This is a genomic window from Nonomuraea sp. NPDC048916, assembly GCF_040649575.1.
In the GTDB taxonomy this organism is placed as follows: domain Bacteria; phylum Actinomycetota; class Actinomycetes; order Streptosporangiales; family Streptosporangiaceae; genus Nonomuraea.
In genome coordinates, this window is the sequence record NZ_JBEZFS010000003.1 from 1 (window position 1) to 55,947 (window position 55,947).

General features: G+C 69.6%; 54 protein-coding genes and 2 pseudogenes (1 of these 56 only partly in view). 28 read left to right on the plus strand and 28 right to left on the minus strand.

Going from position 1 to position 55,947, the window contains the following annotated elements; genetic code table 11:
* Window positions 1–142: 142 nt before the first annotated feature.
* Window positions 143–1,003, minus strand: coding sequence for a LysR family transcriptional regulator (locus tag AB0C16_RS02955; protein WP_357678242.1), 861 nt, complete (start codon window positions 1,001–1,003; stop codon window positions 143–145).
* A gap of 69 nt (window positions 1,004–1,072) precedes the next feature.
* Between AB0C16_RS02955 and AB0C16_RS02960 the strand changes: the two genes are divergently transcribed.
* Both AB0C16_RS02960 and AB0C16_RS02965 read left to right on the plus strand, forming a co-directional pair.
* The gene (locus AB0C16_RS02960) at window positions 1,073–1,672 is read left to right on the plus strand and encodes a short chain dehydrogenase (protein ID WP_357678244.1); all 600 of its coding nucleotides are present in this window, start codon (window positions 1,073–1,075) and stop codon (window positions 1,670–1,672) included.
* A gap of 67 nt (window positions 1,673–1,739) precedes the next feature.
* A complete protein-coding gene (locus AB0C16_RS02965; protein ID WP_357678245.1) occupies window positions 1,740–2,231 on the plus strand; it encodes a hypothetical protein in 492 nt (163 codons plus the stop codon).
* Between the two features lie 195 nt (window positions 2,232–2,426).
* On the opposite strand, the gene AB0C16_RS02970 is transcribed toward AB0C16_RS02965, so the two are convergent.
* Window positions 2,427–2,975: a GNAT family protein gene (locus AB0C16_RS02970; protein ID WP_357678247.1), complete on the minus strand. Its 549-nt coding sequence runs from the start codon at window positions 2,973–2,975 to the stop codon at window positions 2,427–2,429.
* A gap of 84 nt (window positions 2,976–3,059) precedes the next feature.
* Window positions 3,060–3,425, minus strand: coding sequence for a tyrosine-type recombinase/integrase (locus tag AB0C16_RS02975; protein ID WP_357678249.1), 366 nt, complete (start codon window positions 3,423–3,425; stop codon window positions 3,060–3,062).
* Window positions 3,426–4,065: 640 nt separating this feature from the next.
* Here AB0C16_RS02975 and AB0C16_RS02980 point away from each other — a divergent pair.
* The 9 genes from AB0C16_RS02980 (at window position 4,066) to AB0C16_RS03020 (ending at window position 12,327) form a co-directional block, all read left to right on the plus strand.
* Window positions 4,066–5,196: an NADAR family protein gene (locus AB0C16_RS02980; protein WP_357678251.1), complete on the plus strand. Its 1,131-nt coding sequence runs from the start codon at window positions 4,066–4,068 to the stop codon at window positions 5,194–5,196.
* A 104-nt stretch (window positions 5,197–5,300) separates the two neighbouring features.
* Window positions 5,301–5,549, plus strand: coding sequence for a GntR family transcriptional regulator (locus tag AB0C16_RS02985; protein WP_357678253.1), 249 nt, complete (start codon window positions 5,301–5,303; stop codon window positions 5,547–5,549).
* A gap of 147 nt (window positions 5,550–5,696) precedes the next feature.
* Window positions 5,697–6,146, plus strand: coding sequence for a hypothetical protein (locus AB0C16_RS02990; RefSeq protein WP_357678255.1), 450 nt, complete (start codon window positions 5,697–5,699; stop codon window positions 6,144–6,146).
* A 316-nt stretch (window positions 6,147–6,462) separates the two neighbouring features.
* On the plus strand, window positions 6,463–7,377 hold the full coding sequence (locus tag AB0C16_RS02995) for a hypothetical protein (protein WP_357678256.1): 915 nt from the start codon (window positions 6,463–6,465) through the stop codon (window positions 7,375–7,377).
* Window positions 7,378–7,437: 60 nt separating this feature from the next.
* Window positions 7,438–7,755: a PadR family transcriptional regulator gene (locus AB0C16_RS03000; RefSeq protein WP_357678258.1), complete on the plus strand. Its 318-nt coding sequence runs from the start codon at window positions 7,438–7,440 to the stop codon at window positions 7,753–7,755.
* Window positions 7,752–8,648, plus strand: a complete 897-nt coding sequence (locus AB0C16_RS03005) for a hypothetical protein (protein ID WP_357678260.1) — start codon at window positions 7,752–7,754, stop codon at window positions 8,646–8,648. The genes AB0C16_RS03000 and AB0C16_RS03005 overlap by 4 nt, the downstream gene beginning before the upstream one ends.
* Window positions 8,649–8,703: 55 nt before the next feature.
* Window positions 8,704–10,473 carry a peptidoglycan-binding protein gene (locus AB0C16_RS03010; protein ID WP_357678262.1) on the plus strand — a complete coding sequence of 590 codons (1,770 nt, stop codon included), beginning with the start codon at window positions 8,704–8,706 and terminating at the stop codon, window positions 10,471–10,473.
* Window positions 10,466–11,152, plus strand: a complete 687-nt coding sequence (locus AB0C16_RS03015) for an ABC transporter ATP-binding protein (protein ID WP_357678264.1) — start codon at window positions 10,466–10,468, stop codon at window positions 11,150–11,152. Before AB0C16_RS03010 ends, AB0C16_RS03015 begins: the two co-directional genes overlap by 8 nt.
* A complete protein-coding gene (locus AB0C16_RS03020; RefSeq protein ID WP_357678266.1) occupies window positions 11,152–12,327 on the plus strand; it encodes an ABC transporter permease in 1,176 nt (391 codons plus the stop codon). The genes AB0C16_RS03015 and AB0C16_RS03020 overlap by 1 nt, the downstream gene beginning before the upstream one ends.
* Before the next feature lie 124 nt (window positions 12,328–12,451).
* Here the strand turns inward: AB0C16_RS03020 and AB0C16_RS03025 are convergent, their stop codons facing one another.
* Window positions 12,452–12,847 carry a hypothetical protein gene (locus tag AB0C16_RS03025; protein ID WP_357678268.1) on the minus strand — a complete coding sequence of 132 codons (396 nt, stop codon included), beginning with the start codon at window positions 12,845–12,847 and terminating at the stop codon, window positions 12,452–12,454.
* Between the two features lie 201 nt (window positions 12,848–13,048).
* Here AB0C16_RS03025 and AB0C16_RS03030 point away from each other — a divergent pair, with 201 nt between their 5' ends.
* A complete protein-coding gene (locus AB0C16_RS03030; RefSeq protein WP_357678269.1) occupies window positions 13,049–14,020 on the plus strand; it encodes a nuclear transport factor 2 family protein in 972 nt (323 codons plus the stop codon).
* Here the strand turns inward: AB0C16_RS03030 and AB0C16_RS03035 are convergent.
* The 3 genes from AB0C16_RS03035 to AB0C16_RS03045 are packed head-to-tail and all read right to left on the minus strand — an operon-like array spanning window position 14,013 to window position 17,649.
* Window positions 14,013–16,640 carry an AAA family ATPase gene (locus tag AB0C16_RS03035; protein WP_357678271.1) on the minus strand — a complete coding sequence of 876 codons (2,628 nt, stop codon included), beginning with the start codon at window positions 16,638–16,640 and terminating at the stop codon, window positions 14,013–14,015. The two genes, AB0C16_RS03030 and AB0C16_RS03035, sit on opposite strands and share 8 nt — an antisense overlap.
* Entirely contained in the window at window positions 16,556–17,008 is a 453-nt protein-coding gene (locus tag AB0C16_RS03040; RefSeq protein ID WP_357678273.1) for an FAD-dependent monooxygenase, read from the minus strand. Before AB0C16_RS03040 ends, AB0C16_RS03035 begins: the two co-directional genes overlap by 85 nt.
* Window positions 17,009–17,031: 23 nt before the next feature.
* Window positions 17,032–17,649, minus strand: a complete 618-nt coding sequence (locus AB0C16_RS03045; protein WP_357678275.1) for a DUF6461 domain-containing protein — start codon at window positions 17,647–17,649, stop codon at window positions 17,032–17,034.
* Window positions 17,650–17,874: 225 nt separating this feature from the next.
* On the opposite strand from AB0C16_RS03045, the gene AB0C16_RS03050 reads away from it, so the two are divergent.
* Window positions 17,875–18,333, plus strand: coding sequence for a transposase family protein (locus tag AB0C16_RS03050; protein ID WP_357678277.1), 459 nt, complete (start codon window positions 17,875–17,877; stop codon window positions 18,331–18,333).
* Between the two features lie 69 nt (window positions 18,334–18,402).
* Here AB0C16_RS03050 and AB0C16_RS03055 read toward each other — a convergent pair whose 3' ends face one another.
* From AB0C16_RS03055 to AB0C16_RS03090, 8 genes are all read right to left on the minus strand, one after another.
* Window positions 18,403–18,966 carry a DinB family protein gene (locus tag AB0C16_RS03055; RefSeq protein ID WP_357678278.1) on the minus strand — a complete coding sequence of 188 codons (564 nt, stop codon included), beginning with the start codon at window positions 18,964–18,966 and terminating at the stop codon, window positions 18,403–18,405.
* 364 nt (window positions 18,967–19,330) lie between these two features.
* Window positions 19,331–19,582 (minus strand): hypothetical protein, encoded by a 252-nt coding sequence (locus tag AB0C16_RS03060; protein WP_357678280.1) that lies wholly within the window; start codon window positions 19,580–19,582, stop codon window positions 19,331–19,333.
* A gap of 1,323 nt (window positions 19,583–20,905) precedes the next feature.
* A complete protein-coding gene (locus AB0C16_RS03065) occupies window positions 20,906–21,280 on the minus strand; it encodes a hypothetical protein (protein WP_357678282.1) in 375 nt (124 codons plus the stop codon).
* Window positions 21,281–21,506: 226 nt separating this feature from the next.
* On the minus strand, window positions 21,507–22,304 hold the full coding sequence (locus tag AB0C16_RS03070; RefSeq protein ID WP_357678283.1) for a DUF998 domain-containing protein: 798 nt from the start codon (window positions 22,302–22,304) through the stop codon (window positions 21,507–21,509).
* Between the two features lie 128 nt (window positions 22,305–22,432).
* A complete protein-coding gene (locus AB0C16_RS03075; RefSeq protein ID WP_357678285.1) occupies window positions 22,433–23,674 on the minus strand; it encodes an RNA polymerase sigma factor in 1,242 nt (413 codons plus the stop codon).
* A 52-nt stretch (window positions 23,675–23,726) separates the two neighbouring features.
* On the minus strand, window positions 23,727–24,068 hold the full coding sequence (locus AB0C16_RS03080) for a YciI family protein (protein WP_357678787.1): 342 nt from the start codon (window positions 24,066–24,068) through the stop codon (window positions 23,727–23,729).
* Window positions 24,069–24,962: 894 nt separating this feature from the next.
* Window positions 24,963–26,387, minus strand: a complete 1,425-nt coding sequence (locus AB0C16_RS03085) for a hypothetical protein (RefSeq protein ID WP_357678287.1) — start codon at window positions 26,385–26,387, stop codon at window positions 24,963–24,965.
* 369 nt (window positions 26,388–26,756) lie between these two features.
* Window positions 26,757–27,149, minus strand: coding sequence for a nuclear transport factor 2 family protein (locus AB0C16_RS03090; protein WP_357678289.1), 393 nt, complete (start codon window positions 27,147–27,149; stop codon window positions 26,757–26,759).
* A gap of 98 nt (window positions 27,150–27,247) precedes the next feature.
* Between AB0C16_RS03090 and AB0C16_RS03095 the strand changes: the two genes are divergently transcribed.
* Window positions 27,248–28,162, plus strand: a complete 915-nt coding sequence (locus AB0C16_RS03095) for a LysR substrate-binding domain-containing protein (protein ID WP_357678291.1) — start codon at window positions 27,248–27,250, stop codon at window positions 28,160–28,162.
* 38 nt (window positions 28,163–28,200) lie between these two features.
* On the opposite strand, the gene AB0C16_RS03100 is transcribed toward AB0C16_RS03095, so the two are convergent.
* Together AB0C16_RS03100 and AB0C16_RS03105 are read right to left on the minus strand one after the other, a co-directional pair.
* Window positions 28,201–28,824: a hypothetical protein gene (locus tag AB0C16_RS03100; RefSeq protein WP_357678293.1), complete on the minus strand. Its 624-nt coding sequence runs from the start codon at window positions 28,822–28,824 to the stop codon at window positions 28,201–28,203.
* Window positions 28,825–29,145: 321 nt separating this feature from the next.
* On the minus strand, window positions 29,146–29,625 hold the full coding sequence (locus AB0C16_RS03105) for a MarR family transcriptional regulator (RefSeq protein ID WP_357678295.1): 480 nt from the start codon (window positions 29,623–29,625) through the stop codon (window positions 29,146–29,148).
* Between the two features lie 72 nt (window positions 29,626–29,697).
* Here AB0C16_RS03105 and AB0C16_RS03110 point away from each other — a divergent pair, with 72 nt between their 5' ends.
* A complete protein-coding gene (locus AB0C16_RS03110; RefSeq protein WP_357678297.1) occupies window positions 29,698–30,318 on the plus strand; it encodes a flavodoxin family protein in 621 nt (206 codons plus the stop codon).
* Window positions 30,319–30,331: 13 nt separating this feature from the next.
* Here AB0C16_RS03110 and AB0C16_RS03115 read toward each other — a convergent pair whose 3' ends face one another.
* A complete protein-coding gene (locus tag AB0C16_RS03115) occupies window positions 30,332–31,057 on the minus strand; it encodes a uridine kinase (RefSeq protein ID WP_357678299.1) in 726 nt (241 codons plus the stop codon).
* Window positions 31,058–31,137: 80 nt separating this feature from the next.
* On the opposite strand from AB0C16_RS03115, the gene AB0C16_RS03120 reads away from it, so the two are divergent.
* Entirely contained in the window at window positions 31,138–32,535 is a 1,398-nt protein-coding gene (locus tag AB0C16_RS03120; RefSeq protein WP_357678789.1) for a pentapeptide repeat-containing protein, read from the plus strand.
* On the opposite strand, the pseudogene AB0C16_RS03125 reads toward AB0C16_RS03120, so the two are convergent.
* Window positions 32,437–33,246: pseudogene (locus tag AB0C16_RS03125) on the minus strand (sigma-70 family RNA polymerase sigma factor); the annotation flags it as partial. The gene AB0C16_RS03120 and the pseudogene AB0C16_RS03125 overlap by 99 nt on opposite strands.
* A 90-nt stretch (window positions 33,247–33,336) precedes the next feature.
* On the minus strand, window positions 33,337–33,669 hold the full coding sequence (locus tag AB0C16_RS03130; RefSeq protein WP_357678301.1) for a YciI family protein: 333 nt from the start codon (window positions 33,667–33,669) through the stop codon (window positions 33,337–33,339).
* Window positions 33,670–33,983: 314 nt separating this feature from the next.
* Here AB0C16_RS03130 and AB0C16_RS03135 point away from each other — a divergent pair, with 314 nt between their 5' ends.
* The 3 genes from AB0C16_RS03135 (at window position 33,984) to AB0C16_RS03145 (ending at window position 35,445) form a co-directional block, all read left to right on the plus strand.
* Complete coding sequence (locus AB0C16_RS03135; RefSeq protein ID WP_357678303.1) at window positions 33,984–34,634, plus strand: DUF998 domain-containing protein; 651 nt, start codon at window positions 33,984–33,986, stop codon at window positions 34,632–34,634.
* Between the two features lie 73 nt (window positions 34,635–34,707).
* Window positions 34,708–35,256, plus strand: a complete 549-nt coding sequence (locus AB0C16_RS03140; protein WP_357678305.1) for a hypothetical protein — start codon at window positions 34,708–34,710, stop codon at window positions 35,254–35,256.
* Window positions 35,257–35,289: 33 nt separating this feature from the next.
* Window positions 35,290–35,445: a hypothetical protein gene (locus AB0C16_RS03145; RefSeq protein ID WP_357678307.1), complete on the plus strand. Its 156-nt coding sequence runs from the start codon at window positions 35,290–35,292 to the stop codon at window positions 35,443–35,445.
* 228 nt (window positions 35,446–35,673) lie between these two features.
* On the opposite strand, the gene AB0C16_RS03150 is transcribed toward AB0C16_RS03145, so the two are convergent.
* Together AB0C16_RS03150 and AB0C16_RS03155 are read right to left on the minus strand one after the other, a co-directional pair.
* Window positions 35,674–36,861 (minus strand): hypothetical protein, encoded by a 1,188-nt coding sequence (locus AB0C16_RS03150; RefSeq protein WP_357678309.1) that lies wholly within the window; start codon window positions 36,859–36,861, stop codon window positions 35,674–35,676.
* Between the two features lie 112 nt (window positions 36,862–36,973).
* Window positions 36,974–38,605 (minus strand): phospholipid carrier-dependent glycosyltransferase, encoded by a 1,632-nt coding sequence (locus AB0C16_RS03155; RefSeq protein ID WP_357678311.1) that lies wholly within the window; start codon window positions 38,603–38,605, stop codon window positions 36,974–36,976.
* Window positions 38,606–38,683: 78 nt separating this feature from the next.
* On the opposite strand from AB0C16_RS03155, the gene rsmI reads away from it, so the two are divergent.
* Genes rsmI through AB0C16_RS03170 form a run of 3 tightly spaced genes read left to right on the plus strand, consistent with a single transcriptional unit; the run spans window position 38,684 to window position 41,786 of the window.
* Window positions 38,684–39,532 carry a 16S rRNA (cytidine(1402)-2'-O)-methyltransferase gene (rsmI, locus tag AB0C16_RS03160; protein ID WP_357678313.1) on the plus strand — a complete coding sequence of 283 codons (849 nt, stop codon included), beginning with the start codon at window positions 38,684–38,686 and terminating at the stop codon, window positions 39,530–39,532.
* A gap of 53 nt (window positions 39,533–39,585) precedes the next feature.
* Window positions 39,586–41,130, plus strand: a complete 1,545-nt coding sequence (locus AB0C16_RS03165) for a phospholipid carrier-dependent glycosyltransferase (RefSeq protein WP_357678315.1) — start codon at window positions 39,586–39,588, stop codon at window positions 41,128–41,130.
* Between the two features lie 59 nt (window positions 41,131–41,189).
* Window positions 41,190–41,786 (plus strand): hypothetical protein, encoded by a 597-nt coding sequence (locus tag AB0C16_RS03170; RefSeq protein WP_357678317.1) that lies wholly within the window; start codon window positions 41,190–41,192, stop codon window positions 41,784–41,786.
* Between the two features lie 36 nt (window positions 41,787–41,822).
* Here AB0C16_RS03170 and AB0C16_RS03175 read toward each other — a convergent pair whose 3' ends face one another.
* Window positions 41,823–43,310, minus strand: a complete 1,488-nt coding sequence (locus AB0C16_RS03175) for a phospholipid carrier-dependent glycosyltransferase (RefSeq protein ID WP_357678319.1) — start codon at window positions 43,308–43,310, stop codon at window positions 41,823–41,825.
* Window positions 43,311–43,460: 150 nt separating this feature from the next.
* Between AB0C16_RS03175 and AB0C16_RS03180 the strand changes: the two genes are divergently transcribed.
* The 3 genes from AB0C16_RS03180 to AB0C16_RS03190 all read left to right on the plus strand — a co-directional run bounded on the left by AB0C16_RS03180 (window position 43,461) and on the right by AB0C16_RS03190 (window position 47,456).
* Window positions 43,461–44,684: a glycosyltransferase family 2 protein gene (locus AB0C16_RS03180; protein WP_357678321.1), complete on the plus strand. Its 1,224-nt coding sequence runs from the start codon at window positions 43,461–43,463 to the stop codon at window positions 44,682–44,684.
* A gap of 87 nt (window positions 44,685–44,771) precedes the next feature.
* Complete coding sequence (gene metG / locus AB0C16_RS03185) at window positions 44,772–46,553, plus strand: methionine--tRNA ligase (protein ID WP_357678323.1); 1,782 nt, start codon at window positions 44,772–44,774, stop codon at window positions 46,551–46,553.
* 48 nt (window positions 46,554–46,601) lie between these two features.
* A complete protein-coding gene (locus tag AB0C16_RS03190) occupies window positions 46,602–47,456 on the plus strand; it encodes a TatD family hydrolase (protein WP_357678325.1) in 855 nt (284 codons plus the stop codon).
* 46 nt (window positions 47,457–47,502) lie between these two features.
* On the opposite strand, the gene AB0C16_RS03195 is transcribed toward AB0C16_RS03190, so the two are convergent.
* Together AB0C16_RS03195 and AB0C16_RS03200 are read right to left on the minus strand one after the other, a co-directional pair.
* Window positions 47,503–48,696, minus strand: a complete 1,194-nt coding sequence (locus tag AB0C16_RS03195) for a hypothetical protein (protein ID WP_357678326.1) — start codon at window positions 48,694–48,696, stop codon at window positions 47,503–47,505.
* Entirely contained in the window at window positions 48,696–50,540 is a 1,845-nt protein-coding gene (locus AB0C16_RS03200) for a protein kinase (RefSeq protein WP_357678328.1), read from the minus strand. Before AB0C16_RS03200 ends, AB0C16_RS03195 begins: the two co-directional genes overlap by 1 nt.
* A 70-nt stretch (window positions 50,541–50,610) precedes the next feature.
* Between AB0C16_RS03200 and rsmA the strand changes: the two genes are divergently transcribed.
* Together rsmA and AB0C16_RS03210 are read left to right on the plus strand one after the other, a co-directional pair.
* On the plus strand, window positions 50,611–51,471 hold the full coding sequence (gene rsmA / locus AB0C16_RS03205; protein ID WP_357678330.1) for a 16S rRNA (adenine(1518)-N(6)/adenine(1519)-N(6))-dimethyltransferase RsmA: 861 nt from the start codon (window positions 50,611–50,613) through the stop codon (window positions 51,469–51,471).
* Window positions 51,472–52,540: 1,069 nt separating this feature from the next.
* The gene (locus tag AB0C16_RS03210; RefSeq protein ID WP_357678332.1) at window positions 52,541–53,047 is read left to right on the plus strand and encodes an NlpC/P60 family protein; all 507 of its coding nucleotides are present in this window, start codon (window positions 52,541–52,543) and stop codon (window positions 53,045–53,047) included.
* A 153-nt stretch (window positions 53,048–53,200) separates the two neighbouring features.
* Here the strand turns inward: AB0C16_RS03210 and AB0C16_RS03215 are convergent, their stop codons facing one another.
* Complete coding sequence (locus tag AB0C16_RS03215; RefSeq protein ID WP_357678333.1) at window positions 53,201–54,019, minus strand: arginase family protein; 819 nt, start codon at window positions 54,017–54,019, stop codon at window positions 53,201–53,203.
* Between the two features lie 325 nt (window positions 54,020–54,344).
* Between AB0C16_RS03215 and AB0C16_RS03220 the strand changes: the two genes are divergently transcribed.
* A complete protein-coding gene (locus AB0C16_RS03220) occupies window positions 54,345–55,247 on the plus strand; it encodes a 4-(cytidine 5'-diphospho)-2-C-methyl-D-erythritol kinase (protein ID WP_357678335.1) in 903 nt (300 codons plus the stop codon).
* Between the two features lie 21 nt (window positions 55,248–55,268).
* Here the strand turns inward: AB0C16_RS03220 and AB0C16_RS03225 are convergent.
* Together AB0C16_RS03225 and AB0C16_RS03230 are read right to left on the minus strand one after the other, a co-directional pair.
* Window positions 55,269–55,583 (minus strand): annotated as a pseudogene (locus tag AB0C16_RS03225) (IS701 family transposase); the annotation flags it as partial.
* A gap of 121 nt (window positions 55,584–55,704) precedes the next feature.
* A protein-coding gene (locus tag AB0C16_RS03230; protein ID WP_357678337.1) for a TetR/AcrR family transcriptional regulator crosses the window boundary here: on the minus strand, window positions 55,705–55,947 show its final stretch. Its footprint extends 429 nt past the window's final position; only the last 243 of its 672 coding nucleotides appear in the window; its start codon lies beyond the right edge, outside the window; its stop codon occupies window positions 55,705–55,707.

The window sequence follows — 55,947 nt, forward strand, 5'->3', positions numbered from 1 at the left end:
TTCACCCTCAACGGCACAGACCATGCCAGCCACCGCGAGCAGGGCAGCATGATCCGCCGCTACATCGCCTGGCGCAACCGCAACACTCACAACCCCCGCCTACGCAGGATCATCAACAGGGCGAACGTGGCCTGATGCGGCACTAGGACACCAGTTGCTGTTGCACCAGCCGGCGAAAGGCATCGGTCGCGGGATGAGAGGGGTTGCTCGGCCACACCATATACACCGTTACAGGGGCGGCATCGGACAGGGGCAGGTAGCGAATACCTGGGTGGGGATGGGTGTAACTGATGCCCGCAGTGGTCACCCCGACGGCTTCCCCGGTGGCAATGGTGGTGAGCCATTCGTCCACACCCGGCACCTGGAAAGTCGGGGGCCGCTGGGCATCAGGCCACAAATCGGCGCGCGTGGTCGAGGCAGTCGAGCACAAGACGACAGGCTGGCCCGCGAGATCGGCCAAGCGCACGGCCGAGCGGTGGGCGAGTGGATGCTCCTCGGGCACGGCCGCCATACGCTTCTCGCGGATGAGAGAGCAACTCGCCAGGCTGGGATCCGGGGTGGGTTCGGCGCGCAGGAATGCCACGTCGGCCTCCCCTCGCCGTACGGCCGCCTCGGGGTCATCCACGCGCCGCACGTGCACAGGTGCGTCGGGGTGGCGGTCACGCCAGGCGCGAAGGAGAGGAACCGTGTGGCTGCCCAGCGCGGACCAGGCGAAGGCCACGCGGATGGAGCGCGGTTGCGTCCCGGTGACCGCCTCAGCCAGCGCAGTATCTAACTGGTCGAGAATGCGGTGGGCGTGCTCCCACAGCCGCCTTCCGGCTTCGGTGAGCGTGAGGCGGCGGGTGGTGCGCTCCACCAGCCGGGTACCCAGACGGCTCTCCAACTGTTCCAAGGTGCGTGAAAGCGCGGGCTGGCTCATGTGGAGAGCGAGCGCGGCACCGGTGATGGTGCCCTCGTCTCCGATCGCCACCAAGGCCTGGAGATGCCGCAGCTCCACATTCATAATCACCGAGCATAAATGCCGCCTGAAGAGCATTTCACTGCCGCTCCGTACCGCCGTAACGTCGTCGCCATGAAGATCCTCCTCATCGGCGCCGGTGGCACGCTCGGCACCGCCTTGCGCGAGACGCTGCTCGGGCGTGGCCACGACGTCCTCACCGTCGGTCGAAGCAGTGGTGACCTCCGCCACGACATCTCCGACCCCGCTCAGATCACGGCACTGTACGCGAAGGCGGATGCGGTCGACGCCGTGGTCAGCGCCGCCGGCGATGTCCCCTGGAAGCCGTTCGCCGAGATGACGCCGCAGGACTACCAGGCGGCGTTCGACGGCAAGGTGCTCAGCCAGATCGAGCTGGTGCGCCAGGGTATTCCTCACGTTTCCGAGCGCGGGTCCTTCACCCTGATCAGCGGAGTGCTGGCTCGTGAGCCTGTTGCCACGGGCAGTGCCGCGTCCATGGCCAACGGCGCGGTGGAGGCGTTCGTGCGGGCGGCCGCCATCGAAATTGCACCCCAGCGAATCAATGCCGTCTCCCCGACGATCTTCACGGAAGACCTCGATAAGTACGGGGCCTACTTTCCCGGCTTCCCGCCGGTAGACCTTAGCGATGTCGCCGAGGCTTACGTCCGCTCGATCGAAGGCGCCCAGACCGGCCAGGTTCACACCCTTCCGTAGCGCTGAGAGGACTTCCCAGAACCGCCCACGAAGCGTCCGTTACCGTCCTGTGTGCCACCATGCGGGAATGATCGAAGTGCAGCCGGATGCATCCTTATCGCATGCAAAGCCCGGCCGGCGAATCGTCATGGCAGGCGTGGTCGGGAGCATCCTTCCTGTTGCTCTCCTGGCGTGGGTGGCCTTGATGACCAGGCTCTTCCCCGACTCCCCGCAATGCGGCGAATACACCGGATGTCTTGGCTATCTTGTCCAGGCGTGGGAGGTCGGGCGTTGGGTTGCGATCGTGCTCGCCTGGCCACTGCTGCATCTCCTACGAGTACGGCCCTCCTGGCCCGTGGCAATCCTCGCCGCCCTCTTCCTGACGGCCATCTGGCAGGTCGCCGAAGCGTTGCTGCTCGTATCGCCTGCCGAGGCCTTCGCCCTCATCATTTTCAGCGGGATGATCGCGTATCCGGCCGCGGCTTGGTTGGCCATGCCGCGCGTCCCCCGAAAACTGCTCATCCTGGCTGTTGCTTCGTCTCTCGCGCTCTACGCTTGCGCTTTCCTGCTCACCGACTGACCCCAGGGCCTTCACCTCGACCCCATCACCGACGCAATAGGTCCGGGAAACGATCAAACGCGACCCGGGAAGCGATCAAGGAAGTGGTCCTTCCGCCGCAGGCAGGACCTACTCGTGAACACCCCACCCAGCTCAAAGGCCGCTTCCAGGGCGTTGGAAGCGGCCTTTTGCGTTGCTGGGTGACTAACTGAGTGACTACGTGTCCTCAGCCATCTCCGCGGTGATGGCCCACCGTTCGTGGTCTCTCCATGCGCCGTTGATGTACTGAAAGGCTGGCGAGTAGCCCTCTCGACGGAAGCCGAGGCGCTTAACCAAGTTCAGCGACGGCGTGTTGTGCGGTTGGATGTTCGCTTCCAGCCGATGCAGGCCCAACTCGCCAAAGGCCAGCCCCATGATGAGACCCAGACCTTCGGTCATGTAGCCGCGGCCGGTCGTGGATGCGTACGAGGCGTAACCCAGCGTTCCGCACTGGTGCGTTCCCCGGACGATGTTGTTGATGTTGACCCGGCCGACGACGGCACCGGTGCCCCGCAGGCAGAAGACGAAGCCTTCGTGGCCGGGCTCATCGAACCGCTTGAGGTAGTCCCGGAAGGCTTCGTATGTCGTGATCGGAGCGCCAGGCATCCAGGAGCGGTACATCTCGACGCTTTCCCGATGCAGGGGAAGGAGTTGTTCGTGGTCTTGGAGACAGAGGCGGCGAACGGCCACCCGCGGCCCTTGCGCGAGGTAGGTACTGGATGACATCGGCTGGATCTTACGCAACCTAGATCGGTATGAGGAGGCGGGATGTGAACGTGACCGTCCCATCCCGCCGACTCGCGTTGAAGATCAGTCGTCGGGAAAGATGAGGTCCATTGCTTCGGCCCCCTCCAGGAGGACGGGGCGGAGCTGCTTGCGGTAGACGGTTTCGGTGACGGTGGTGTTGCGGTGGCCGACCAGGCGTGAGATGGCTTCGATGGGCATGCCGGCGTCGGAGAGCAGCGAGACGAAGCTGTGCCGCATCTCGCGTGGTGTCCAGTCCTGGGCGTTGAGGCCGGCCTTCTTGAGGACGGCCCGAAACGAGCGGCGGACGTTGTGGGAGTCCAGTTCGGTACCGACCTTGGACGCGAACACGAGGTCGTTGTCCTGCCAGTTTGTGCCTGCTGCCTTCTTGGCTACGTTCTGGCGTGCGCGGTGGAGCTTGAGGGCATCCACGCAGCGTCTCGGTACGGCCAGCGTGCGGCGGGACTTCTTGGTCTTGGTACCTGACTGAGCGCCAGACCATGATGGAGGGCGGTGTGCCGTCCATGTTGACGTGTGACCAGGTGAGCGCGCGGAGTTCCTCCGTACGGGCTCCCAGGAGCAGTGACAGGACCACGTATGCGTGCAGGGCCGTGCCTTCGGATGCCTTCAGTACGGCTTCCGCCTGGTCGAGCGTGAGCGACTTGGACGGGCGGCCATCCTTGCCCTTGGGGATCTCGCAGAGCAGCACGACATTGCGCTTCACCTTGTCGCGGGCCTGGGCTCGGGAGACCGCGCGGACGAGGATCGAGCGCAGCTCGCGGAGGCTGCGCGTGCCGAGCTGGCCGAGCAGCGGTAACGAAACCATTCCGACAGCCGGGCTGAGCGGTCCATGATTCATACCTTCTCTACGAGATCGAGATCAAGCCGTCGCCCGATGAGCGGCGGGCGGCCGGGCGGTCCGGGCGGGCGTGCGGCCTCTCCGGGCCGGTCCCCGCCCGGCCACCCCGCCGCGTACGGACGCGACTGGAAGACGTACACGTCTCTGAACGGGTCCAGGAACACCTCCGCAAGCCGTGGCCGCGTTGATCACGATGGCTTAGGCTTGTTCGCTGTGCCACGACGAACGTTTCGGGAAGTCGATGGGGAACGGATCGAGGGCGTGTTACGGCCGGTGTTCATCCGCAATGCCAGCCAATACTTCCTGAGCGATCTGGTGATCTATGCCGACGGCGCTATCGACGCCTGGGGGCTGACGGATCTGGATGGGCTGCGACGGCATTTGGAGACCGGCTGGGTCGCGACGTCGCTGAAGCCGGGGGCGTGGGTGTCCGCTCATCAACTCGCGTCCTGGAAGCTGGCGGAGCCGTCGATGTCAGTGACGGCGGACGATCTGCTGGGCCAGGTAGCCGATGCGATCGAGCGGCTCAACGGGCGCCCGGACTCCTCACAGCGCTGCTGGCTGGCGATCGAGAAATACATGGAAACCAGGTCGGAAGAGGATCGGCGTGCGCTGCGGGAGGCGTACTCGGCCATCCCGGAGATAGATCGAATGTATGTTCTGGGGGACATGGATCGCAAAGACGTCCCGCTTCGGGTCTTGATCGCTGAACTCGGTGAGACTCTGCCGGTGCAGTGGCAGCCATACGATCCGGAGGTCGTGACCGAAGACGACCAGGTAGAGGCGATTCGCTACTTTGAGGAGGTTCTCAGTTATCGGAGGACTTCGCGGCCTGCTCCGCCCGACGACCCCGAGCCCGTAGAAGCAGGCGCGATCACCCTGTACCAGACGGTTTTCCCGCAGGGCTGGCCGGAAGATCCGGGCATCCTGGTCCTGCGCAACGAGTACCCGGCCGACATCGAGGTCGGAGGTGTGTCCTATCCGACGATCACCCATGCCTATTGGGCCCTGTCCACGGCGGACCGGGCGGCGCGCGAGCGAATCATGATGGCCGAGCGCCCTTACGACGCTGAAACCCTCGCCAAGGAGACCGACCGCGTCGACGGTTGGGCGACCGTCCGGGCAGTCGTCATGATGCGATTGCTGCGCGCCAAGTTCACCCAGCACCCGTCCCTTGCCGACATCTTGGTCGGCACGGGGAACGCCCGCATCCACTACACCGGCATGGGGTCAGACTATTGGCACGCGGCAGGGCGGCAGGGCCGTAACTGGATGGGTCGCCTGCTGGAACTGGTCAGAGCTGAACTCCATGCCGAACGACTTGGGCTCGCGATGGATGGCTAAGTCTGCAAACAGGGCTTGCACCTGGGTGGGCAGCCCCTTGAAGGGTTGTCACCTCTCGGCCTGGCGGGTGCATGGCCGCGTGCAGTGGCACCGGCGGGAAAGCTATGGTGCGCAACAGCTTTCTATGCTGCCCGGGTGGTGGAGTTGAAGGCGAATCAGCCCAGGTGGCGGCAAGTGCACGCCATCATGCGGAGCGCATCCGTAGCGGTGATTACAAGCCTGGCGAGCGCATTCCGTCGCTCGTCGCCCTCAATGAGGAGTTCGGCATTGCCAACGCCACCGGGCAGAAGGTCATGCGAGCTCTGCGAGCGGACGGCTTGATCCGTGGACTTGCTGCCAGGCGAGCAGGATGAGCTCGTTGGCGGCGGCGACCATGAGCGCGGCGGGCGGCGATGAGCTGGGTGGGGTGCGAACGGTTTGGTCGCCCAGGCCGGTGGTGGCGTGGGCCAGCGCTGGGGCATCGGGGGGCAGGCCAGGTTGCCGTCGATGAGCAGGGCGCCGTGGACGTTGCCTTGGATGCCGCGTTGGTCCTGTTTGTAGTCGAACGCCAGTTGGAAGCTCAGGGTGCGGGCAGCCCGGGCGAAGTGTTCGGCGGTCTGGTCGGTGTAGGCGCGGTCGACGGCGAGGATGCCGATCGGCAGGCCGAGCGGGGCGTAACCCGGCAGGACGGTGATCGCGTTCGGGCCGAGTTTCGGCGCAAGGCGAACTACAGCGCCGATGCCAGCGAGCGCGCAGTTGTGGCTCGAAGGGCGGGGGCCTGTCTCCGGCCGGGTTCGGCGCGGTCGGTGCCGTACCTGGCGGCACGAAGGTGCGTCCCGGCGGTACGAATGCGCGTCGGGAATTACGAGTCGCGGTTGAAGACCCGCTCGTTGCCGGGCCCGCTTGACCATACTTCGCTCGGCGAAGTATGGTTCTTTTCGTGCCAACGATCAAGGGCGATTTTCCGTTGATTTCGCTGCCGGGATGCGATGCTGAGCAACCCTGCGACGGTTGCCTATGAGCACGCCATAGCCCACCTTTGCCGCCTGTCCGGGTCAAGATATCCCCCACCGTAGGAACCGGCCGGCGGTCCGCCCCCGGTCAAGCAGGACGCGGGCGACTGCGATGCCTTGAGGGACTTCCTCGGCATTCCGCAGAAAGTATGGCCGAAGAGCCGATCGGGGTGGCACGCCCCTTCTCGGGAGCCCTTTGCGGAGACAGAGGCAATGCCTCGAACCAATCACGAGCGCGCTCGACAATCTGGAGCGCAGCAAGGAGTTCCATTCCATGTTCGATCCCGCACAGGCCGCGCTGCGCACGCATCAACGTGGAGCTGGGGCGATGAGACGCGCGGCGGCCTTACTCGCCCTCGCCCTGGCCGCCGGGTGCGCCGGCACCGCGACCGAGACCGCGCCGAGCCCCACGGCGCAAGGAGTGGAGCAGCGCCGGCAGGCCGAGATGGCCACCTGCATGAAGGGCAAGGGTTTCAAGTACATCGCGTTCGTCGCCAAGGGTAAAACGCCGAGCCAGGAGCGCCAGGCCGCCAGTAACGGCGACTATGGCGCGATGAAGTCGTTTCGGGCCAAGTACGGCTTCGGGCACTTCGCGACGTACATCTATCCCAAGGAATTCGAGAGCCCGATGGTCAAGCCGGACAACCCGGAGATCAACCCGAACGCGCAGTTCAAGAGCGCACTGTCCGAACAGCAGCGCAAGGCGTATGAAAAGGCCTACGACTCCTGCTACACGGCCGCGATCCAGAAGATCACAGGCAAGGTCGTGAAGTCGGAGATGGACCACTACGAGCAGGTGGAAGAGGCCAGGACCCAAGCCAAGAGCCGCACACTCGACGGCGAACCCGGCCTGGTGGAGAAGGCCACGAGCATGGCCGACTGCCTGAGGGGCGAGGGCTACCGGACGGTGAGCGCCAATCCGACCGCCATGGCCACGCGAGGCTACGACGAGGCCCGAGCAATGGTGGTGAACCTGGGCAAGTCCGACGACATCGACGACAGCAAGCTGGGCGAAGGCCAGTTCTTCGAGCCCATGCTCACGGCCGCGCAGGCCAGGCCGTATCTCACCAAAGAGATCAAAATCGCACTCGACGACCTCGAGTGTGGCAAGGACTTCTATGCGGCCTACCTGCCGAAGGCGCAGGAGATCGAGGCGAAGGTGAACGAGGAGTACGGAGTGCGCACATGAGCTTGACGATACTTCGTCCAGCGAAGTACGTTCGCTGCTATGTCTAAGGGATCATCCGGTTTGAGTGAGCAGAGCTACTTCGTCCTCGCCGCACTCCTGCATGGCCCGCTTCACGGACACGCGATCATCAAGAAGGTCGTCGGCCTCTCGGAGGGCAGGATCACGCTGCCCGTCGGCACCCTCTACGGCGCCCTCGACCGGCTGGCCGCCAACGGCGTCATCATGATCGAGCGCGAAGAGATCGTCAACGGCCGCAAGCGACGTTACTTCAGGATCACCGAGGAGGGCGACCGCTTGGTGAGGGCGGAGGCCCAGCGCATGCAGCAGGCGGCCGCCGTGGTGATGGGGCGCCCCAGTCTGGGAGCCACCTTCGCATGACCACGCTTGAGCGGCGTTACCGATGGCTGTTGCGCGCCTACCCCAAGGGTTACCGCGCCGACCACGGGGACGAGTTCGTCGACGTCCTGCTGGACAGCGCCAAGCCAGCGCAGGCACTGCCTGCGCCACGTGAGGCGTTCGCGCTCATCGTGGGTGGGATCCGCACCCGCATCGTCGCGGCGGCGCAGGGGCCCGCCTGGACGGATGGGCTACACAACGGCATCGTGGCGCTGGCCGTGCTCAACCTCGCGGTGCTCATCCCCTACGCCGGCAGCATCCGGTTGTGGCTGGCGCTGTCGGCCGCCGCGCTGGTGCTCATCCTGCGCGGCCACGTCAGACCGGCACTCCCCGTCGCGGGGATCGTCGCCGTCAAGATGACGGCGATCACCATGGGAAGCCCGTGGCTGGACGCCATGTTGCTGCCGGTCTTCCCCGACGCATGGTGGGCGGGACCCCCGCTGTACGGTCACGGCGGCCCGATCGCTCCGCTGGCCTCCAACGTGCTGCTCGTCGGCGGCTTGCTCGTCCTGGCGGCCAGGCGTGACGGGCCGCGCGCCCGTTCATGGTGGTGGCTGGCCGCGGTGCCGCTGCTCGCCGGCTCGGACCCCGCGTGGCTCGACATCGCCGCGGGCTCACCGACGGCCATGGCCCGGGTCTGCCTGGAGGTGGTGCTGCTGCTCGGCGCCGCCCTCGCCGGCCACCTCACCGCCGACTCCCGATGGGCGATCGCCGCGAGCGTCTACCTGGTGCCCGCCATCGCCGTGCTCTACGAGAACATCGAGAGCATCGAACACCTCACCAGGCAGGACATCGCGCACACGACCCTGCTGGTGGTTCTGGTGCTGGCGGCGGCCGTCGTGCCGTTCCGCGCCAGGCGCCGCATCCTTCTCTGACGCGCCACAGGGCCACGAGATCTGTTCGGCCTGCCCGAAAACAAGGAGTTCCGACGTGAAGTCCCCCCGCAAGGTGCTGATCGGCACCGTCGCCGGCGTCATCGTGATCGCCGGCGTCGGGTGGGGAGTCAGCACCAGGCTGCGCTCGCCCGCCGACGAGGCGGCCCTGCGCAAGCCGCCGAAGGCCTCGCTGGTCACCGTGCCCGTCGAACGCACCAAGCTCACCAGCACGATCGTGGTCAACGGCACCCTCGAGTACGGCTCGCCGCTGCCGATCACGCTGGCCGGGGTCGTCGGCGGTGCGGACGCCAACCAGCGCGCCACCCGCGCCCCCCGCCCGGGCAAGGTGACCGAGGGCGGGATCCTCATGGAGGTGAACGGCAGGCCCGTCTTCGCCATGCCGGGCAAGGTGCCGATGCACCGCACCATCAGCCCGGGCGCCAAGGGCGACGACGTCAAGCAGCTACAGCGCTCGCTGCGCCGGCTCGGGTACGGCACGCGCGTCACCGGTGTGTACGACCCGCCCACCGTCACGGCGGTCACCAGGTTCTACGCCAAGAATGGGTACGAGGCCCAGCAGCCCACGCTCGATGCCAGGCAGCAGCTCGACACGCTGCGCAAGGCCGTACAGACCGCGCAGGAGACGCTGGCCGCGGAGCAGAAGATCCTCGACCAGGGCAGCGACGTCCTGCCGTTGAAGCTCCAGCTCGCCAACGCCAGGGCGGATCTGAAGGCGGCCCGGCTCGCCCTTGAAAAGGCCAGGTCGCGGCGGTACACCCCCGAGGACGTCGCCAAGATCGAGGCCGCGGACACCGCGGTGAGGGCGGCCGAGGAGAAGCTGCTCCAGGCCGAGCAGGACCTGGCCGCGGCCAGGACGGAGAGCGACAGGCCCGAGCCGAGCGCGTCGCCCAGCGCGCCGGGCACCACCCCCGCACCCACGCCCACGTCGCAGCGGCCCGTCGACACGACCTTGCTGGAGCTCAAGCTGTCCAACGCGCGCGCTGGCCTGGAGGCGGCGCACAGCGCCTATGAGCGGATCGAGGAGGAGGCGCGCCAGGCGCGTGAGAAGAAGCTGAGCGAGCTCGGCAAGACCGTACGCGACGCGAAGGAGGCCGTCGCGCTCGCCGAGCAGGGGTTGCGGCAGGCCCGCGAGCTGTCGCCCGTCAAGCTCAAGGTCGCCAACGCCAAGAAGGACATGAGCGCGGCCAGGGAACTGCTGGCCGAGTACAAGAGGACCTACGGCACCACGATTCCGCCGGGCGAGCTGGTGTTCCTGCCGAAGCTGCCCGCGCGCCTGCACAAGGCCGGAGTCAAGGCCGGTGAGACCGTGGACAAGGCGATCGCCACCGTGACGAGCTCGTCCTTCGTGGTGACAGGCTCGGTGGAAACCACCGAGGTCGATCTGCTGAAGGAAGGGCTGGAGGCGGTCATCGAGACCGAGGCGGGCAAGACCTATCCGGCGCGGCTGATCGCCTTCGGCGAGAAGGCGAAGCTGTCCGCCGACGAGGAGAAGCAGGGCGAGCAGGCCGCCGGGATGAGCTCTGAACCGGTGCTGATCAGCCCGCTGTCGGAGAAGGGCCTAAAGAGCCTGTCGGGCGCGTCGGTCACCGCGAAGGTGACGGTCGGCGCGACGGACACCGAGGTGCTCGTCGTCCCGGTGGCCGCGGTGATCACCTCGGCGGACGGCAAGGCGCGGGTCCGGGTGGAGATCGCGCCGGACAGGACCAGGGACGTCGAGGTACGCACGGGTCTGACCGCTGACGGCAAGGTCGAGGTCACCGGCGCGCTCAAGAAGGGCGACAGAGTGGTGGTCAACAGTGCCTGAGCCCGTCATCGTCCTGGACGCCGTCAGCAAGGAGTTCCCCACCGATCCGCCGGTGCGCGCGCTGTCCGATGTCTCGCTCGCGGTTCACCAGAGCGACTACGTGGCGATCATCGGTCCTTCGGGGTCGGGCAAGTCCACGCTGCTCAACGTGCTCGGGCTGCTCGACACGCCGAGCTCGGGCAGCTACCTGCTGGACGGCATCGAGACCACCGTGCTGCGCGACGGAGAGCGGACCAGGCTGCGCGGCAGCCGCATCGGCTTCGTCTTCCAGTCCTTCCACCTCCTTTCCCACCGCAGCGTGGCGGAGAACGTGATGCTCGCCGAGGTGTACCGGAGCGGCACCGCCGAAAACGGGCGCAAAGGCCGCAGGGCCAGAGCGCTGGCGGCGCTCGACCGCGTCGGCCTGTCGCATCGGGTGGACTTCCCGCCCGACCGGCTGTCGGGCGGCGAGCGGCAGCGTGCGGCGATCGCCAGGGCGCTGATGGGCGGCCCTTCGCTGCTGCTGTGCGACGAGCCCACGGGCAACCTCGACAGCCATAACACCGACGCGGTCCTCGCCCTCTTCGACGACCTGCGCGACCAGGGCCTGACCATCGTGGTGATCACTCACGAGACCCAGGTCAGCGGCCGGGCCAAGCGCAGGGTCAGGATCACCGATGGCCTCCTGGTGGAGGAGTAGTGGACGTTCGTGACCTGCTGAACGAGGCTATGGCCGGCATGCTGGCCCGCCCCGCCAGGACCGCCCTCACCACGCTGGGCACCGTGCTCGGCATCACCACGCTGGTCATCACGCTCGGGATCGCCGCCACGGCGGGCAACCAGATCGTCGGCAGGTTCGACGAGCTGACCGCCACCACGATCACTGTGGAGGTTCCCGAGAGCCGCACGGTCGTCGTCGCATGGGACGCCATCGACCAGGTCACCCGGCTGCGAGGGGTGACCTCGGCCGCCGCCGTCGCCGAGACCAAGGAAAGCGCCAACCTGACCGTGCGCTCCAGCAAGATCGTGGACCCCACGAGAGTGACCGACCAGACCCTCACGGTGGTCGCCTCCAGCCCCAGCCTGCCTCAGGCGGTCAAGGGAAGCATGGTCGAGGGCCGCTTCTTCGACGCCGGACACCTCGCGCGCAAGGACAAAGTGGTCGTCGTCGGCGAGCACGCCGCCAAGTTGCTCGGCATCACCCGGCTGGAGCGCGCCCCCGCCATCTTCATCGGCAGGCACGCCTACACCGTCATCGGCATCCTCGGCGCGATGAAGAGGGAGCGCAACCTCAGCACCGCGGTCATGGTCCCGCCCACGATCGGCAGACAGTTCGGGCTCAAGGACGTCACCAGGGTGCTCATCAACACCAGCCTGGGCGCCGCCGACCTCATCGCAGACCAGGCGCCGCTCGCGCTCAGCCCGGGCAACGAGAGCCTGCTTCAGGTCATCGCGCCGCCGTCGCCCACCAGAGCGCGCGACGGCGTTCAGAGCGACGTCAACTCGCTGTTCCTGATCCTCGGCCTGGTCTCGCTGGTCGTCGGCGCGGTGGGGATCGCCAACGTCACGCTGGTCACGGTCATGGAGCGGGTCGCCGAGATCGGCCTGCGCCGCTCGCTGGGCGCCGCTCGCAGGCACGTCGCCGCCCAGTTCCTCCTGGAGTCGACGCTGACCGGACTGACCGGCGGGGTTATCGGCGCCAGCCTCGGCCTGGTCGCGATCGTCGGTGTGTCGGCGGCCAAGCAGTGGACGCCCGTGCTCGACCTGCGGCTGGCCGTGGCGGCGCCGCTGGCCGGAGCGCTGGTCGGCCTCCTGGCGGGGCTCCATCCGTCACTTCGCGCCGCCCGCATGGAACCGGTCGACGCGCTGCGCTGAAGATGGAACCTCGCCATAGCGAGGTATCGTCCTGTGTGCCACTATGCGCGAGTGATCGAAGTGCAGCCGGATGCATCCTTATCGAAGGCCGGCCGGCGAATCGTCATGGCAGGCGTGGTCGGGATCACCCTTCCTGTTGCTCTCCTGGCGTGGGTGGCCTTGATGACCAGGCTCTTGCCCGACGCAGGTCGCCGAAGCGTTGCTGCTCGTATCGCCTGCCGAGGCCTTCGCCCTCATCATTTTCAGCGGGATGATCGCGTATCCAGCCGCGGCTTGGTTGGCCATGCCGCGCGTCCCCCGAAAACTGCTCATCCTGGCTGTTGCTTCGTCTCTCGCGCTCTACGCTTGCGCTTTCCTGCTCACCGACTGACTCCAGGGCCTCCGGGCGCCGGACCCGGATGCGGCACGCGCCGTCCTGACCCTGGACCGGTACGCCGACATCGAGGTCCACGACCGGGAGTTCGGCGGGCGGCGGCGACACCGCCGTCATCAGCATTCCCACGTCGTCGGGGCGGCTCATCGACTACCTGCGGACACCCTTCTTGCCAGTGGATTACGCGCATGACCGCCGGCCCTTCTGATCGCGCAGCGGGCGGGCTGTCAGCCCCCTGACCTGGATGAACCCGATCTGCCGGCGACTACCGTCACGATGACGGATTCGCCCATCGGGCCGATCTTCGTAGTTTCAGTTCGGGGCACGGGGCCCCCGAAGGAGGCGGAGATGAAGGTTCTGGTCGTTGCGGCGTTGGCGTTGAGCGTGATGGCGAGCCCGGCGCAGGCAAAGGACGGTTGCGCGGACGCGCGCGAGGAGGTGTCGAGCATCGAGGGGTGGGTGTCGCCCAACGCCTGCACGTTCATCAACAGGCAGATCAGGTTCGGCAAGGTGACCACGGAGGACCGGGTGCAGGCCTACGTGGACATCTGGGACACCAACGCGACGCTCTGGGAGCCGCAGAAGGTCAGCACGCCGCTGACACAGGGTCTGGACACGATCAGGGCGTCGATCGCGGGGACGCTGGCCCTGGTGCCCGACTTTCGTTTCCGCGGCACGCGCATCGCGGTGAACGGCTCGGCAGTGATGTTCGAGGCGGTCAACGAGGCCACAGTCAAAGGTCACAAAATCACCTATCCGGCGGTGTACCGGGTCTTGCTGACCGATGATGGCAAGGTCATCCAGGGCCGCCGGTACTACGACCGTTACCAGATGTTCTCCCCGCTCGAGCCGAGCCTGCCCAACCTGTTCGGCGACGTCGCCGACAGCGGCCAGCCCGACGAGAGAAGGCGACCGGTCATGGGCCCCGACGAACTGGCCACCCGGGCGCAGGCGTGGAACAGCGAGGACACCGCGGCCCTCACGGCGCCCCTCAGCGGCGCTCCGCTGTCGGCCCCCGGGCTGGGCGAGCGGAAGCTGCGGACGGGCGAGGGCAAGCGGGCCTACCTGACGGCCTTCTTCGACCAGGTCAGCGACGTGAAGCTGCAGCCGGGCCAGGCCGTGCGGGTGCCCGGCGCGACGTACGTGGAGTGGCACGGCACGGTCCTGCCGAAGGAGCAGAGCGAGCCGATGAGCTTCGGCATCGTGGAGCGGATCGCGGACAACGGTGGCGTCTCGACGCAGTGGCAGCTGTCCTTCGACCAACTGCCGCTGATCGCCGACCAGGCCCGGATCGACCGGCTGTACGGCCTGCTCAGGTGAGCGCGGCCAGCTCTGCCCGCGAGGTGATCCCCAGCTTGGGGAACGCCTTGTACAGGTGGTAGCCGACGGTTCGGGGGCTGAGGTACAGCTGGGCCGCGATATCCCGATTCGAGGCGCCGGTCGCGGCCAGCCGTACCACCTGGCGCTCTTGCGGGGTGAGCACGCTGAGCGGGTCGTCCCTCCGGCGCGGGGCGGCGGGCACGTCGCCGGTGAGCCGCAGTTCGGCGCGCGCCCGCTCGGCCCACACCCGCATGCCGAGACGGTCGAAGATGTCCAGCGCGGCGCGCAGCCGCCGGCGTGACTCCGCCCGCCTGCGCGCCCGCCGCAGCCATTCGCCGTAGACGAGCAGTGTGCGGGCCTGCTCGTGCGGCTGCTCGCCGTCGTCGTGCAGTCGTTCGGCCCGCGCGTACAGCTCCTCCTCGCCCTCGACCAGGGCACGGCAGCGCAGCGCGACGGCCTCCGCGGACGGCCGGCCGACATGCGCGGACCAGTCCAGGTAGTACGCCAGGGGGCCGTGCGCCCGCTCCGGCGCCTGGAGCCGGACCGCCGCCTCGATCTGGTCAGGTGCGAAGAACAAGGAGGCCGGGGCGTTGACCAGCGGCGGAACGCTCTCCAGCACGCGCAGCGCCGCCTCGGGCCGGCCCAGGGCGAGCTCGAGCCGCCCGAGCGCCCACACCGCGGCGATGCCGTCGCTCCGGGCGGCGGCGGCCCGGCAGCCCTCCACGTCGCCGAGCTCGCCTCGGGCCAGCGCGAGCAGGCCGGTGAGCGCGGCATGCTCGCCGACCACCGGCAGGACGTCGTCCAGCACGTCGGCCACCTCGCCGTACCTGCCCAGGCAGGCCAGCGCGTGCAGGTGGGCCTCCAGCGCCATGGGCAGCCAGCCGTCCATCGCCTGCGCCCGGCACTCGGCCACCACCCGCTTGGCGACCGAGGCGGCCGTGGAGTAGAGGGCCAGCGGCGTGCACACCTGGGCGAGAAAGAGGCGGCCGGGCACCTCGAGCACCGCCATATCGGAGCTGTGGACCAGCCGGCCGAGGAGCTTCACGCCGGTCGCCATGTCCCCGTCGAGCATGGCGGCCCGGCCGAGCGCGCCTTCGACCAGCGGGGAACCGATCTCCGGAAGCGCCCTGAGCCGGTCCGCCGCCTGCCGGGCCAGCTCCCGGTCGCCGGCGTACCAGGCGCACCGGACGGCCTCGACGAGCAAGTAGGCGGCCCGCTCCCGGTCCAGCGGCTCCACCCGCGCGGCCCCATCGATGATCAGCTCGGCGGCCGCCGTGTACGCTCCCTGCTCGAACTCGCGGTGCGCCCTGACCTGGATGAGGTGGGCGAGCGCCAAGGGGTCCTGGATGTCCGCGCTGGCCCGGTCGGCCAGCGTGCTGGCGCGGTCGAGCAGCCCGGCGTTGCTGGCGGCCACGGCCGCGGCGGCTAGCCGTACCGACTTTCCGCGGCCGACGGGGGTGAGCTCGGCGGCGCGCTCGTAGGCGGCGGCCATGGCCGCGTGGCCGGACCGGGTGCGGGCGCGTTCGGCGACCTGATCGAGCTCGCGGGCCACCGCCTCGTCCGGAGTGGCCGTCGCGGCGGCCAGGTGCCAGGCGCGCCGGTCGGTGTGCTCCTCGCCGTCGAGGGCCTCGGCGAGTGCCCGCTGTACGGCCAGCCGCGTCGTCAGCGGCACGTTCTGATAGGCAGTGGCCCGGATGAGCGGGTGGCGGAAGCCCACCACGGCGCCGCTGACCTTGACCAGCCTGGCCTGCTCGGCGGCCGCCAGATCGGCCAGCCGGCCGCCGAAGCGTTCGCAGGCGCGCAGCACGACCCCCAGGTCGCCGGTGTCGGCGGCGGCCAGCACGGCCAGCAGCGTCTGCGCCGTCTCCGGCAGCGCTTCGATCTGCCTGCGGAACGCCTCCTGGACTCGGTCGGTCACCGGGATGGTGGCGTACGGGCTCAGCCGCCCGGCCCGTTGCTCGGGGGTGAGCGCGGAGGGCAGCTCCAGCAGGGCCAGCGGATTGCCATCGGCCTCGTCCAGGATGCGCTCGCGAACCGCGGCGGCCAGGTCGCCGGGCAGTAGTTCGGCGGCCGCCGCCCGGTCGAGGCCGCGCAGGCGCAGCTCGGGCAAGCCCTGCGGGTGGGAATCCGACCGCGTGGCGAAGATCAGGGCGACACCCTCGGCGTCGAGCCGGCGGGCCGCGAACGCCAGCGCGTCGACGGAGGCCTGGTCGACCCACTGCACGTCGTCGACCAGGCAGAGCAGGGTGCCGTCGCCCGCGGACTCGGCGAGCAGGCTGAGCACGGCCAGCCCGACCAACAGCCGGTTGCGCGGGGCTGCGTCGCCCAGTCCCAGCGCGCCGGTGAGTGCGGCCGCCTGCGCGTCGGGCAGCGCGGCAACCCGGTCGAGCTCGGTGCGCAGCAGCAGGTGAAGCGCGGCGTACGGCAGCTCGGCCTCCGACTCGATGCCAGTGCCACGAAGGATCCGCAGGCCCTGCGCCTGCTCCTGCGCGTGGTCGAGCAGCGCCGACTTGCCCGCGCCGGGCTCCCCGCGGATCACCAGCACACCGCTGCGCCCGGCTCGAGCCGACGACAGCAGTTGGTCGATCCGCGACTGCTCCTCGGCCCGCCCCCGCAACATGGGCAGAATCTATCCCGTGAAACCGGGTACCCGGCCCGCCGTTCTGTTTGCTCCGACCATACGGGTCCGTCAATCGGCTGGGAGCCCGCGCTCGCGGTACTCGCGGTGTTCATGCCCTGCCCGCCCACCGGGTTGTGGTTGTGCACGGCGTCACCGGCCAGCAGGATCCGGCCGTCGCGAAGCCAGCCGGCCGAGGTCTTCGGGGTTCCTGGCCGATGTGTTTGTGTGGGGTGTCGACCACCAGGCCGAGCGCGAGCCGCGGGAAGGCTGGCCGCTGTCCACACCTGCCAGCCGCGGCAGTTGGATTCCGGCGTGGTCGCGGTCGTCGTTGGCGCAGGCGGGCCCCTGGCCCCTGGCGCCGTGCGCACTTTGGCACCGCCGGTAAGTGCGATCAGTAGGCCAGCGCGGGAGGCCGCCCGTCCCGCAGCTCATACAGGTGCGCAACGCAAGCCGCATACGGCAGCGGGCCGTGTACCTGCTCAGGTGTCAGCCGGATCCCGGTACAACGTTCAGCCAGCGCCAGCGCCGCCTCGACGAACCGCTCACCGGATTCTTGCCATTCCTCATCATCTTCATCGAACTCGTTGGCCAGCCCGAGGTCCTTCAAATCCTGCAGGAGCCGGTCCGGTTCGTCGCCCCAGCGCGGTTCATCGGGGAACATCGGATCGAGACCAGTGATCACCCTTCCGTCGGCGGCGTAGACGAATCTGGCGTGCTGGTCGATGTTGTTGTGAACGCTGGCCAGTACGGTGGCCACCGACAGCGGACGAACCGCGTCGCGCATGATTCCCACGTAGCCCGCAGGCTCGACGATGACCGAGCCACCCTCAGCGGGGCCCACCTCGGCGTAGCCCGTTGCCTGCAGAGGTTTGCCCGGTATGACCGCGAGGCGTTCCAACACCTCAGGGGGCTGCAGGCCGGCGACGAGAGTGAAGCAGAACCCCGAGACGCCGAGACTGCTTCGGAATTCCTCCCACCACAGGTAATCCTGCGCTGTCGCACGTGTCACGGGTGACCTCGCTCAATCGGTGGCGGTTGTATTCGACGGTGCGGACGTCCACGCTACCTGCGAGCACCGACGTTTCATTGAAGCTGCGCCATCTTGAAGTAGCTGATCGGGGTGGTGGCGTGAGGGTCGTTCGGGGTGCTCGTGCTGGTGGTGGGCGGCAGTCTGGCAGGGTTGGTTTGCGGGTTCTCGTCCGTCGGGATCGGCGCCGCTCGTACGCTCCGGCGCATGATGGACCCCGAGGTACAGGAACGGATCGCCGCGCGTCGTGCGGAGCTGGACGGACTCGAAGAACAGCTGGTCAAGCGGCTGGCGGAGGTGCGGGCCGAGCGGGATGAGCTTGCCGTGGCCGAGCGGGTGTGGCAGCGGATGAGTGAGCAGCTCGCCGACGAGCGGGCCCAGGCCGGATCGCCGTCCCGGGGCGGCGAGGTCGTCCTGATCGACGGCACCCTGATCCCCACCCAGCGCCGCACCGGGACGGCGAACCGGCCGAACTACTCCGGCGAACACCACCGCCACGGCCTGCACGTCCTCGCCCTGACCGACGAACGGGGCCGGATGATCTGGATCTCCGCGGCTCGGCCCGGCCGCACTCACGACATCACCGCCGCCCGCCGTGACCGCATCCTGTCCCACCCTCACGCCACCACCCTGACCAGCTACTTCAAGAAGGCGCAGCTTCACTGAAGCTCGCAGCCACGGAGCGTCACGGAGTCCACGTAGGTTTCCGAAGCTCGATCGCCGGTTACCGGAAAGTCATATTCGGCGCGGTACGGCTCCGTCCTGCCAGCGGTAGAGGTCGCGCAGCAGGGAAATCTCGGCGCCGTGATGGATCAGCTCCCTGTTGACGTGCAGGACGATGCCCTCCATGGGAAACCGCTCGGGACCCACCGTGGGCGGATTCTCCAGGTCAGCGTCCGAGAGCTCGCGGACCCCCCCGTTCCATCTCCCATACATCTCATCGAGCTGTTTTAGCGCCTCGTCAGCGGTCCCCGCGTAGGCGAATGTCTGGGAGTCGACGTCCTGGCCGCCGAAGTGCCATCCGACCCGATAGCCCAGGCAGGAGACGATGATGTGCGCCAGCCGCCAGGCAATCGTGGTCACCGGCGCCGGCACCGGGTCAGGGGACGCGGAGTCCATCGTCCATTCCCCCGAACCTGCCGACATCGGTGCGGCCGACGTGCCACGTGGGCGGATGCTCCAGCAGCCACGCACCGGCTCCCAGAAGTACTCCTCATCGGCAAGACCGTGCAGCCGCGGCCGCAGGTTCTTGTGCCAGTGCCGGTCCAGCTGGTCCGCGATTCGCTCGCTTCTTGTCATTTCCGCACGCTACATACAACGGAGACCTGGCTGCGACCCTCGCGGACGCCGTTGCGCCGCTGCCCGCCTCAAGGTGCGGCAGCCTGGGGAAACGACCGTTTGTCGCGCGGAAAACGATCTATAAGCTCTCTCGGATGACTCTCGCTGGGCGCCGTCACATCGTGCGGCGGAGGAGCGGGGCGGTCGTGGACTTGCCGCCAGCTGAGCAGACGCTTTTGCAGGCGTCTTGCCAGGCGGGGCAGCTCTGCAACATCCCTGGTCGCGAAGTCCGGGCGAGCGCCGTTGTTGTGCCAAGCCGTGCATCGGTCAGTGCCCAGCTGAGCGTCCCTGTGGCGCAGACTGGCGGGCTCACCGTCCTATTCGATCACGAGCTCCGGTTCGCCAGGAGGAACAGCAGGCCGGTTAAGTCTTCGTCTTGAGGTGCGCGCGTGCAGATTCCGCGTGCGATGAGTTGTTCGGTGATCTCCCAGATCAGCTCGTGGGAGATGATCACAGTGGCCACGGTCCGATCATCGGTGGAGACGTACCTATGCGCCTCCTGGCAGGCGTTGCCCAGCAGGAAAGCGGAGACGGGAGCGGCGACCGCGGAGGCAAGCTGGTCGAGGACATCGCCCACGCCAACGAGCGGTACCGCCGAGCCGCAGCGTATGCGGCGACGTCCTTCCGGGTCGGTGACCGCGGTTACGGCGCGATCTCGCAGCGCCTCCGCTGTCCGAGGGGCGTGGCCAAGGTGTGCAGGCGGCGCAGGGTGGCGTCCGACCAGACGGTCACCAGGGTGAGATCTTCGGCCAAGGGGTAGAAGTTCGTGCCGGAACTGCCGGCGCGTGGTGGGTAGATGGCCTAGAACGTGGCCCAGAACGCGCCGTTCCACCATGGATGCTCGGCAGTCAGCGCTGTGTCAGGGACGGCGTCTTCGGTGCGTAACCGTTGCCACAACAGCAGGTCCAGCGCGTAGCCGAAAACTGATCATCACCTGGGAAGCCAGTCCGCGATCCCGGGGTGATCAAGAGCTGCCACCCTCATATGTCATGGTTCGTACATCACTGATGGCATTCTGCTTAATCATCTGGCTCGCCGGCTGCGCGGGTGACCCAGCGCCGGCGGCGTCATCCGCGGCTGCCGAGCCTGAACCCGCCGCCCCGCAGACGCCACCGCAGCAGAGCACCATCCCCGGCGCGCAACGGTTTCACGCCACCGAGCTACGGCCCGGCGACTGCATCGAGCCCTTGCCCCAGACGTTCATGATGACCGTCGTCCCCTGCCACGTGCCGCACTCGGCTGAGTTCGCCACCACGTACGTCCTCCCCGAGGGGGCATATCCGGGTGCGGACGTGACGCGGCTCATGGAGAACGGATGCATTCCCAGGATGCGCATCAAGGAGTCGAAAAGAGATGAGATCGGCCTGTGGGGACTTGGGCCGGCCCCGGAGGACTGGCCCCGTTACAGGACTGTGTACTGCCTGGCCGTGCCCCTGGATGGACAGACGACAACAGGACGGGTGGTCGAGTAACCACCCGTCTCGCCCTGCTGGCACTCGAAATAACGACGGCTCTCGGAAGCGGTCATTGCGCTGCGGGGTGTTTAGCTCAGATACCCGAAGATCTCATCCATGGCTTCGGCGCCCTCCAGGAGGACGGGGCGGAGCTGCTTGGGGTAGACGTTCTTGAGTACGGCCTCCGCCTGGTCGAGCGTGAGCGACTTGGACGGGCGGCGTCCTTGCCCTTCGGGATCTCGCGCAGCAGCATGACGTTGCGCTTCACGTTGTCGCGGCGGGCAGGCGTACGACCTCGGCTGCGGATTCGATCGTGGCGGTGAGCAGGGCGAGGGTGGCCCAGGCGGCGGGGTGGTGAGGGTGTCGCCGTTGCGCCGTCGAGGCGGATGACGATGTGTGTTGCCCCCGTCTGAAAGGCCGGGCGGTCGTCCTGGTCGTGGAGTGAGTCACCGCCGCATGAAGGGGACGTCGTAGACAGGTCGTTGGCCGTTCATCAAGCCGGTCAGGTCGTCATCAGTGAGACCGAGCTCGACGGCGTTGCCCGCCTGCCGTGGATCCCAGCCGCGATCAAGTGCCTGGCGTATGGTCGCCGTCACGAGCGTCGGCCGCACTGCCATCGCTCGCTCTCCGTACCACGCGTCCGGCCGAGAGCAGGGAAGCGACACCAGGAGAACCCGCCCCGGGGCCTCCGCCAGTTCCACCGCGAACGTCAGCGGCCCCCAGCTGTTCGCCTGGCAGTACGTGGGCTTACGCCGGATCCGCCAGCGGAAGATGGTGCCATCGACTGTGATGAGCCGTGAACCCTTCTTGGGGATCGCCACGAAGCGTCCTCCCGCCTTTCCGTCTGTGTTCCGTGAGAGCGCCGAGACCAGCGAGATGATGAGAGCCAATTCGCACCGTAATCCCTGGCCGACATCGCCGTGTCCGGCCAGGAGGTCCAGATCCCCCCGCAGGTCGCCCGCTTCGCCTGCCGCGATTCCTCGCCGCCGCCATCGAGGTTGCAGCGCAAGTGTTGCCGTACCGGCGCATCTCAAGCCGCCCGACGACTCATGATGATATCTGCGGAGATGCGTACCGGCAGGCACAAGGTTTGCCCGTGCCGGCGGAACAGGTCGTCGCGGGAGTCGAAATAGCCCAGATCGGCCAGGAGTTGACCTGACAGAGGCTTGTCGTAGCGGCCTGACTGGGGCTTTCGGTGCGCAACCGCCAGGAGATGACGGCGAGCCAGCTTGAGATGATCACTGCGGCGGCGGCGAAGCGGAGGCTCGCGCTGTCCTCGCTCCACGGCGGGACCGTGAGAACGAAGGTGGCGATGCTGCCGGCGGCGCTGTACGTCGCCCATGCGTGCTGTCCTTGACCGGCGAACCGCCGGGCGAACACGAGACCGGCCGCGATCAGGGACAGGAACGCCGCGGCCGCGAAGACCGTGTGCAGGGCGCTGTTCGTGCTGAGGTGCTCGGGCACGCCCTCGGGGGCACCGGCCGGCCAGCCCAGGGCAGGGTCAGGGGCGAAGATTCCGCCGCCGATCATCCCCACGCCGTAGACGCCGACCAGAGCCGGTCCGAACGTGCCGGCCCGCCCGGGGCGCAGCGTTCGCCGGAGGCCGACCGCGAAGAGGACGGCCAGCAGGCCCGTGACCACGAAGTTCGCGATCTGGAGCCAGCCGAGGTCGCCGAGGGTCAGCGAGCTCAGCGCGTGCCGGGGCAGGTCGAAGCCCGCGCGGGTGAAGGCCTGCGCGAACGAGACCGCGGGGAAGAGCACACCGGCGGCCGCGCCGCAGCTCAGCAGGAGCGCGGTTCGGCGGTGGTGGGCAGGCATGGTGCCGGTGGACAACGTCGCGGTCATGGGGCGGTCCTTTCACGACAGGTGCGTCCCCGTGCGGGGGTCGCCGTACGGCATGACTACGAACGGGCAACGGTCGGATGGACACTCGTCCGCGGATTCAGAGACAGCGCGCTCGATAGGGTCGCGGGTCAGGCGCCGGGCTGCTCGACCGCGTGCAGTCTGCGGCGGAGGTGGGCGCGTTCGGGTTCGGCGCCGGCCAGTTCGAGTGCCTCCCGGTACGCCGCCGCGGCCTCGGTGAGCCGGCCGAGCCGGTGCAGCAGGTCGGCCCGCGCGGTGGGGGAGGGGTGGTAGCCGCGTAGCGCCGGCTCGTCGGCCAGTTCGTCCAGCAGCGCCAGCCCCGCCTCCGGTCCGTCGCGCATCGCCACCGCCGCGGCGCGGTTCAGTGCGACGACCGGGGACGGTGTCAGCGCGAGCAGCACGTCGTAGAGCGCGACGATCTGCGGCCAGTCGGTGGTGGCGAGGTCCACGGCCTCGTTGTGCAGGGCGGCGATCGCGGCCTGCACCCCGTACGGGCCGGGGGGCCCGCCGGTCAGGGCGATCGGCACCAGGTCACGGCCCTCCTCGATCATCATGCGGTCCCAGCGGCCGCGGTCTTGCTCGTCGAGCAGCACCGGCTCCCCGGCCGGGCCGGTCCGGGCGTCGCGCCGGGCGTGGATCAGCAGCATCAGTCCGAGCAGCCCGGCGACCTCCCGTTCGGCGGGCAGCAGCCGGCGAAGGATCCGGCCCAGCCGGATGGCCTCCTCGGCGAGGTCCAGCCGTTGGAGGTGCGGGCCCGAACTGGCCGCGTACCCCTCGGTGAAGATCGAATACACCACCTGGAGCACGCCCGGAAGCCGCTCCGGTAGCTCGTTCGCGCCGGGCACGCGGAACGGGATCCGGGCCTCGCGGATCTTCTTCTTCGCCCGTACGATCCGTTTGGCCATCGTCGCCTGCGGGACGAGATAGGCCCGCGCCACCTCGGGTGTGGTCAGCCCGGCCAAGCAGCGCAGTGTCAGCGCCCCGCGGTCCTCAGCCGGCAGAGCCGGATGAGCGCAGGTGAAGAACAACTGCAGCCGCTCGTCCGGCAGGTCACCGGCGGCCACGTCCGCAGCCGGGGCCGGCTCCGCCCGTTCGGCCTCCACCTGGAGGATGGCCAGCCGGGCGGCGAACGCCTGGTCGCGCCGGAGCCGGTCGACCGCTTTGCGTCGCGCCGTGGTCATCAGCCAGGCTCCCGGCTTGGGCGGGACGCCGTCGACCGGCCAGCGGGTCAGCGCCGCTTCGATCGCGTCGGAGGTGACCTCCTCGGCCAGGTCGAGGTCGCCGAAGCGGCGGACCAGGGCGGCCAGCAGCCGGCCGTATTCCTCACGGAACACCGCCTCGACAGTCGCCATCGACGCCTCGTCCGGCGCCCCGATGGCAGCGGCCCGGTCGCCCATCGCGGTCTCAGCCTCCGAACTCGGCGACCGGCCGCACGACGACGGACCCGCCGCCGTGCGCGCCGGGGCAGCGTGCGGCCCAGTCCAGCGCGACATCCAGGTCAGGCACGTCGATGACGTAGAAGCCGCCGAGAATCTCGCGGGTCTCGGCGAACGGGCCATCCGTCACCGTCCGCCCTCCGTCCCGGCCGACCCGCACCGACGTGGCGGTGACCAGGTCCGCCAGCGACTCCCCGGAGACCCAGATCCCCGCCTCCCGCACCTCCTTGTCGTAGGCGGCCCAGTCCTCGAAGGTGCACTGGTCGGCGGCATCGGCCGTCTCGGCGGTCGCACTCTGGATCAGCAACATGTACTTCACGATCGCACTCCTGTCCTGTTGTGGAGCGTGCGGCGGTGTCGCCGTACGACATCACCACGAATGGGACACGGCCAGATGGACACGTCCGCGAAGAATACGTCCGCGACGAACCTCGGCATCCACGCTGCTGTCATCAACCGCAACGGAGAGGTTCCACGATCTCGCGCATGGGCCGACCGTTCGTTCGCGACGCTCACAGCCGGACCTGACGTCGGCTCCGGTCCGGGTCGTCGTTTCTCCTGCCATCATGACGAGCATCTTTACGGAGCCCACCCGGTAAGCGCCGAGCGAGGAGAGCATGACCCGCTACCGCGAACCACGACGACCAGATCTTGATGATCCGACGCAGCCGCGACGGCGCCATCGTCGAGTCCGTTGGGAAGTGGGATCAGCGTCTGGGTGGGCCGTGGAGCTGATCTCAGACGATCCGGCGCGCCGAGAGTGGGCACTCGGGCGCTTGCGGTCTTCTGACCAGCGGCGCGACCGGGCGTTGGAGGATTTCAACGCGGTTTGGCAGGACGTGTGATCGGCCGCCGTTAAAAAGGGCTGGGCGACGAAGGGCAGCGCCTTGCGCGACCCGACCATGGCCTTGCCGTATCCGCCGGTCGAGGTGATCGATCAACTCGCGCGTCTGGTCTTGCCTCGCCGTACGTCGTGAGCATGGGTGCGAGGACGTGCGGTATGCCGTTCTGGCCAGGGCGATCGGCGGGACGCGACTGCGATCGCTACTGGCCGAGATCGCCGATGATCCCGAAGAGGTCTTCCGCTTACGAGCGCGGTATCTTCTCTGGCTGCTCGAGCACCCCGAACTCCCGACACCAAGAAGACTCAGTGGGTGGCGTGGTTGGAAAGATCGGGAGAAGATCCAACGGGGCCGCCAGCCCGTCAGGTGATGTGGAGGGTGGACGGCTCATGAGGGGGCTTGTGGATCGTGCCGAGCACCCGTAGGAACAGCTTGCCGTGCGGCCGGTTGTCGGGCAGCCAGTCGGTGGCACGGGTGATGCCCGCAGCGCGTAGTTCGGCCCGAATATGGCGGGCGAGCATTGCGGCGACGGTCTGCCCGTATCGGGTGCGGGTGATCTCGAAAGCTGTGAAGCGGCATCCGGCGGAATCGCTCTGATGGAGCTGGATCTCGACCTCGCCGGCCACTTCTCCGGCGGTGAGGTCGCCCGCAGGTCGTCTCTCGTAGGACCACCTGCGTAAGTCCCACACCCGCGGCTCGTCGTGAGGCTCGGCCGGTCGCACGTGAAGCGCGCCGTCTTCGTCGGCCACGGCCAGATAGAGGACCCGGTTGTCCGAGCACGGCGTCAACTTGAAGTGGTGGCGTGAGCAGAGCGGATCCCAGTGGTAGGCGTACCACATCAGCGAAGCGGCCAGATCGGGGTGGGTACGCGCCCAGAGGTCGTCGAAGAACAGCCACTGCTCGAAGGAGTCGCGTCCGTTGCCGATCGCCATCTGCGCCAAGTGCTCGCCCATGCGGATGACGGTCCGCTCGCGATGGTATCTGGGCGGGGGTGAGACGGCATCGAGGAAGCGCATCGCGCTGGAGTGAGAGTCCAATTGGGCGAGTGACCGCTGAGACGGTTCGGCGTAGTCGGGCCAGTGGTTGCAGCGCCGCAGCGCGGCGGCGATCCCTTCCTCTTCCGGCGCGACCAGCGCGCGCAGCACCCCGAGCTCCACCGGCCAGTCGTCGGTCGCGGTGTCGAGGTCGCGTAGCGCCGCACCCAGCCGCGCCGGTCGCGCCCCGCGCACCACGTACGTGGGATCCCAGCCGACGCTGTCATGCTTGGCCTTGCACGTGAGGAGAACCGTGTACGTCAGCTCCTCCCCGGTGGCCGGCGACGCCGGGGCCAGGTCGGTGACCGTCACCGGCGGAGTGAACGTCGGCCCGCTGCCGGACGGCTCGACGTCGCCGGGCAGTGGCCCCTCGTGCACCACGAAGGACCAGCGGCCGGGCTCGGCGGCCACCGCGGCGTCGTCCACGAGGTAGTAGGCCACCTCGTCGTCCAGGCCGTTCGCCAGAACGCGAAGGCTGCGCTCATCGGCGTTGCACTGCAGAGTGTCGGGCAACCGCTCCATGGCCAGCGTGCGCAACTCCTGCATGGTGCGCGGCGCCGGGCCGCCTTCGAAAAGCCAGTGCAGGCCGTAGATGTGCGTGCCGAGCCTCTGGACGAGCCAGTCGTATGTGTTCGGGGAATCGGATGCCTCCTGCCAGACGCTGCGGACCCAGCTCAGCACGGTGGGTTGGGGCAGGTGCCACGCCGTCTTGCCATCGAGCCCCTGGTTCGGGGATCGGTAGATCAGATACACAGCACCACCCGTAAGGTCGCAGAATCTGGCTGCAGCATAGGAGCCGACGCTGACAAGTTTCCGTGGCCGGAAGCATGCGGGTCTCGTGAGCAGCCCTGAGCTTCCCTCGATCGAGGTCACCCGAGCCCTCGGCTACGGGCTGGCGACGAGCTGTCCGACCGCCAGCCCCAGGAGGGGGTCGAGGTGCGTGATGTCGACCAGGTTCTTGGCGCCCTTCCTGGCCGTGTACCCCTTGGAGTGGAGACCGCGGATGGTCTGCTCGCCGACGCCGGGTCAGTACGTGCCGCGCAGGCCGGCCGGCGCCTGGCATGTCCGCGCGAAGCCCCCGTGATCGATCCCACTCACTGGAGTCCATGGATACAGCCAGCACTACGGCCGCGCCCGTCCGGCATCACCACCAACCGGCGCCGGTACGAACTCGGGCTGGTCGAGCAGGCGCAGCCAGCTCCCGTCCGGCTGGCGCCGGACGACCTGCGCGCGGGCGCCGCTTCCGTCCTTAGGCGGGGTCGAAGTGAGCGCGATGTCGCCGCTGATCAGCGTCGGGAGCGGTTGTTCCGGCTCGAAGCGGGGACGGTCGGCCAGCACCTTCTCCCACAGGGCCTGGATCGCCTTGCGGCCCACCGTCCGGCCGCCGCGCGGGTAGGCCATCACCGCGTCCTCCTCGTACAGTGCGGCGACTCCGGCCGCGTCACCGGTGTTGGACCGCTCGACGAACAGGCGGGTGATGTCTTCGGGCCGCATGGCCTTCTCGTACTCCGGCATGGGTTCCTCCTGAGTCAGGCTTTCAGCGCCTTTCAGCGTGGTCCACCTGCGCCTAGAAGTCCAACAGATGGTTCTACTGGAGTCTAGAATCTACAGTCATGGAACTGAGGCAACTGGAATACTTCGTCGCGGTCGCCGAGGAACAGAGCTTCACCCGGGCGGCCGAGCGGGTGCACATCAGCCAGTCCGGCGTCAGTGCCCAGATCCGCCAGCTGGAACGCGAGCTCGGCGCCGAGCTCTTCGACCGGTCGGCGCGCGCCGTCACCCTCACCGTCGCAGGGAAGGCCGCCTTTCGGCACGCCCGCGCCGCGCTCGCCGCCGCGGGAGCGGTCGGCCAGGCGGTGGGCGAGGTGATCGACCTGATCCGGGGCCGGCTCACGATCGGGATGGTCATCGGCTGCACCATCACGCCGCTGTTCGACGCCCTCGCGGCGTTCCACCGGGCGCATCCCGGGGTGGAGATCTCGCTGCTGGAGGACAACTCCGACCGGCTCATCGAGGGCGTCCGCACAGGCACCGTCGACCTGGCTCTCATCGGCGCCGCAGCCGCCACCCCCGACGGCCTGGACGCGCTGACGATCATCAGCGAGCGGCTCGTCGCGGCGGTCCCGATCGCGCACCCCCTGGCGGAACAACGGCGGGTCACCCTGCGAGACCTCGGCGCCTACCCGATCGTCTGCATGCCGCCCGGCACCGGTCTGCGCACGGTGTTCGACCAGGCCTGCGCCGCGCGGAACCTCCGACCGATGATCACGCTGCAGGCCAGCGCCGCGGATGCCATCGCCGACCTCGCCGCCCGCGGGCTCGGCGTCGCCATCCTCAGCGACTCGATGGCCGCGCGCCACCGCGACCGGCTCACCGCCCTCACCGTCGACGACGTCGAAACACCCGCTCTGCTCGCGCTGATCTGGAAGGACACGCACAACCCCGCCGTACGTGAGCTGCTCGTGCACAGCCGGCGAGCCTTCACTGGGCCCGCCCCTGACGAAGGTTCACGGCCGGATGTCCCATGATCCCCAGGTCCGTACGTCGTGCAGACCCGCTGACGCCGTCACCGTGTGAGCCGGTGGTTCGGCCCTTCCTGGGCGGGCGCGAAAAGATCGGGCCGGTGGCGGCGGACCTGATCGCCCATCGGGCCGCGTTCCCACAACGGATCGACGGCGCCGAGCGGGATGCTCAGTCTCTGTAGTCCCGTCCTCGGGTCGACCGGGCTCCGGGCCAGATGGGACACCAGCCAGTCGGGAGCGTGCAGGGAAACCTCGTACTCGCCCCAGCCGGTCAGGCCGATGCACTGCCTGGCCCCCGTCCGGACGTGAATCCTGTCAGGTTCGGCGATGGTGCGCGGGCTGGGTGTATGGCATTCGACCACCTCGATGTCCTCGATGTACGGCCATGTCATGCGGACACATGATCCGTACGGGTCTTCCATCTCCACACCGTGAGATGAGAAGCGCACGACCGTGTTCGCGGCCATCCGCTCGTGTCTGACCAGCCGTACGACGATGGCCAGGGCAATCGCCGCCATCGCACCTAACCCGAACACGACGCCGCTCTCTCGGCTCGGCAGGACGCCCGGGCTGAGCACCAGGAACATCGGGATCAGCGATATGAGCGGGATGAGCAACCTGGCAATGGTGGCCGGGGGGAATGCGCGGACCATGCGGAACTCGTCCATGAAGCGAGCCTGAGCCGTCCACTCGACATTCGTCAATTGCCGGGCGGCTGGTACCAGGGCCCCGGCGGGAGGTGTCCGGCGAGTCTGATGCGAAACCAGCCGCGCTTCACCTCGGCCAGGTGGCGCACCAGGCCTTCGGCGACAGCGCCGAGGGTTCGACGCGACGGAGTTCGGGTGCGGCCCGCCGCATTGCCACGGCAGGGTCTCGCGGTGATAGCCGAGCCGGGAGCGCGCGACTGAGCGCTCGTCGCCCGGCATCGTCGTCAGTTGTCCGTGGAGCATGGATGATCTCCAGGGTCGTCGTGCCCCGATGAGGGCGGATCAGGCAGGGCCCGACGGCCGGGGCGCGTCCTTTCGCAGGAGATGGTCCAAGACGGTCTGGCTGATGGTCGCGAGCTGGGCGATCTGCTCCGGGGTGAGCAGGTCGATCAGGTTGGCGCGCACGCTTTCCAGGTGGCGAGGGGCCGCGGCCCCGAGGGCGGCCAGGCCCTCGTCGGTGAGCACGGTCAGCCAGCCGCGGCGGTCGCCGGCGTAGTGCTCGCGGCGCACCCAGCCCGCCTCCTCCAGCTTGTTGACGGCGTGGGAGATGCGGCTGGGTTTGGAGTGGGTCCACTGGGCCAGCTCGCTCATGCGCAGCGTGTGGTCGGGGGCCTCCGACAGCAGCACGAGCAACTCGTAGTAGGTGGCCGGCATGCCGACCTCGTCCTGCAGGTCGCGTTCGATCCGGTCGGTCAGCAGCCGGAAGGCCACCATGGTGGTCCGCCAGGCGCGGGCCTCCTCGTCGTTCAACCATCGGGTCACAGCTGAACCTTACACGCTCAATAGTTGCGCACTGAAACACCTCCAGCTACTGTGACGCTCAATTGTTCAGCGATGAAGTATCTGGAGCCTGTCATGGTCAATGTCGCGGTCATCTACTACTCCTCCACGGGGACCGTCGCCGAGATCGCCGGAGAGCTCGCCGAGACCGCGGAGAAGGCCGGGGCCGAGGTACGGCTGCGCCCCGTCGCCGAGTTGGCTCTCCGGGGGGCGATCGAGTCCAACCCCGCCTGGGTCGCGCACATGGCCGCGACCGCCGGGCTCACAGTCGCCACAGCCGATGACATGGTCTGGGCCGACGCCGTGATCTTCGGTACGCCCGCCCGCTTCGGCAACGTCTCATCCCAGCTGAAGCAGTTCATCGACACGCTCGGCGGGCTGCAGGCCAAGGGGCTGCTGGCGGACAAGGTCTACAGCGGCTTCACCTCCGCGACCACGGCGCACGGAGGCCACGAAGCGACCCTGCTCGCGCTCTACCACTCCGTCCACCATTTCGGCGGGATCCTGGTGACGCCCGGCTACACCGACCAGGTCCATGACAACCCCTACGGCACCTCGCATGACGACGCCTTCGGCGCCGCCCCGGTCGGTGAGCCGACGCGCGCCGCCGCGCGGGCCCAGGCGCGGCGCGTCGTGCGGTTCGCCCGCGCGCTCGAGAGCGTCGAGCGCCGATGACGCCCGACGGGGGTCAGTCTCGTACGATTCGCGGCCTGCCGAAGGTCGAGTTGTCGATGACGACGTCCACCCGCCGGAGCGGGTCGGCTTCGGCGAGGTAGAGGCGTTCGGCCGGCAGGTAGCGGTCGCGGTGGATGGCCTCGGCCTCCGAGCCGGCCCAGTCCTGGTCGCGTTCGGCGCCGCGGCGGATGGACGTTTCCGGCGACACCTCCAGCCAGACGCGGAAGTCCCAGTACGGGTCGATCTCCGGGCGGAACGCGAAAACGCCGTCGACGACGAGGACGGCATCGGGCGCGGCGGGCGTCACGACCGAGGAGTGGTCGACCTGGGTCAGCGGGTCGATGTGGCACAGCACGGCTCGACCCGAGCCGCCGGGAGCGCAGGGTTCGAGCAGCGACGTGATCACGGCCTGGTAGTCGTAGGCGTTGCGGTAGTAGCCCTCACCCGACTCCCGGTCGTACAGGTGCCGGTCGCGCCACGGCTTCTTGAAGTCGTCGAGGGTGGCCCGGAGCACGGGACGTCCGGCCCGGCTGATCTGCTCGGCGAGTTCGTGGCCGAAGCTCGTCTTGCCGGCGGCGGTCAGGCCGTCGATGCCGACCCGCAGCCGTTGGGCGCCGAGCGCGAGGACACGGTCGGCGACCCGCCGGATCAGCGCGCTGCGTTCCGGGGAGGTGGGACGGGGGAGAGGCTGCTGCCAGGTCGAGGCCGAAACGTGCACACCTGTCCGGTCTGAGGTCATGCGACGGACCCTATGGCATCGCCCTCACGAGGATCGTCAGGCCCCATCAGAGCCTCGCCCCGCTCGACGCCGGCGCCGCCATGTTCGCCCCGGAAGAGCGAGTCGGATCGTGGGCGAGCAGCCCCGGCACGACGGCGACCGCTCCCACAAGCTTCGTCCGGCTATCGGGTCCGGAGCTGGCTGAGCGTGTGGCCGGTGGCCCGCTTGAACAGGTATTCGGCCCGCTCATAGGAGAGCCTGCGGCGGCCGGTCTCGGGACACAGGTCGCCCGGCGCGGGAGGACGGCCGGGGCCGGGTTTGCGATCGGACAGGAACAGGGGGCCCCGGCGGCGGCCCGCGACGATACGGGGGAGGAGTTCGGCGGTGCCGGACCGCCAGTGGATCCAGCGGGACCCGGCCGACGCCTTCCCGCGCCTGGCGGCCAGGTCGAGGTCCTCGACGTTGAGGGCGAGCACCGAGCCGACCGGCGCCGCGCTCTCGTGCAGCATCAGCCACAGCGCGCGCTCGCGCCGGCCCAGGCCGGGCAGCTCCCACAACGCGTCGAGGTGTGCCGGGTCGATGGGGCGGGTGCGGCCTCGGGGTTCGGGCCGGCGGGCGAGCCCGGCGGCCGGCTCGCCGGACAGGAGCCCGTGGGCGGCGGCCCAGGCGGAGAAGGAGCGGATCGCGCCCCGGTGCCGGTTCCACGTGGCGGCGGCGGCGTTTCCCCACGCGGCGGCGAAGACCCCGGCGACCTGCGCCGCGCTCACGCCGCGCAGCGGAGCGTCGTCGCCGAGCTCGCGGCGCAGCCGGCCGAGGGTCTGCCCGTAGGAGCGGACGGTCGCGGTGTCCAGCTCGTCACGGCCGAGGAAGGCGCTCGCGGCCTCGGCCAGAGTGCCGCCCGCCTTCGGCACGCCCGCCTTCGGCACGCCCGTCTCCGGCACGCCCGTCTCCGGGACGCTCGTCTCCGGGACGCCCGCCTCCGAGGCGGCCGCGTCGGCGCAGGCCGCGGCGCGTTCGAGCAGGATCGTACGTTCGGGCACGTTGAGGGTGAGAGCCGCTGCGCGTTCGAACTCCCGCCTGGCCTCGTCGGGCCGGCCGAGCTTGGCCAGCAGGTCGCCGCGCACGCTGGGCAGGCGGTGGTAGCCCTTGAGAGCCGGTTCGGCGATCAGCGTGTCGGCCAGCTCCAGGCCCGCTTCGGGGCCGTGGGCCATGGCCACCGCGACCGCGCGGTTGAGCTGCACCACCGGCGTGGGCAGCACCCGGGCGAGCACCGCGTAGAGGGCGGCGATCTGCGCCCAGTCGGTCTCCTCGGCACTGCGGGCCCGCGCGTGGCAGGCGGCGATGGCGGCCTGCAGCACGTACGGGCCAAGGGGGCCGCCGGTCCGCCTGGCGCGCAGCAGGGCGGTGAAGCCGCGGCGGATGAGGAGCTGGTTCCAGCGGCCGCGGTTCTGCTCGTGCAGCATGATGGGCTGGCCCGCCGGTCCCGTCCTGGCGGCTGACCGCGACGCCTGGAGCTCCATCAGGGCGACGAGGCCGTGCACCTCGGCCTCGTCGGGCGCGAGCCGGGCCAGCAGGCGGCCCAGCCGCAGCGCCTCCTGGCAGAGGTCCTGGCGTATCCAGTCGTCGCCGGCGGTGGCCGTGTAGCCCTCGTTGAACACCAGGTAGATGACCTCGAGCACCGACGACAGGCGCGCGGCCCGGTCAGGGCCGGGCGGGGGCACCTCGAAGGGGACCTTGAGCTCGGCGAGCGTACGTTTGGCCCGGACGACGCGCTGCGCGACAGTCGGCTCGGAGATGAGGAACGCGCGCGCGATCTCCTCGGTGCGCAGGCCGCCGAGCAGCCGCAACGTCAGGGCGACCCGGGCCTCGTTGGACAGCGCCGGGTGGCAGGAGACGAACATCAGGCGCAGGACGTCGTCGCCCACGTCGTCGTCCAGTGCGGTGTCGAGATCGGCCTCGGCGGTGTCCTGCCGGGTGGCGAGCTCGTGGGCGAGCTGCTCGTGCCTGAGGTTGAGGCGCTTGTCGCGCCGCAGGTGGTCGACCGCGCGGCGCTTGGCGACGGCCATGAGCCAGGCACCCGGATTATCCGGGGCGCCCGCCTCCGGCCACTGTTCGAGGGCGGCGAGGAGCGCGTCCTGCGCGAGCTCCTCGGCCAGCCCCACGTCGCCCACCATCCGGACGAGCCCGGCGATGATCCTCGCCGACTCCATCTTCCAGACCGCGTCGACCACGCGGTGGGTGTCCCCGGACGTCACGTGCCCGATCAGAGCACCTGCCCGGCCGCGCACGCAAACGGCCGATCAGCTCTCAGGGCCGAAGACCTGCTGGATGTGGCCTTCGCCGGTGCCGATGATCTTCCAGAAGCGCCGGGCGGCCTCGATGGCCTCCTCCTTCGAGCGCACCTCGACCAGCGCGAAGCTGACGATCGCCTCCTTCGCCTCGGTGAACGGGCCGTCGGTGACGGTCATCGCGCCGTCGACGGCCGAGACGTGGGTGCCGACCGGGTCGAGGCCGCCGGTCGCCAGCAGCACTCCGGCCCGGGTCATCTCCTCGACGAACCTGCCCATCTCCGCATGGATCGCGTCGTCCGGTGGTGCCGCGTCGGCGCCCTTGGTCGTCATCAGGAACTGCATCGTCTTGCTCCTCGTGATGGTCGGGTGATCGCCTCGCCGATCTCTGGCTACGCATCGATCGAGCTCTGCGGAAATCGACACTAGCCGCCGACCAGGCCCGCTTCGGGCGATGTGACAGGGAATGCGACAGGGGCCCGATGTGCGCCCCGATGTGACAGGGAATGCACGCTGATTCGCGTTCTCGCAGGTCGGAAGGGGTGAGGGTGGGCCGGTGTCGAGTCCGGCCGGTTCCGCTCGACGCGTTAGCGAGGCCGGACGAAACCGGCGTAACGCGTACAGCGCCGGATATCCGTCGCCTGCGGAAGGAAACAGACATGACCGCCGTCCAGTTCGATACCGTCACCCCGGCGACGCGCACCCTGCTCGCGGGCTCCATCGTCGCCGCGCCGCTCTTCGCGGTCGTGTCGCTGACGCAGGCCTTCACCCGCGAGGGCTTCGACCTGCTCCGCCACCCCATCAGCATGCTGAGCACGGGTGACCTCGGCTGGCTCCAGATCACCAACTTCCTGGTCTGCGGCGCTCTGACGGTCGCCGGGGCGCTCGGGTTGCGCGGAGCCCTGCGCGGCACGCCCGGCGGGACGTGGGCGCCGAGGCTGATCCTGGTCAACGGCGTGGCGATGGCCGCCGCCGGGATCCTTGTCATGGACCCGGGCGACGGATTCCCCGCCGGCACGCCGCTGGGCCAGACGGGCACGATGAGCTGGCACGGTCTCATGCACATGGTCGCCGGGTCCATCGCGTTCACCGCGCTCATCGCCGCCTGCTTCGTCCTGGGCCGCCACTACTCCCGCGCCGGCCGTCCCGGCTTCGCCGCGGGCTCCCTGGCCGCCGGCCTGATCTTCGCCTTCGGTGACGTCTGGGCGATGACGGGCGGGCGGGCCGGCTCCCTGACCCTGTGCGTCGGCGCGATCACCGCGATGATGTGGGTCGCCGTGGTGGCGGCGGACAAGCGGGCCGCGTCTTGACAGCGGCCGGATCCCGAATAGATAGTGGTGCTATCCACTTTTGGGTAGCACCACTATCTATTCGGGGGATGTCATGGAAACGACTGCCGTGCTCCTGGTCGCCCTGCTCGGCTTCCGCGCCCTGGGAGCGCTCGGCGTCGGCCGGTTCGCGTCGTGGCCGGCCAGCGCCGCCCACGCGCTGGCGGTCATGCTGGTCATGACCGCCAGCGCGCACTTCGTCCCGGAAAGCGTCACGGTCATGCCCAACCACGCCGATCTGGTACGCATGGTCCCGCCTGTCGTGCCGTTCGCCGGCGCCATGGTCTATCTGACCGGCGTGCTGGAGCTCCTCGGCGCGGCGGGCCTGGTCCTCGTCCGCACCCGCCGGGCCGCCGGGATGGGGCTCGCGGCTTCGTGCTGCTGCTGCCCGCCAACGTGTACGCCGCCGTCGCCGAGGTGCCGTTCAACGGCGGTGAGGCGACGCCGCTGTGGCTGCGGATCCCCGGCCAGGCCCTGTACGTCGCCGTCGCGCTCTGGGCGACGCGGAAAGCGCGAAGGTCTCCTCCGGCACGAGACGGTAGGACCCTGGCGGGCGTGGGCCGGGTCCGCGACTCCGGTTCGTGAGCGCGGGCACGAGCGGTAAAGTTCGCTCCCGTACCTGTTGAGGGGATGTGTGGTGTCGAAGATCTCGGGGATCGCGGCGGTCCTGGCCCCGGCCGCGCTGGTGCTCGCCTTCCTGGTCTCCGACCCGGTCGCCGTCGCCGCGCTCTGCCTGTTCGCGTTGCTGTGCCTCGTGGGGTGGTACGTGCTGGAGCGCCGCGACGGGCGCTGAATGTCAGGGATCGACTCTCCCGGCGAGGTGCCGGCCCAGCTCATGACGCCGCCCGCCGGGGCGCCCTCGGGAGGTGTGGCCGGTGACGATCGGGCTGTCTCGGGCCTGCCTGCCCGGGCCGGAGGAGGGGCTTCGGCCCGGCCACCGCGTTCTGCGCGCCGCGGTGGCCGGGTAGCGAGAGATACGCGGGCGGCGGCCGCCCGGTTCAATCGCGGTGGCGCGACTCGGTCAGGTGGAGTTGACGTACTTGCGGGGCCGGAGCGCGTGCGCCCGGAGCGCGGCCAGTGACGCCAGCTGGCCCACCCTGGTCATCCGGATCGCCAGCTCGTCGCCGAAGGCGAGTTCGAGCGCGGTGAGCTGCCCGACCAGGTCGGCGACCGGCCCGGTGACGTCGTCGAGCCCGGTCGTCGGATGCCAGCCCTCGCCGCCGACCACCTCCGCGACCCGCTCGCGCAGCTGGGTGGGCGACATCAGGACACCGTCGGCGAGGAGCATGAGCGCGGCCTCGCGGGCCGACACCTCGAACTCGTGCTCGCCCCGCGCCAGCAGCAGCCTGGCGACCGCGTCCCACAGGGCGTCGGGCGAGTCGAGCAGCCGCCTGCCCTCGGCGGTGATGGTCAGGGTGGCGCCGTCGCGGCTGAGCGCGCCCAGCTCCCGCTCCGCCATCTCGCGCAGCCGCAGCGCCGCCGGTGAGGGGGCCAGCCGGAGCGGCAGGCTGCCCTCTGAGGTGGCGGCCAGCGACAGCAGGCGTCGCAGGGCGGGGATCGGCTGGGCCTTGACCGGCGCGTGCAGCCGCACCTCGAACGGCTGAGCCAGCTCCCGGCGGGCGGGACCGCGGCCGAGCACCCAGCGGTTGAGCCGCTCGCCGTGGACGCGGTGCAGCCAGTTGTCGCCACCCAGGTCGGCCCGCGGCTGGGTGAGCCAGCGCCTGGTCAGCGCGACGCGGTCGACCTCGTCGCCCGAGATGATGGCCAGCTCCAGGGCGGCCGAGCAGGCGATGTGTGCGCCCAGCTCCTCGGGGCCCATGATCATGCTCCACTGCAGGTCGGGCACGTCGGGCGGGAGCACCCCGGTGGCCTCCAGGGCCTCCTGGTAGGCGGCGGTGCCGGTGTCCTCGCCGTCGCGGGCGTACGTGCGCAGGATCTGCGTGGTCGTCGGCGACTCGCACAGCGCGGCGTAGCGCTGCATGCCGCCGAGCTGGAGCAGGCGGCCGAGCGAGCGGGCGAGCCGCTCGTGGTCACCGCCGACCTTGAGCGGCAGGGTGTACCAGAGGAACTCGCAGACGTCGAGTTGGGTGACCGTCTCCAGGGGCTCGCCGCCTGTCAGCCACTCGACGGCGGTCCTGGCCTCGTCGGCGAGGTCTGGCTCGGAGCGCTCCAACTCAGCTAGGAGAGCGGTGACGTCTGGTGCACTCATGCCTCGAAGTTTGCCGTATCGACCCCGGGCCTGACGATGACCGAAACCGGTGCGTATTGGGTCTTGCACAGCAACTACCCTATGGAATGACGATGAGCGGACTGTAACCGGGCTAAATCCACCGTTTGTCGAACAGCATCCTGGCCTTCCACTCGGTGTAGGGGATGAGCTCGGCGGTCAGGACCGGGTGGAGCCACCAGAAGTTGATCAGCGCGAGGAGGGCGAACGCCCCCACCGCGGCGGCGCCGAGGGTGCGCCGCATGGGCAGGGCGCCCCCGAAGGGGTGGGCGGCGGGCCCGATCAACACCCCGGCGCACAGGGTGATGGCCAGCACCATGAACGGCACCATCGGGATCGCGTAGAACAGGAACATCGTGCGGTTGTGGGCGATGGCGAAGTAGAACCAGGGCAGCCATCCCATGGCGTAGGCCAGCAGGACGGCCCCGGCCCGCCAGTCGCGTGAGGCGACGTACCAGGCGATCAGCGCCACCAGCGCGGCCAGCGCGCCGAACCAGATCACCGGTGTGCCCACGCCGAGCACGGCCTCCGAGCAGTCCTTGGCCCCGCAGGCGCCCTCCCTGCCCTCGTAGTGGAAGGCGACGGGACGCAGCAGCAGCGGCCACTGCCAGGGATCGGACATGTAGGGATGGGAGGTCTCGAGCCCGTTGTGGAAGGTGAAGACCTGCCACTGATATTGGATCCACGACCGCATCGAGTCGAAGAGGAAGAACGGCGCCCCCGACGAGGTGGCCTGCTCCCACTTGCGGCCGTAGCCCTCGGCGGAGGCGAACCAGCCGGTCCAGGTCGCCATGTACGTCACGAACGGGACCACGACGAACGCCGCCAGCCCGGTGGGCACGTCCTTGGCGAAGGCGCCCAGGTAGGGATGGCGCAGGCCGACGGCCCTGCGGGCGCCGAAGTCCCACAGCAGCGACATGATCGCGAACGCGACCGCGAAGGCCAGCCCCGACCACTTGACCCCCATCGCCAGCCCGAGGCAGACGCCCGCGGCGATGCGCCACGGCCGCAGGCCCAGGTAGGGCCCTTCGGGGGAGAGCGGGGAGGTGTCGTACCAGTCGACCAGCCGCTCGCGCGCCCGGTCGCGGTCGACCACCAGGCAGGCGAACGCGGCCAGCACCCAGAACATCAGGAAGATGTCGAGCAGCGCGGTGCGGGAGAGCACGAAGTGCAGGCCGTCGAGGGCCAGCAGGAGCCCGGCGAAGCAGCCGAGCAGGGTCGAGCGGGTCATCCGCCGGGCCACGCGGGCCAGGATGAGGATCGACAGCGTGCCGATGACCGCCGCGGCGAAGCGCCAGCCGAACGGGGTCATCCCGAACAGCCACTCGCCCGCGCCGATCATCCACTTGCCGAGCGGGGGGTGGACCACGTAGGAGGCGCACTTGTCGAGCGTCTCGTCGGTGCACCTCTGCCAGATGTCGGTGCTGCCGGCGAGGATCGACTTGTCGGCGTCCTTGATCGTGACGCGCTCCACCAGCCACGTGATCAGGGAGTAGGCGTCCTTGGCGTAGTAGGTCTCGTCGAAGACGACGGCCTTGGGGTGACCGAGGTCGGCGAAGCGCAGGATCCCGCCGAAGATCGTGACGAGGATCGGACCGAGCCACCCCCACAGCACGCTGCCGCGCATCGGCGGGACCATCCGGTCGCGCACGGATCGCGCCCGGGAATCGCCCTCGTCGGCCTTCGGCTCGCCGAAGGCCTGATACGGGAAGTCGGTCACCGCCATTCGGCCATCGTACGGGCCTCAAGCCGGTGGTTACCCAAGAAACACGGCCCAATCGGGATGCCCTGCCACAATGGTCCGGTGACGGATGAGGGCAGGTTGGTGCTGGCAGGGGCCCCGATAGGCCAGGTGGGCGATGTTTCGCCGAGGCTGCGGGAGGTGCTCGCGAGCGCCGACGTGGTGGCCGCCGAGGACACCCGGCGGCTGCGCCGGCTGGCCACGGAGCTGGGCGTGGAGATCGGCGGCCGGATCGTCTCCTACTACGACGCCAACGAGGCCGGACGCGCCAAGGAGCTGCTCGAGAGCCTCAAGGAGGGCCGCACGGTGGTGGTCATCACCGATGCCGGCATGCCGGGCGTCTCCGACCCCGGCTACCGCCTGACCCACCTCGCCGTCGAGGCGGGCATCACGGTGACCGCGCTGCCGGGCCCCAGCGCCGTCACCACCGCCCTGGCGGTGTCGGGCCTGCCCAGCGACCGCTTCTGCTTCGAGGGCTTCCCGCCGCGCAAGCCGGGCGAGCGCGCCCGCCGCCTGTCGGCGCTGGCCGCCGAGGAGCGCACGATGGTCTTCTTCGAGGCGCCGCACCGGTTGCACGGCTCGCTGGAGGCGATGGCCGAGGCCTTCGGTCCCGACCGGCGGGCCGCCGTCTGCCGTGAGCTGACCAAGACCTACGAGGAGGTACGCCGGGGCGGCCTGGCCGAGCTGGCCGCATGGGCCGCGGCGGGTGTCAAGGGCGAGATCACGGTCGTGGTCGCGGGCCACGTCGCCGGCGAGACCGAGCCGGACGTGGCCGCGCTGGTGGCCGAGGTCGAGCGCCGCGTGGCCGGAGGGGAGCAGCGCAAGGCGGCCGTCGCCGAGGTGGCCAAGGGCTCGGGCATGCCCAAACGGGAGCTCTACGACGCGGTTCACAGGAGATCCACAACCCCATAAGGTGGCCCATCGTGAGGAACTGGGGGGTTTCACCGCAAAGGCTCGTCCCGCCGATGCAGGGAACTGCCCTGTGGGGCTGGCTCGGCCCCCTCCTCGTCACGATCTTCGGCGGTGTCCTCCGCTTCGTCCGGCTGGACGAGCCCAGGGCGGTCGTCTTCGACGAGACCTACTACATCAAGGACGCCTACTCCCTCATCACCTACGGCGTCGAGCGGGTCACGCTAGGTGACTCGAAGAATCCCATCGCGGACCGGCGCCTCCTCGCCGGCGACACCGACATCTGGAAGCAGTGCCCCGAGGCCGCCGACTGCGCCTCGTTCGTCGCCCACCCCCCGCTCGGCAAGTGGATGATCGGCGCGGGCGAGTGGCTGTTCGGGATGACCCCGTTCGGCTGGCGCTTCGCCGCGGCGGTCATCGGCACGCTGTCGATCCTCATCCTGGCCCGCGTTGCCCGGCGGATGACCCGCTCGACCCTGCTCGGCTGCCTGGCCGGGTTCCTGCTCGCGCTCGACGGCCTGCACCTGGTCCTGTCCCGCACCGCGCTGCTCGACATCTTCCTGATGTTCTGGGTGCTGGCCGCGTTCGCCTGCCTGGTGGCCGACCGCGACGCGGCACGGCAGCGGCTGGCCGACTGGTACGACAGCTCACCGCTCTCTCCGCACGGGCCGCGGCTCGGCCCGCGGCCGTGGCGGATCGCCGCCGGGGTGTGCCTGGGCGCCGCGTGCGCGGTGAAGTGGTCGGGGGTCTTCTTCCTGATCGCGTTCGCCGTGCTGAGCGTGATGTGGGACCTCGGCGCCAGGCGGGCCGTCGGGATCCGCCGGCCGTACCAGGGGACGTTCTCGCTGGACGTGCCGGGCGCGGTCGCCGCGCTGGGCCTGGCGCCCGCGGCGACGTTCGTGGCGACGTGGGCCGGCTGGTTCGCCACCGCCGATGGCTACGGCCGCGGCTGGGAGCAGGCCACCTCGTCGGGGCCGATGTTCTTCGTGCTCGACTCGGCGCGGTCGTGGCTGAAGTACCAGACCCAGGTGCTCGGCTACCACACCGGGCTGGACGACTACCACCCGTACATGTCGGAGCCCTGGACATGGCCGCTGCTGATCAGGCCGGTCTCCTTCCACTACCCGGCCGGCCTGCCGTCCTCGGTGTGCGGGGCCGACAAGTGCTCGCAGGCCGTGCTCGGCGTCGGCACCCCGGCGCTCTGGTACGCCGCCGGGCTGGCCCTGCTCGGGCTCGTCGCGTGGTACGTGGCCACGAGGGACTGGCGGGCGGGCGCGGTGCTGCTCGTGGTCGCGGCGGGGTGGCTGCCCTGGTTCTACTACTCCTTCGCCGACCACCGCACGATGTACCTCTTCTACATGATCCCCGTGGTGCCGTTCATGGTGCTGGCGCTCGTCCTGGTCGCGGGGCTGGCCATCGGGCGGGAGAGCGCCCCGCCGGGCCGGCGGGCCCTCGGCGCGGCGGCCGTGGGGGCGCTCGCGCTCGTCGTGCTGATCAACTTCTGGTGGCTCTACCCGGTGCTGGTCGCCGAGACGCTCACGCAGGCGGAGTGGTGGGCGCGGATGCTGATGCGCTCGTGGGTCGATGCCGCCCCCAAGTGACGGAGGTGGGTACAGCCGGTCGCAGGTGAGTCCCAAGTGCGGCAGGCCACGCTGGGCGCATGGATCTGTCCGACGCTTTCGGCCTGTTGAACGTGGACCTGAATCCCGGCTCCGGCTCGGGGAAGCACCCGGACTCGGGGAAGCACCCGAAACAGGGTGGCGGAGGCCGCGTGCCCGGACGCGCCGGCATGACCGTCCTCCTGCTCTGCTGGCTGGTGCTCGGGGTGGTGCCGTTCGTGGTCGCCGTGCCCGACGTCCAGCTCGCCACCGGCGGGATCGGCACCCCGGGCACGCTCACCGTGGTCTCCTGCACGGCTCTTGGCAAGGGCCGTTACGACTGTCAGGGGCGGTTCGTCCCCGACGGCGGAGGCGCCCCGATCACGGTGGCCGCCTCACCGGACTCCGAGGCGGGCGACGTCGGCCGGGCCCAGCTCACCCCCGAGGGCGACCGCGCGCTGCCCTCCGGCACGAAGGGCGTGCTGCGCGCCATGGCCCTGCCCGCCCTCGGCCTCTGCGCGCTGGCCTTCCTGCCGTACGTCGTCATGTACGTCCTGCGCGTGCGGCGCGGCAGGAAGGCCGCCGTGGTCGCCGGAAGCGTGGTGACCGCCGCGTCGCTCGTCCTGCTCGTCGTGGCCGTCGCCGCCGCCTCCTCGTGACCGGCCGTACGCGGCCCGTGCCCGGAGGCGGGACGCTCAGGCGGGCACGGTGGTGGGCTCGGACGCCGACTCGTCCGGGGGCCGCCCCCGGCCCCACGAGACGCGGCTCAGCGTGATGGCCGCCGCGACGCAGGCCAGCGGCACCGCGGGCAGCACGTAGCGGTAGTCGAACTCCGCCGTCGCCGCCGGCGCCAGCAGCAGCCCGAACGCGCCCAGCCACGGCAGCACCACCGGCCCGCCGAACGTGCGCCAGCGGACCGCGACCCCGTACAGGCCGACCAGCATGATGCCGCCCAGCACGATGCCGCGCAGGTAGAACACCTGCTGGTAGCCGCTCATGATGTCGGCCCACGGCGAGACGATCCGCGTCTCGGGCGGGCCCTGCTCGTAGGAGTAGGCGTCGGTGTCGGTGCGGCCCTGGAAGGAGGGCCATTGGGGCAGCCGCTTCGGCCGGCCGTTGGCGTCGAGGTCGTAGTAGGGCCTGAACTCGTACATGTTGTAGGTCTGCTCGTCGGGGAAACGCGGGCGGTCCCAGTGGAAGGCGCGGAAGAAGTCGCGCGCCACCACGCGCAGGTAGTCGCCGGGCTGCGACAGGATCGCGCGCGTCGCGAACGCGCTGGCCGCCTCGTTGGTGATCTCGGTGAACTTCTTGCCGGCCCCCCAGCGGTGCAGGACCTCGCCGGTGCCGGTGCCGCCGCCGCCCTGGCCCCACAGGTACCACTGCGCGTATTCCTTGCGCTGGTCGACCGGGTCGTTGATGCACAGCAGCAGGAGCTCGATCTCCTGGTATTTGTCGATGTTCATCCGATTGCAGTCGGCGAAGATGGCCGTGCGCATGTAGAGGATGAGCCCGTCGCTGTTGGTCATCGCGAATTTGCCCATGCTTGACGCGAACCAGCCCATGTACGTGAGGATCGGCAGCGCGCAGGTCACCACCACGGCCACGATCGGCTTCCAGCCGACCCGCTTGACCAGCAGGTAGACCACCACGAGCGCGAGGATCGGCGCGCCGATCGAGCGGGTCAGCCAGGTCAGCGCGAGCAGCAGCCCGACCACCACGCCGACCTTCCACGACATCCGGCGGTGCCACAGCACCAGCGTGATGGCCGCCACCACCAGCAGCGTGAACATCGAGTCGGACATCACCAGCTGCTCCAGCTGGATCTGGTAGGCGTCGAACAGCACCGGCGCCGCCGCCAGCGTGGCCCCCCACTTCGGCAGCCCGAACTTCCGGCGCAGCAGCGCGTAGATCAGCACGGCCGTGGCCAGGCCCATCAGGTGCTGGGTGAACACCACCAGGGTGAAGCTGTGGAACGGCTTGAGCGCCAGCAGCCAGAACCCGTAGCCGTCGGGCCTGATCGGGTGCGGCCTCGGGTGCAGCGCCACCGAGACGTACTCGTAGGAGTCGTTGAACCACATCGCGGGGCCGTAGCCGAGCATGGTGACGAGCCGCAGCACCGCGCCCAGCGCGAAAGCGGCGGCGAACACCCGGTGTCGGCGTAGGAACAGCAGCACACGCGCCATCCGGCCAGGGGCGGAGTGGTCCACAGGGGCTATCTCCGCGGCGCTCACCATGCTGTAAAGAATGCCAGTCGTTTTTAGGACTTGACCCGACCGACTCCGGGCACAGGGCATGATGGTGTGCTTGTACAGCAGTGACTGAAGGGTTGAGACGTGGAACTGACGGTGGTCATGCCCTGCCTCAACGAGGCGGAAACCGTGGAAGTCTGTGTGCGCAAGGCATTGGCGTGCATGGAGGAGCATGGCATCGAGGGCGAAGTCCTGATCGCCGACAACGGGAGCACGGACGGCTCGCAGCAGCTCGCCCGTGACGCCGGGGCCCGTGTGGTCCACGTCGACGAGAAGGGTTACGGCAACGCGCTCATGGGCGGCATCCGGGCCGCGCGTGGCAAGTACGTCATCATGGGCGACGCCGACGACTCCTACGATTTCACCTCGTTGTCGCCGTTCGTCGAGCAGCTGCGTGACGGCGCCGACCTGGTGATGGGAAACCGCTTCAAGGGCGGCATCTCGCCGGGGGCCATGCCGCCGCTGCACCGCTACCTGGGCAACCCGGTCCTGTCGTTCATCGGCCGGCTGTTCTTCCCGTCCGCCATCGGTGACTTCCACTGCGGGCTGCGCGGCTTCCGGCGCGACTCGATCCTGCGGCTGCACCTGCAGACGGGCGGCATGGAGTTCGCCTCGGAGATGGTGGTCCGCTCCACGCTGTCGGGGCTCGACGTGCGCGAGGTGCCCACCACGCTGTCGCCCGACGGCCGCAGCCGCCCGCCTCACCTGCGCTCCTGGCGCGACGGCTGGCGCCACCTGCGCTTCCTGCTGCTCTACAGCCCCAAGTGGCTGTTCTTCTATCCGGGCCTGACGCTGATGCTCCTGGGCCTGGTCGCCGGCAGCGCGCTGACCTTCGGCCCGGTGGAGATCGGCGAGCTGGCCTTCGACGTCGACACCCTGGTCGGCGCCTCGGCGGCGGTCGTGATCGGCTTCCAGGCGGCGCTGTTCGCGTTGTTCACCAAGGTCTACGCGGCCGAGGAGGGGTTCCTGCCGGAGTCCGCACGCGTCCGCAAGCTGATCGACATCGTGTCGCTGGAGAAGGGCCTCGTGGCCGGCGGCCTGCTGGCGCTGGCCGGTCTGGTCGGCCTGGTGATGTCGCTGGCCCACTGGCAGGTGCGCAGCTTCGGCGAGCTCGACCCGCGCGAGTCGCTGCGCCTGGTCGTGCCCTCGGCCACGGCGCTCATCATGAGCTTCCAGACCATCTTCGCCGCCCTGTTCATCAGCATCCTCGGCATCCGCCGCACCCGCGAGAGCTCCGTCGACATCGCGGCCAAGGCCGCCGAGGAGGCCGCCGAGGCCGTCTCGCGCGAAGACTCGCCGACTTATTGATCTTTTCGTTCAGGGCTCTGCCCGACCGGCGCCCGAAGGCGGGGAATCCGTTCGAGGCGGCTACCCGTGCGCCTTAGGCTTGGAGCTATGTCCCAGCACATCTTGACCGCCGTCGCGTGGCCGTACGCTAACGGCCCCCGTCACATCGGGCACGTCTCAGGGTTCGGCGTGCCGTCCGACATCTTCAGCCGCTACCAGCGGATGGCGGGCAACAAGGTGCTGATGGTTTCCGGCACCGACGAGCACGGCACGCCCATCCAGGTCCAGGCCGACAAGGAGGGCGTGAGCGCCAGGGAGCTGGCCGACCGTTACAACCGGGTGATCGTCGAAGACCTGACCGGGCTGGGCCTCTCCTACGACCTCTTCACCCGCACGAGCACCGCCAACCACTACGCCGTAACCCAGCAGATCTTCAAAGGGCTCTACGACAACGGCTATATCTTTCCCAAGACCACCATGGGCGCCATCTCGCCGTCGACCGGGCGCACCCTGCCCGACCGCTACATCGAGGGCACCTGCCCCATCTGCGGCTACGACGGCGCCCGCGGCGACCAGTGCGACAACTGCGGCAACCAGCTCGACCCGATCGAGCTGATCAACCCCAAGAGCCGCATCAACGGCGAGGCCCCCGTGTTCGCCGAGACCGAGCACTTCATGCTCGACCTGCCCGCCTTTGCCGAGGTGCTCGGCTCCTACCTGCAGTCCAAGCAGGGCGAATGGCGGCCCAACGTGCTCAAGTTCGCCCTCAACCTGCTCGGTGACCTCCAGCCGCGGGCGATCAGCCGCGACCTCGACTGGGGCGTGCCGATCCCGCTCGACGGCTGGCGCGACCAGCCCAACAAGCGGCTCTACGTCTGGTTCGACGCCGTCATCGGCTACCTGTCCGCCTCGATCGAGTGGGCCAGGCGCTCCGGCGACCCCGACGCGTGGCGGCAGTGGTGGCAGAATCCCGACGCCCGCGGCTACTACTTCATGGGCAAGGACAACATCGTCTTCCACGCCGAGATCTGGCCGGCGATGCTGTTCGGCTACAACGGCCAGGGCGCCCGCGACGGGCGGCCCGGGGCGCTGGGCAGGCTCGACGTGCCGTCCGAGGTGGTCTCCAGCGAGTTCCTGACGATGGAGGGCAAGAAGTTCTCCTCCTCCCGCCAGGTCGTCATCTACGTGCGCGACTTCCTGGCGCGCTACGACGCCGACGCGCTGCGCTACTACATCGCGGTGGCGGGCCCCGAAAACCAGGACACCGACTTCACCTGGCAGGAGTTCGTCAACCGCAACAACGGCGAGCTGGTCGCGGCCTGGGGCAACCTGGTCAACCGGTCGATCTCGATGGCGGCCAAGAACTTCGGCCAGGTGCCCGAGGCCGGCGAGCTGACCGACGCCGACCGCCGGCTGCTGGAGCGCTCGCGCGCGGCGTTCGGCCCGGTGGGCGCCGAGCTGAGCCGCTCGCGGTTCAAGAACGCCATCACCGAGGCCCTCGACGTGGTCCGCGACGCCAACCGCTACCTCGCCGAGCAGGAGCCGTGGAAGCTCAAGGACGACGCCGAGCGGCAGAAGTCCATCCTGCACGTCGCCCTCCAGGTGGTCGACGACGCCAAGACGCTGCTCACACCGTTCCTGCCGAGCTCGTCCAACAAGGTCCACGCGATGCTGGGCGGCGAGGGCGTCTGGTCGGGCATGCCGGAGATCCGTGAGGTCGACGAGGACGGCGGCACCCCCTACCCGGTGATCACGGGCGACTACCATGGAGAGGCCCGCTGGGAGCACCGGCCGATCAAGCCGGGTGTCCCGCTCGCGGCGCCGGTGCCGCTGTTCAAGAAGCTCGACCCGAAGGTCGTCGACGAGGAGCTGGCCCGCCTGGCCGACTGACGCCGTGCGCGGCTCGGGCGCCGGCACGGTCACGCTACCTTAGAGTCCGTGAGCAAGATTCCCGCAGCTCCCGAGCCGCTTTCCGCCGAGGTGTTCGACAGCCACTGCCATCTCGACATCATGGTGGGCAACCGGCAGGCGTCCTCGGGCGACCCGGTGGCGCAGGCCGCCCAGGCGGCGTCGGCCACCGTGCGCGGCATCCTCGACGACGCCCGGGCCGTCGGGGTCACCAGGCTCGTCACGATCGGCTACGACCTGCCGTCCTCCCGGTGGAACGCCGAGGCGGCGGCGGAGCACGACGACGTCCACGCCGGGGTGGCCGTCCACCCCAACGAGGCGCACGCCGCCACTCCCGAGACGCTGGCCGAGATCGAGGCGCTGGCCGGGCGGGCCGAGGTGCGGGCGGTGGGGGAGACCGGGCTCGACTACTTCCGCGACTGGGCGAGCCGCGACGACCAGCACGCGAGCTTCCGGGCCCACATCGAGATCGCCAAGCGCACCGGCAAGGCGCTGGTCATCCACGACCGTGACGCGCATGACGACGTGCTGAAGGTGCTCGCGGCTCAGGGCGCGCCGCCGGTGGTGGTGTTCCACAGCTTCTCCGGCGATGCCGACATGGCCAAAAAGTGCACGGATGCCGGATATTTCATGTCATTTTCTGGGCCGGTGACGTACAAGAACGCCGGATATCTCCGCGAGGCCGCCCAGGTCGCGCCCGTCGAGCTCATGCTGGTCGAGACCGACGCCCCCTACCTGCCGCCGATGCCGCACCGGGGCAAGCCCAACGCCCCCTACCTCATGCCGCTCACCCTGCGCTGCCTGGCCGAGGTCAAGGGAGTGCATCCCGACGAGCTGTGCGAGGCCATCAGCGCCAACGGGGTCGCCGTCTTCGGCGAGTGGTGACCGGTTCGCGGCCGGACCCCGCCCGGGCCCGGATCCGGCCGTCCGGCTAGCCCCCGAGAGACATGCCGAAGTCGGCGCCCTTCGCGGGCTGCAACGGCCGGAGCTCCTCCGCGTTGCGGCCTCCGACCAGGACCTTCCCGTACGGCGCGGCGTCGGGCCGGCCGATGTAGATCTTGTTGCCGCTGAAGGCCAGCGCGTATCCGAAGAGCTCGCCCGCGGGTGGGATCCGTCGGTCCTCGCCGGGGTTCTTGAACGAGATCACCCGGACCCCACCGCCGTACGGCGCGCCGATGGCCAGCCTGCCGTCCGGGGACGCGGCCAGCGAGAAGCCGAACGCCTGCTTGCCGCCCTGCCTTACCGTCCTGATCGGGGTGAGCTTCGTGTCGAGCAACTGCACGTAACCCGGACCCGGCGCGCTCACCGCGACGCCCGCGCCCTCGACGTAGGCCACCGCGTAGCCGTACCGGTCGTAGGAGGTCGCGGTCGGCGAGTCCAGCTTGGTGCTGGTGAGCTCGCCCGCCAGCACGTCGTCGATGACGACCACCGAACCCGAGTCGATCTTCCCGGTGCTGACCTGACGGCCGGTCCCGTCGTCGTTCTCGTACGGCACGCCGACGATCAGCGCGTTGCCCGCGCCCATCGCCAGCGACCAGCCGAACTGGTCGCTCACCTCGCTGTTGCCGCGCACGGTCTCCGACTCCTGGCTGATCCTGCGCAGGTTTCCCTCGCCCTTGCGCACGTAGACGGCACCCACGTCGGACAGCTGCGCCTCGTCCTCGTAAGGAGCGCCGATCGCCACCAGGTCGCCCTTGGCGGCCACCGACCAGCCGAAGTGGGCGCCGCCCTGAATCTCGGTGGCGAGCAGCCGCGCCGGAGCCGCGGCGGCGCCGCCGTAGACGACGTAGGCCGCGCCCGCGTCCTCGCCGCCCGGCGCATCGGTGAACGGGGCGCCGACGACCAGATCGGCGCAGGCGTCGGCGTTGACCTTCGCCAGCGTCACCGACCAGCCGAACCCGTCGCCCTGGCTCAGGCCGGGCACCGAGACGGACGTGACCTTCTCGCCGGAGATCACGTGGACGGCGCCCTTGTCGTCGTCGCCGAACGGGTCGCCGACGACCACGTCCTCGACGCCGTCACCGTCGAAGTCGGCGGGGCCCGAGCAGGCGGTCGCCGTCGCGGCGCCGCCGGTGACGAGCGCGCTCGCGACCAGAAGCAGGGCCAGGAGAGTCGATCGGATCATCACAGCCTGACCTCGACTTGCTTGCCGTCCTTGAGGAGGGTCGCGGTGAGTTCGACGGGTCTGCGGTAGAGGGGCAGGTCGAAGACGAAGACCCGATCGATGCGGCCTCCCGGCACGATGGCCTCGGGCAACCGCGCCGGAGCCGGATCGTGGCGGGCGCCCTTGTCGTCCAGCAGGGTCACGACCGGATCGCCGATCAGGCGCAGCGCGCCGCCCGGGTTGATCATGGACCAGCGGATCGCGCAGAGCTGACCCTGGGTCTGCTCTATGTCCTGATACTGCTTCAGCCCGCACTGGGGCGCCGTGGCGACGATCAGCTGCGGGTCGTCGAAGGACTCACCCAGCGCGTACCTGCGGCCCACGTCGCTGGACTGCTGCGAGGTGGGGGAGGCGGCCTGCGACTGGGCCGGGCGCGGGGTGTTGCGGCTGGAGGTGACGATCAGCGTGCCGGCCGTGACGGCGATGGCCAGCACCGCCGCGGCCGCCGCGATCAGCCAGCGGGTGCCGCGGGGGCGCTGGTCCTGGGGCGGGATCGTGACCAGCGAGTCGGCCGGCCGGTCCACGGGCGACTGGTCCGGCTGCGGGGCTCGCACCTCCCAGCGGGCGAGCTCCTCCCTGGCCGCCTGCTCCTCCCGCCGGGCGGCGTCCTCCACGGGCGGCTGGGTCGCGGCCTGGCGACGTGCGTTGTCCTGCCGGGTGGGCGCGTCCTGCCGGGGCGCCTGGCCTTGCCAGGGAGGCGCGTCCTGGCGGTGGGTTTGGTCCGGCTGGGGAATGCCGCCCTGCTGGCGGAGTTGGTGGTCCGGCCGGGACTCGGCGGCGCCCTGCTGTAAGGACTGTAAAGAGTTCTGAGGGGTCGGTCCCTTCCCGCCGGTGGAGGTCCTGGCCATCGCGTCGCTGGGCGGCGGGGTGGCGAAGGTGGCTGTGATGTCGGGTTCGTCCACCACGTTCTGCGGTGGCTCCCATTCGTTGAGCAGCTCGGTCGCCACCAGCGTGGGCGGATCGGCCGCCGCGGGCGCGGGCGCACTGCCTCCGACCAGCGCGATCAGCAGGTCCTGGGCCGAGGGCCGGGGGCCTGGCTCCATCGACGTCGCGCGTCGTACCAGCTCGTTCAGAGGCGCGGGCAGGGCGCCCAGGTCGGGCGGGGTGTGCAGCACCCGCGTGGCCATCGTGATGGGGTCGCCGCGGCCGAAGGGGTGACGGCCGTTGCCCGCGTAGGCGATCAGGCAGCCCCAGGCGAAGATGTCGGCCGCCGGGCTGACCGCCTGGCCGCGTACCTGCTCGGGAGCCCACCAGCCCGGGCTGCCGAGCAACTCACCGGACATCGTGAACCCGGTCTCCCGGTCGAGCGCCCTGGCGATGCCGAAGTCGATCACGCGCGGGCCCGAGAGGGAGAGGATGACGTTGGCCGGCTTGAGGTCACGATGGACCAGCCCGGCCACGTGGATGGCGGCCAGCGCCGCCGCGACCCCCAGGGCGACGCCGTGCAGGGGCCCCGGATCCAAGGCGCCATATTTCGCGATCTGGTCGGACAAAGGGGTGCCTGCGATGTACTCGGTCACCATGTACGGCCGGCCGTCGCCGGTGTTGCCGTTGTCGAGCACCTGAGCCGTGCAGAACGACGCCACCCGTCGCGCGTTCTCCACCTCGGCGTGAAACCTGGCCGCGAACCCCTCCTGGTTGGCGAATTCGACCTTCACCACCTTGACCGCGACGAACCGCCCCGTGGGCGCACGAGCCAGGAACACCGTGCCCATGCCGCCCTCGCCGAGCCGCCCGAGCAACCGGTACGGGCCGATTTCCCGTAGGTCCGTCGGGCGGAGCGGCGCGGCGCCCGTTGGCTCCATGAGGGACGTCCCTTCCTTTTCCACGCCATCCTCCCCTGTGGTGCCCCCGTCCGCCATCGCAGGTTCTTCGATGCGGGAGACTGGTTGGATGATGAGGCTGTTGGGCCCTGCAGAAATACGTATTTTGGCGGACAAGCTGGATCTGCGTCCGACAAAAAAGCTGGGCCAGAACTTCGTGATCGACGGGGGAACCGTTCGGCGCATCGTAAGGGTTGCAGACCTCACGACGGAAGACGTGGTCATCGAGGTGGGGCCGGGCCTGGGCTCTCTCACTCTCGCGCTGCTGCCGTCGTCCCGTCACGTGGTCGCCGTCGAGATCGACCCGGTGCTGGCCACCCAACTTCCCATCACCGTGGGCGAACGCGGTCTCGGAGACCGGCTGACCGTCGTGGGCGCCGACGCCATGAAGATCGTTCCTTCCGATCTCGGTGATCTCCAGCCGACCGCCCTGGTGGCCAACCTGCCCTACAACGTGGCGGTCCCGGTGCTGCTCCACCTGCTGGAGGTGCTGCCCTCGCTGCGCAAGGGCCTGGTCATGGTGCAGACCGAGGTGGCCGACCGGCTCGCGGCCGGTCCCGGCTCCAAGGTGTACGGGGTGCCGTCGGTGAAGGCCGCCTGGTACGCCGACGTACGGCGCGCGGGCCCCGTGGGGCGGACCGTGTTCTGGCCGGTGCCCAACGTGGATTCCGGCCTGGTGTCTCTGGCCCGCCGCGATCCCCCTGTCACCAGCGCCACGAGGCAGGAGGTGTTCGCGGTCATCGACGCCGCGTTCGCCCAGCGCCGCAAGACCCTCCGGGCCGCGCTGGCCTCCTGGGCCGGAAGCCCGTCACAGGCCGAGACCGCGTTGCGCGCGGCCGGGGTCGACCCCTCGGCTCGGGGGGAGCAACTGGACGTCGAGACGTTCGCCCGCATCGCCGAACACAAGCCCTAAGCGCCCCCGGCGGCTCACCGGCACCTGACATTCGAGGCTGCCGGGCCGTCTCCCGGTTTTCCACAACCGCTGTCCCGTGATTGTCGCCTATCCACAGAGCCACGTTCGGGTCCACGGTCGGATGGGCCCGCGGATGATCCTGAGGCCTCCACTCCCCTTTCGGCACTGGAGGCCATCCATGAACACCCGCTCCTTCTCACGGAGTTGCTGCATGTGGCTCACGCTGGGCGGAGGGCTGCTGGCCGGGCTCGCCGCGCTTCCCGACCCGGCTGCCGCCACTTCCCGCCCTCTCGGCCAGCGGGCAGGCAACGCATGTCTGGGCATGATCAGCCTTCCGGGTGCCTACGCCCGACTGCTCGACGGCTCTCACCTGCCGAGACCCGACCGGCTCTCCCGCCGCTCCCGGCCTCGGGCCGTCGTGCCCAAGGTCGGCGCCCTGCCGGTGTCTCTCGCGGTCCGGCTCGAAGGTGACGCCTCCGCCGATCCGCCCGTCCAGGTCCTCCTGGCCCTGCCTGCCCAAGCATGTACGCGCCAGGGCCGGGTGGCCGAGGCGCTTCTCCACGCAGGCGTCTCCCGCATCGGCTCCTTCCCTCCACCGGCAGTGACTGGAGCAGGCCCCACGATCAGGCCCGTAGCTCGTGAAGACTCAAGGTCGAAGTGGCCCCGGCTCGACTCCAGGCCCGCGGAGACCTCGCCCGGCGAGGCCGCATCGGGAGTCATTAAACCCCTCAGGTCCGGGGGCATCAGACCTTGGTACGTCGGCTCTGGCGGGTTCGGCGGGTCCGAGCCCCGGGACGTCTGGTCCGGCGGGTTCAAGGCTCGGGACGGGGAGTTCGACAGATTCAAGCCTCGGGACGTCTGGTCCGGCGGGTTCAACCGAAACGGGGAGCTTGGCGGCTTCGAGCATTGGGATGGGGAGCTTCGGCATGGGGAGCTTCGGCATGGGGAGCTTGGTGGCGTCGAGCTCCGGGATCGGAGACTCGTCGGAATCGAGGCTCGAAGCGACGAGCAGGTGGACAACGGTCCGGACAATGGTCCGCGCGGCGGGGCCGGCGCAGGTCGCGACGCGGTGGAGATCACCAAGGCCGGCAAGGGCACGGCAGCGAGCACCGAGGCCGTGCCCATAGGATCCACAACCGGCAAGCCCCAAGGGGCGACGGTGACGTTCAAGGGCGGTGTCGCGGCAGTGGCGGCCCTCGACCGGGTGGGCACTCCTTTCTCCTGGGGCGGTGGCTCTTCCACGGGTCCCACCAAGGGCATTGGCAGAGGAGCATCCACGACCGGTTTCGACTGCAGCGGCCTGACCCTCTATGCCTGGTCGAAGGCGGGGGTGCGGCTCACCCACTACACAGGCTCCCAGTTCCGCCAGGGCCGCCGGATCTCCCTCAACGACCTGCGCAAGGGTGACCTGGTCTTCTTCGGCGGCGGCACCGGCGACCCCACGCACGTCGGTCTCTATCTGGGCGACGGCGTCATGGTCCACTCCCCGAAGACCGGTGACGTGGTCAAGAAGACCCGATTCCTGGACTCGTCCTACTATCGCCCGATCTATCGCGGTGCCGTACGCCCAGGCTGAAACCACGCCCCACAGCCGGCCGCAGACCCGGATTTCACGGTCGCACGAGTTCTGAACGGGACTCAGGGCGTCGGCGGACGCAACCGCCACCGCTGGGGTTGCCACCTGCCTGTCAGCGGGCCCGCGGCGTTCGGAAACCGGTCGGTACGCGTGTCAGCTCCTGGCGCAGACCTCCACCAGCGCTTTGACCAGTGGGGCCAGGAGATCCTGGTCCTCTGGGCGGCTCGGCTCATACTCCGTGATGCCCAGTCCGGCCACCTCGAACTGCTTCGCCACGGCCGCGACCATGGCCAGAAGTTCATCGGGTGCGAACCCGTCGGGTGCGGGGGAGCCGACACTAGTGAAAACGCGAGGATCGAGTACGTCAAGGTCGATGTGGACGTATACGGCCTTACGTCCCGAGCCGACGTGATCCTGACCCGCGCTCTGCCGGCTCCCAGGGGGTGTGTCGGCGATCGCGTCGGTGAGTGCGGCGGGGTTCGCGGCTCGGATGTGGCGGATGCCGCTGGACTCGATGAACGCGGCCTCGGCCGGATCGAGGGCGCGCACCCCGGCGAGCACGATCTGGTGCGGCCGCAGGGGCTGGTCCGGCACCAGGCCGTCGGGTCCTTCGCCCGTGAGGGCACGCAGCACCATGCCGTGGAAGGCGCCAGATGGAGAGGTCGAAGGAGTGTTGAGATCCCCGTGCGCGTCGAACCAGACGACCACCAATCGGTCCCGGTGCCGTCGTAGCGCCGCGGCGATCGGCTCCAGCTCGACCCCGCAGTCACCGCCGGTGGTGACCACCAGTCCGTCAGCCTCCGACAGCGCCGAACGCACTCTGGAAGCGGTCGTGGGCAGAGAATCGTCCACGTCCACGCGGAGGCGGCGGGCGGCGGGCGCCATTGTGGCCAGCAGCCTCGCCCCCTCGCGGAGCCGTTCGGCCGTAGGCGAACCAGATCCCCGCCACTGCGGCACCTCGACAACCGTCACATCAGGCGCAGCAGTCATACCGGTCATATCGGTCACAGAATCCCCTGAAATCTCGCGTTCGGCGTGCCTCTGGATTGTCAGCCTGGTCGCAGCATCTCGTGAAAGTGTCGCGTTCGAGCGTGGGTCTGGGGTCGTCGGGTCCGGACACGGCCCGTGCCGGCACCGGCTCCGGATGTCACGCGCCCTCGGCGCTCGGCCCGCCCGATCAGGCTCCCGTCGGGGTGGTTCGGAGCACATCCCCTGGGAAGCCCGCGTGGCGGGGAAGCGGGCCCGTATAACATCGGGTGTCCTTGAGCTGGCAGGCGATGGAAATGGCAGAAGATCGATGAGTTCGGTGACCGTACGGGTGCCCGCGAAGGTCAACGTGCAGCTGTCCGTGGGGCCGCTGCGCGAGGACGGCTACCACGACCTTGTCAACGTCTTCCACGCCGTGTCCGTCTTCGACGAGGTGGTGGCGAAGGAGTCCGAGTCGATCACCGTCTCGGTGGTGGGTGAGTGGGCTGACCAGGTGCCGGTCGACGACGGCAACCTGGCGGTTCAGGCCGCTCGGGCCCTGGCCAAGCACGCCGGCCGGAGCTACGGGGCCGATCTGGTCATCCACAAGGCCATCCCGGTGGCGGGCGGCATGGCCGGGGGTAGCGCCGACGCGGCGGGTGCGCTGGTGGCGTGTAACGAGCTCTGGGGTCTCGGCCTGCCCTACGAGGATCTCCTGGAGATCGCCGGCGACCTGGGCAGCGACGTGCCGTTCGCGCTGCTGGGGGGCACGGCGGTGGGCACCGGCCGGGGCGAGCAGCTCAGCGAGCTACCGATGGGTGGTGTCTTCCACTGGGCGTTCGCCGTGGCCGACGGCGGCCTGTCCACCGCCAAGGTCTACGCCGAGTGCGACGCACTGCGCGAGGCCACGGGGGCCGAGGTGCCGTGGCCGCAGGTGGACGACGCCCTGCTGGCGGCCCTTCGCACGGGTGATGCCCGCGCGCTGGGTGGCCGCCTCGCCAACGACCTGCAGCCGGCCGCCCTCGCCCTCCGCCCCGAGCTGGCACGCACCCTGGACGCCGGCCGCGCTGCGGGCGCGCTCGGCGCGCTCGTCTCCGGCTCCGGCCCGACCTGTGCCTTCCTCGCGGCCGACGAAGAGCACGCTCGGCGTCTCGCCGACGCGCTGTCCCAACTGTCCTCCTGCCGCACCGCGCTATCCGCCCACGGCCCAGTGCCCGGTCCCCGCCCGGCCTAGTACTCCAGTGACACTTCGCGATCATGGTTGGGCTCTGCGCTGGTAGTGGCAGCGTCGGGCGGTGGCTTGATGCCGTCGGCGCCATTGTGACCAGTGCAGAACCTGCCCAATGGCGCGGTGGCGGGTCAGGACGAGGACGGCCAGCAGTCGACGGATCTCGGGCATGGTCAGCGCGATGTGCTCCTCGTCGCATGGTCGTTGGGCGGCGGCGATGGCGGCCAGGAAGGCCAGAGCGAGCATGGCCAGGGTGATGTGCCGGTGCCAGGCTCTCCAGCCGCGCACCTGGTAGTGGTCCAGCCCGACCTGGCCCTTGGCTGCTTGGAAGGACTCGTTGATGCCCAGATCCCGCGCGACGCTTGCCGGTCTCCCTGACGATCCTCGCCGCTCCCGCCGGAACTCCGGATAAAAGCGACGCCTCGTGACTGCTGCCACGACCAAACCTCTCCCGGTTCGGTCTCTACGTCGTGGGGAAGCGCACACACCTCCGGCGAGCTTCGAGCGCATCCAGGATCAGGTCCAGGCCGTAGCTGAACTCGGTGGTGTGGTCGTAGCCCGGTTGCAGGGCGTGGTCGCGGATCATCTCTGCGAGGTACGGCAACTCGTCGGCCGGCAGGCGCTCGAGGATGGCGCCGGCCACGTCCTCGACATCGTCCGGCGTCGTCACCGGCAGGCTCGCCTCCTGCAGGACGTACCCGCCGAT

Coding starts and splice junctions, on each gene's coding strand:
- AB0C16_RS02955 (WP_357678242.1), bottom strand. CDS start 1,003: ATGAATGTGGAGCTGCGGCATCTCCAGGCCTTGGTGGCGATCGGAGAC.
- AB0C16_RS02960 (WP_357678244.1), top strand. CDS start 1,073: ATGAAGATCCTCCTCATCGGCGCCGGTGGCACGCTCGGCACCGCCTTG.
- AB0C16_RS02965 (WP_357678245.1), top strand. CDS start 1,740: ATGATCGAAGTGCAGCCGGATGCATCCTTATCGCATGCAAAGCCCGGC.
- AB0C16_RS02970 (WP_357678247.1), bottom strand. CDS start 2,975: ATGTCATCCAGTACCTACCTCGCGCAAGGGCCGCGGGTGGCCGTTCGC.
- AB0C16_RS02985 (WP_357678253.1), top strand. CDS start 5,301: ATGGTGCGCAACAGCTTTCTATGCTGCCCGGGTGGTGGAGTTGAAGGC.
- AB0C16_RS02995 (WP_357678256.1), top strand. CDS start 6,463: ATGTTCGATCCCGCACAGGCCGCGCTGCGCACGCATCAACGTGGAGCT.
- AB0C16_RS03005 (WP_357678260.1), top strand. CDS start 7,752: ATGACCACGCTTGAGCGGCGTTACCGATGGCTGTTGCGCGCCTACCCC.
- AB0C16_RS03025 (WP_357678268.1), bottom strand. CDS start 12,847: ATGAGCCGCCCCGACGACGTGGGAATGCTGATGACGGCGGTGTCGCCG.
- AB0C16_RS03030 (WP_357678269.1), top strand. CDS start 13,049: ATGAAGGTTCTGGTCGTTGCGGCGTTGGCGTTGAGCGTGATGGCGAGC.
- AB0C16_RS03035 (WP_357678271.1), bottom strand. CDS start 16,640: ATGTTGCGGGGGCGGGCCGAGGAGCAGTCGCGGATCGACCAACTGCTG.
- AB0C16_RS03050 (WP_357678277.1), top strand. CDS start 17,875: ATGATGGACCCCGAGGTACAGGAACGGATCGCCGCGCGTCGTGCGGAG.
- AB0C16_RS03055 (WP_357678278.1), bottom strand. CDS start 18,966: ATGACAAGAAGCGAGCGAATCGCGGACCAGCTGGACCGGCACTGGCAC.
- AB0C16_RS03070 (WP_357678283.1), bottom strand. CDS start 22,304: ATGACCGCGACGTTGTCCACCGGCACCATGCCTGCCCACCACCGCCGA.
- AB0C16_RS03075 (WP_357678285.1), bottom strand. CDS start 23,674: ATGGCGACTGTCGAGGCGGTGTTCCGTGAGGAATACGGCCGGCTGCTG.
- AB0C16_RS03080 (WP_357678787.1), bottom strand. CDS start 24,068: ATGTTGCTGATCCAGAGTGCGACCGCCGAGACGGCCGATGCCGCCGAC.
- AB0C16_RS03090 (WP_357678289.1), bottom strand. CDS start 27,149: ATGCCGGAGTACGAGAAGGCCATGCGGCCCGAAGACATCACCCGCCTG.
- AB0C16_RS03095 (WP_357678291.1), top strand. CDS start 27,248: ATGGAACTGAGGCAACTGGAATACTTCGTCGCGGTCGCCGAGGAACAG.
- AB0C16_RS03100 (WP_357678293.1), bottom strand. CDS start 28,824: ATGGACGAGTTCCGCATGGTCCGCGCATTCCCCCCGGCCACCATTGCC.
- AB0C16_RS03110 (WP_357678297.1), top strand. CDS start 29,698: ATGAAGTATCTGGAGCCTGTCATGGTCAATGTCGCGGTCATCTACTAC.
- AB0C16_RS03115 (WP_357678299.1), bottom strand. CDS start 31,057: ATGACCTCAGACCGGACAGGTGTGCACGTTTCGGCCTCGACCTGGCAG.
- AB0C16_RS03120 (WP_357678789.1), top strand. CDS start 31,138: ATGTTCGCCCCGGAAGAGCGAGTCGGATCGTGGGCGAGCAGCCCCGGC.
- AB0C16_RS03130 (WP_357678301.1), bottom strand. CDS start 33,669: ATGCAGTTCCTGATGACGACCAAGGGCGCCGACGCGGCACCACCGGAC.
- AB0C16_RS03135 (WP_357678303.1), top strand. CDS start 33,984: ATGACCGCCGTCCAGTTCGATACCGTCACCCCGGCGACGCGCACCCTG.
- AB0C16_RS03140 (WP_357678305.1), top strand. CDS start 34,708: ATGGAAACGACTGCCGTGCTCCTGGTCGCCCTGCTCGGCTTCCGCGCC.
- AB0C16_RS03150 (WP_357678309.1), bottom strand. CDS start 36,861: ATGAGTGCACCAGACGTCACCGCTCTCCTAGCTGAGTTGGAGCGCTCC.
- AB0C16_RS03155 (WP_357678311.1), bottom strand. CDS start 38,605: ATGGCGGTGACCGACTTCCCGTATCAGGCCTTCGGCGAGCCGAAGGCC.
- AB0C16_RS03165 (WP_357678315.1), top strand. CDS start 39,586: ATGCAGGGAACTGCCCTGTGGGGCTGGCTCGGCCCCCTCCTCGTCACG.
- AB0C16_RS03170 (WP_357678317.1), top strand. CDS start 41,190: ATGGATCTGTCCGACGCTTTCGGCCTGTTGAACGTGGACCTGAATCCC.
- AB0C16_RS03175 (WP_357678319.1), bottom strand. CDS start 43,310: ATGGCGCGTGTGCTGCTGTTCCTACGCCGACACCGGGTGTTCGCCGCC.
- metG (WP_357678323.1), top strand. CDS start 44,772: ATGTCCCAGCACATCTTGACCGCCGTCGCGTGGCCGTACGCTAACGGC.
- AB0C16_RS03195 (WP_357678326.1), bottom strand. CDS start 48,696: ATGATCCGATCGACTCTCCTGGCCCTGCTTCTGGTCGCGAGCGCGCTC.
- AB0C16_RS03200 (WP_357678328.1), bottom strand. CDS start 50,540: ATGGAGCCAACGGGCGCCGCGCCGCTCCGCCCGACGGACCTACGGGAA.
- rsmA (WP_357678330.1), top strand. CDS start 50,611: ATGCGGGAGACTGGTTGGATGATGAGGCTGTTGGGCCCTGCAGAAATA.
- AB0C16_RS03220 (WP_357678335.1), top strand. CDS start 54,345: ATGAGTTCGGTGACCGTACGGGTGCCCGCGAAGGTCAACGTGCAGCTG.